General features: G+C 66.2%; 56 protein-coding genes and 6 pseudogenes (1 of these 62 cut by a window edge). 31 read left to right on the forward strand and 31 right to left on the reverse strand.

Annotated features, from left to right (window positions below; all coding sequences use genetic code 11):
• The 15 genes from OR37_RS12685 to hfaB (OR37_RS12740) all read left to right on the forward strand — a co-directional run.
• The coding region (locus tag OR37_RS12685) for a metal-sensing transcriptional repressor (RefSeq protein WP_004620402.1) at positions 1-197 on the forward strand (197 nt) is incomplete at its 5' end.
• A 4-nt stretch (positions 198-201) separates the two neighbouring features.
• Positions 202-1,392: a sensor histidine kinase gene (locus tag OR37_RS12690; RefSeq protein ID WP_235046580.1), complete on the forward strand. Its 1,191-nt coding sequence runs from the start codon at positions 202-204 to the stop codon at positions 1,390-1,392.
• Positions 1,389-2,048 (forward strand): response regulator transcription factor, encoded by a 660-nt coding sequence (locus tag OR37_RS12695; RefSeq protein ID WP_004620406.1) that lies wholly within the window; start codon positions 1,389-1,391, stop codon positions 2,046-2,048. Before OR37_RS12690 ends, OR37_RS12695 begins: the two co-directional genes overlap by 4 nt.
• 116 nt (positions 2,049-2,164) lie before the next feature.
• A complete protein-coding gene (locus OR37_RS12700) occupies positions 2,165-2,749 on the forward strand; it encodes a hypothetical protein (protein WP_012047210.1) in 585 nt (194 codons plus the stop codon).
• 444 nt (positions 2,750-3,193) lie between these two features.
• On the forward strand, positions 3,194-4,804 hold the full coding sequence (locus OR37_RS12705) for an ABC transporter permease (protein WP_004620408.1): 1,611 nt from the start codon (positions 3,194-3,196) through the stop codon (positions 4,802-4,804).
• 15 nt (positions 4,805-4,819) lie between these two features.
• On the forward strand, positions 4,820-5,455 hold the full coding sequence (locus OR37_RS22140) for an ABC transporter ATP-binding protein (protein ID WP_004620411.1): 636 nt from the start codon (positions 4,820-4,822) through the stop codon (positions 5,453-5,455).
• The gene (locus OR37_RS22145; protein ID WP_004620413.1) at positions 5,448-6,125 is read left to right on the forward strand and encodes an AAA-associated domain-containing protein; all 678 of its coding nucleotides are present in this window, start codon (positions 5,448-5,450) and stop codon (positions 6,123-6,125) included. The genes OR37_RS22140 and OR37_RS22145 overlap by 8 nt, the downstream gene beginning before the upstream one ends.
• Before the next feature lie 771 nt (positions 6,126-6,896).
• Entirely contained in the window at positions 6,897-7,187 is a 291-nt protein-coding gene (locus OR37_RS22410; protein ID WP_012047213.1) for a PilZ domain-containing protein, read from the forward strand.
• Positions 7,188-7,895: 708 nt separating this feature from the next.
• Positions 7,896-8,126 (forward strand): helix-turn-helix domain-containing protein, encoded by a 231-nt coding sequence (locus OR37_RS21065; RefSeq protein ID WP_004620414.1) that lies wholly within the window; start codon positions 7,896-7,898, stop codon positions 8,124-8,126.
• A gap of 105 nt (positions 8,127-8,231) precedes the next feature.
• Entirely contained in the window at positions 8,232-8,396 is a 165-nt protein-coding gene (locus OR37_RS21070; protein ID WP_004620417.1) for a JAB domain-containing protein, read from the forward strand.
• 106 nt (positions 8,397-8,502) lie between these two features.
• Entirely contained in the window at positions 8,503-9,750 is a 1,248-nt protein-coding gene (locus OR37_RS12720) for a dipeptidase (protein ID WP_004620418.1), read from the forward strand.
• A gap of 326 nt (positions 9,751-10,076) precedes the next feature.
• The gene (locus OR37_RS12725) at positions 10,077-10,784 is read left to right on the forward strand and encodes a hypothetical protein (protein WP_004620421.1); all 708 of its coding nucleotides are present in this window, start codon (positions 10,077-10,079) and stop codon (positions 10,782-10,784) included.
• Positions 10,785-10,917: 133 nt separating this feature from the next.
• Positions 10,918-11,361 carry a holdfast anchoring protein HfaA gene (hfaA, locus tag OR37_RS12730; RefSeq protein ID WP_004620422.1) on the forward strand — a complete coding sequence of 148 codons (444 nt, stop codon included), beginning with the start codon at positions 10,918-10,920 and terminating at the stop codon, positions 11,359-11,361.
• Positions 11,362-11,451: 90 nt separating this feature from the next.
• Positions 11,452-12,378, forward strand: coding sequence for a holdfast anchoring protein HfaB (hfaB, locus tag OR37_RS12735; protein WP_004620425.1), 927 nt, complete (start codon positions 11,452-11,454; stop codon positions 12,376-12,378).
• Positions 12,379-12,514: 136 nt separating this feature from the next.
• Positions 12,515-13,531 carry a holdfast anchoring protein HfaB gene (gene hfaB, locus OR37_RS12740; RefSeq protein WP_165570608.1) on the forward strand — a complete coding sequence of 339 codons (1,017 nt, stop codon included), beginning with the start codon at positions 12,515-12,517 and terminating at the stop codon, positions 13,529-13,531.
• Between the two features lie 60 nt (positions 13,532-13,591).
• On the opposite strand, the pseudogene msrQ reads toward hfaB (OR37_RS12740), so the two are convergent.
• From msrQ to OR37_RS12775, 7 genes and pseudogenes are all read right to left on the reverse strand, one after another.
• A pseudogene (gene msrQ / locus OR37_RS12745) lies at positions 13,592-14,234 on the reverse strand (protein-methionine-sulfoxide reductase heme-binding subunit MsrQ).
• A 123-nt stretch (positions 14,235-14,357) separates the two neighbouring features.
• The gene (msrP, locus tag OR37_RS12750; RefSeq protein ID WP_004620433.1) at positions 14,358-15,275 is read right to left on the reverse strand and encodes a protein-methionine-sulfoxide reductase catalytic subunit MsrP; all 918 of its coding nucleotides are present in this window, start codon (positions 15,273-15,275) and stop codon (positions 14,358-14,360) included.
• 73 nt (positions 15,276-15,348) lie between these two features.
• The gene (locus tag OR37_RS12755; protein WP_004620435.1) at positions 15,349-16,056 is read right to left on the reverse strand and encodes a periplasmic heavy metal sensor; all 708 of its coding nucleotides are present in this window, start codon (positions 16,054-16,056) and stop codon (positions 15,349-15,351) included.
• The gene (locus tag OR37_RS12760; RefSeq protein WP_004620436.1) at positions 16,053-16,508 is read right to left on the reverse strand and encodes a hypothetical protein; all 456 of its coding nucleotides are present in this window, start codon (positions 16,506-16,508) and stop codon (positions 16,053-16,055) included. The genes OR37_RS12755 and OR37_RS12760 overlap by 4 nt, the downstream gene beginning before the upstream one ends.
• 31 nt (positions 16,509-16,539) lie before the next feature.
• Positions 16,540-17,097 (reverse strand): RNA polymerase sigma factor, encoded by a 558-nt coding sequence (locus tag OR37_RS12765; protein WP_004620438.1) that lies wholly within the window; start codon positions 17,095-17,097, stop codon positions 16,540-16,542.
• 26 nt (positions 17,098-17,123) lie between these two features.
• Positions 17,124-17,555, reverse strand: coding sequence for an EF-hand domain-containing protein (locus OR37_RS12770; protein WP_004620440.1), 432 nt, complete (start codon positions 17,553-17,555; stop codon positions 17,124-17,126).
• 85 nt (positions 17,556-17,640) lie between these two features.
• Positions 17,641-20,523 carry a bifunctional [glutamine synthetase] adenylyltransferase/[glutamine synthetase]-adenylyl-L-tyrosine phosphorylase gene (locus OR37_RS12775; RefSeq protein ID WP_004620443.1) on the reverse strand — a complete coding sequence of 961 codons (2,883 nt, stop codon included), beginning with the start codon at positions 20,521-20,523 and terminating at the stop codon, positions 17,641-17,643.
• A 124-nt stretch (positions 20,524-20,647) separates the two neighbouring features.
• On the opposite strand from OR37_RS12775, the gene OR37_RS12780 reads away from it, so the two are divergent.
• Positions 20,648-21,538, forward strand: coding sequence for a M56 family metallopeptidase (locus OR37_RS12780; RefSeq protein ID WP_004620445.1), 891 nt, complete (start codon positions 20,648-20,650; stop codon positions 21,536-21,538).
• A 4-nt stretch (positions 21,539-21,542) separates the two neighbouring features.
• Positions 21,543-21,670: pseudogene (locus tag OR37_RS22150) on the forward strand (hypothetical protein); the annotation flags it as partial.
• Between the two features lie 9 nt (positions 21,671-21,679).
• On the opposite strand, the gene uczS reads toward OR37_RS22150, so the two are convergent.
• The 7 genes from uczS to ccmI form a co-directional block, all read right to left on the reverse strand.
• On the reverse strand, positions 21,680-23,086 hold the full coding sequence (uczS, locus tag OR37_RS12785; RefSeq protein ID WP_004620447.1) for a two-component system sensor histidine kinase UczS: 1,407 nt from the start codon (positions 23,084-23,086) through the stop codon (positions 21,680-21,682).
• 124 nt (positions 23,087-23,210) lie between these two features.
• On the reverse strand, positions 23,211-23,882 hold the full coding sequence (gene uczR / locus OR37_RS12790; protein ID WP_004620449.1) for a two-component system response regulator UczR: 672 nt from the start codon (positions 23,880-23,882) through the stop codon (positions 23,211-23,213).
• 249 nt (positions 23,883-24,131) lie between these two features.
• Complete coding sequence (locus OR37_RS12795) at positions 24,132-25,709, reverse strand: Do family serine endopeptidase (protein ID WP_004620450.1); 1,578 nt, start codon at positions 25,707-25,709, stop codon at positions 24,132-24,134.
• A 143-nt stretch (positions 25,710-25,852) separates the two neighbouring features.
• Positions 25,853-26,356: a cytochrome c-type biogenesis protein gene (locus OR37_RS12800; RefSeq protein WP_004620453.1), complete on the reverse strand. Its 504-nt coding sequence runs from the start codon at positions 26,354-26,356 to the stop codon at positions 25,853-25,855.
• A gap of 77 nt (positions 26,357-26,433) precedes the next feature.
• Positions 26,434-28,416, reverse strand: coding sequence for a heme lyase CcmF/NrfE family subunit (locus OR37_RS12805; protein WP_004620455.1), 1,983 nt, complete (start codon positions 28,414-28,416; stop codon positions 26,434-26,436).
• 34 nt (positions 28,417-28,450) lie between these two features.
• Complete coding sequence (gene ccmE, locus OR37_RS12810; RefSeq protein ID WP_004620457.1) at positions 28,451-28,939, reverse strand: cytochrome c maturation protein CcmE; 489 nt, start codon at positions 28,937-28,939, stop codon at positions 28,451-28,453.
• Positions 28,936-30,060 (reverse strand): c-type cytochrome biogenesis protein CcmI, encoded by a 1,125-nt coding sequence (gene ccmI, locus OR37_RS12815; protein WP_004620458.1) that lies wholly within the window; start codon positions 30,058-30,060, stop codon positions 28,936-28,938. Before ccmI ends, ccmE begins: the two co-directional genes overlap by 4 nt.
• Positions 30,061-30,163: 103 nt before the next feature.
• Here ccmI and OR37_RS12820 point away from each other — a divergent pair.
• A pseudogene (locus tag OR37_RS12820) lies at positions 30,164-30,541 on the forward strand (alpha/beta fold hydrolase); the annotation flags it as partial.
• Between the two features lie 112 nt (positions 30,542-30,653).
• Positions 30,654-30,968, forward strand: a pseudogene (locus OR37_RS12825) (alpha/beta fold hydrolase); the annotation flags it as partial.
• 39 nt (positions 30,969-31,007) lie between these two features.
• Here the strand turns inward: OR37_RS12825 and OR37_RS12830 are convergent.
• The 6 genes from OR37_RS12830 to OR37_RS12855 all read right to left on the reverse strand — a co-directional run bounded on the left by OR37_RS12830 (position 31,008) and on the right by OR37_RS12855 (position 37,418).
• Positions 31,008-32,339, reverse strand: a complete 1,332-nt coding sequence (locus OR37_RS12830) for a hypothetical protein (protein ID WP_004620464.1) — start codon at positions 32,337-32,339, stop codon at positions 31,008-31,010.
• 200 nt (positions 32,340-32,539) lie between these two features.
• Positions 32,540-33,919, reverse strand: a complete 1,380-nt coding sequence (locus OR37_RS12835) for an ATP-binding protein (RefSeq protein WP_004620466.1) — start codon at positions 33,917-33,919, stop codon at positions 32,540-32,542.
• A gap of 4 nt (positions 33,920-33,923) precedes the next feature.
• The gene (locus tag OR37_RS12840; RefSeq protein WP_004620467.1) at positions 33,924-34,598 is read right to left on the reverse strand and encodes a response regulator transcription factor; all 675 of its coding nucleotides are present in this window, start codon (positions 34,596-34,598) and stop codon (positions 33,924-33,926) included.
• A 14-nt stretch (positions 34,599-34,612) separates the two neighbouring features.
• Complete coding sequence (locus OR37_RS12845; RefSeq protein ID WP_004620469.1) at positions 34,613-34,930, reverse strand: PepSY domain-containing protein; 318 nt, start codon at positions 34,928-34,930, stop codon at positions 34,613-34,615.
• A gap of 156 nt (positions 34,931-35,086) precedes the next feature.
• On the reverse strand, positions 35,087-36,661 hold the full coding sequence (locus OR37_RS12850) for a glycine betaine ABC transporter substrate-binding protein (RefSeq protein WP_004620471.1): 1,575 nt from the start codon (positions 36,659-36,661) through the stop codon (positions 35,087-35,089).
• Entirely contained in the window at positions 36,654-37,418 is a 765-nt protein-coding gene (locus tag OR37_RS12855) for an ATP-binding cassette domain-containing protein (RefSeq protein WP_004620473.1), read from the reverse strand. Before OR37_RS12855 ends, OR37_RS12850 begins: the two co-directional genes overlap by 8 nt.
• A gap of 149 nt (positions 37,419-37,567) precedes the next feature.
• Between OR37_RS12855 and OR37_RS21840 the strand changes: the two genes are divergently transcribed.
• Positions 37,568-37,723 carry a hypothetical protein gene (locus tag OR37_RS21840; protein ID WP_004620475.1) on the forward strand — a complete coding sequence of 52 codons (156 nt, stop codon included), beginning with the start codon at positions 37,568-37,570 and terminating at the stop codon, positions 37,721-37,723.
• 203 nt (positions 37,724-37,926) lie between these two features.
• On the opposite strand, the gene OR37_RS12860 is transcribed toward OR37_RS21840, so the two are convergent.
• The gene (locus OR37_RS12860; protein WP_131368825.1) at positions 37,927-38,403 is read right to left on the reverse strand and encodes a hypothetical protein; all 477 of its coding nucleotides are present in this window, start codon (positions 38,401-38,403) and stop codon (positions 37,927-37,929) included.
• 22 nt (positions 38,404-38,425) lie between these two features.
• On the reverse strand, positions 38,426-39,109 hold the full coding sequence (locus OR37_RS21080; protein WP_165570610.1) for a lipase family protein: 684 nt from the start codon (positions 39,107-39,109) through the stop codon (positions 38,426-38,428).
• A gap of 398 nt (positions 39,110-39,507) precedes the next feature.
• On the opposite strand from OR37_RS21080, the gene OR37_RS22415 reads away from it, so the two are divergent.
• A complete protein-coding gene (locus OR37_RS22415; RefSeq protein ID WP_365873595.1) occupies positions 39,508-40,320 on the forward strand; it encodes a Fic family protein in 813 nt (270 codons plus the stop codon).
• Positions 40,321-40,394: 74 nt separating this feature from the next.
• Here OR37_RS22415 and fliE read toward each other — a convergent pair whose 3' ends face one another.
• Genes fliE through flgB form a run of 3 tightly spaced genes read right to left on the reverse strand, consistent with a single transcriptional unit; the run spans position 40,395 to position 41,590 of the window.
• A complete protein-coding gene (fliE, locus tag OR37_RS12865) occupies positions 40,395-40,706 on the reverse strand; it encodes a flagellar hook-basal body complex protein FliE (RefSeq protein ID WP_004620478.1) in 312 nt (103 codons plus the stop codon).
• A gap of 11 nt (positions 40,707-40,717) precedes the next feature.
• Positions 40,718-41,137 carry a flagellar basal body rod protein FlgC gene (gene flgC / locus OR37_RS12870; protein WP_004620480.1) on the reverse strand — a complete coding sequence of 140 codons (420 nt, stop codon included), beginning with the start codon at positions 41,135-41,137 and terminating at the stop codon, positions 40,718-40,720.
• 9 nt (positions 41,138-41,146) lie between these two features.
• Complete coding sequence (flgB, locus tag OR37_RS12875) at positions 41,147-41,590, reverse strand: flagellar basal body rod protein FlgB (RefSeq protein ID WP_035017393.1); 444 nt, start codon at positions 41,588-41,590, stop codon at positions 41,147-41,149.
• 116 nt (positions 41,591-41,706) lie between these two features.
• Here flgB and OR37_RS12880 point away from each other — a divergent pair, with 116 nt between their 5' ends.
• From OR37_RS12880 to OR37_RS12890, 3 genes are read left to right on the forward strand one after another with little or no spacing between them, the layout of a single operon-like run.
• Positions 41,707-42,021: a flagellar biosynthetic protein FliO gene (locus tag OR37_RS12880; protein WP_004620484.1), complete on the forward strand. Its 315-nt coding sequence runs from the start codon at positions 41,707-41,709 to the stop codon at positions 42,019-42,021.
• On the forward strand, positions 42,021-42,821 hold the full coding sequence (gene fliP / locus OR37_RS12885) for a flagellar type III secretion system pore protein FliP (protein WP_004620487.1): 801 nt from the start codon (positions 42,021-42,023) through the stop codon (positions 42,819-42,821). The genes OR37_RS12880 and fliP overlap by 1 nt, the downstream gene beginning before the upstream one ends.
• A 21-nt stretch (positions 42,822-42,842) precedes the next feature.
• Positions 42,843-43,754, forward strand: a complete 912-nt coding sequence (locus OR37_RS12890; RefSeq protein ID WP_004620488.1) for a ribokinase — start codon at positions 42,843-42,845, stop codon at positions 43,752-43,754.
• A 691-nt stretch (positions 43,755-44,445) separates the two neighbouring features.
• On the opposite strand, the gene mopJ is transcribed toward OR37_RS12890, so the two are convergent.
• The 6 genes and pseudogenes from mopJ to OR37_RS12920 all read right to left on the reverse strand — a co-directional run bounded on the left by mopJ (position 44,446) and on the right by OR37_RS12920 (position 49,483).
• The gene (mopJ, locus tag OR37_RS12900; RefSeq protein WP_081612942.1) at positions 44,446-44,940 is read right to left on the reverse strand and encodes a motility/cell cycle regulatory protein MopJ; all 495 of its coding nucleotides are present in this window, start codon (positions 44,938-44,940) and stop codon (positions 44,446-44,448) included.
• A 197-nt stretch (positions 44,941-45,137) separates the two neighbouring features.
• Positions 45,138-45,557, reverse strand: a complete 420-nt coding sequence (locus OR37_RS12905) for a MucR family transcriptional regulator (RefSeq protein ID WP_004620492.1) — start codon at positions 45,555-45,557, stop codon at positions 45,138-45,140.
• Positions 45,558-45,785: 228 nt separating this feature from the next.
• Positions 45,786-47,009 (reverse strand): DUF2336 domain-containing protein, encoded by a 1,224-nt coding sequence (locus OR37_RS12910; RefSeq protein WP_004620495.1) that lies wholly within the window; start codon positions 47,007-47,009, stop codon positions 45,786-45,788.
• A gap of 54 nt (positions 47,010-47,063) precedes the next feature.
• The gene (locus OR37_RS12915; protein ID WP_004620496.1) at positions 47,064-47,948 is read right to left on the reverse strand and encodes a crotonase/enoyl-CoA hydratase family protein; all 885 of its coding nucleotides are present in this window, start codon (positions 47,946-47,948) and stop codon (positions 47,064-47,066) included.
• A 54-nt stretch (positions 47,949-48,002) separates the two neighbouring features.
• Positions 48,003-48,153 (reverse strand): annotated as a pseudogene (locus tag OR37_RS22155) (hypothetical protein); the annotation flags it as partial.
• A complete protein-coding gene (locus tag OR37_RS12920; protein ID WP_004620498.1) occupies positions 48,146-49,483 on the reverse strand; it encodes a cytochrome P450 in 1,338 nt (445 codons plus the stop codon). The gene OR37_RS12920 and the pseudogene OR37_RS22155, both read right to left, overlap by 8 nt.
• Before the next feature lie 169 nt (positions 49,484-49,652).
• On the opposite strand from OR37_RS12920, the gene OR37_RS12925 reads away from it, so the two are divergent.
• From OR37_RS12925 to OR37_RS12950, 7 genes and pseudogenes are all read left to right on the forward strand, one after another.
• Positions 49,653-51,320 (forward strand): GMC family oxidoreductase, encoded by a 1,668-nt coding sequence (locus tag OR37_RS12925; protein WP_004620500.1) that lies wholly within the window; start codon positions 49,653-49,655, stop codon positions 51,318-51,320.
• Between the two features lie 22 nt (positions 51,321-51,342).
• Positions 51,343-52,881: an acyl-CoA synthetase gene (locus tag OR37_RS12930; protein ID WP_004620502.1), complete on the forward strand. Its 1,539-nt coding sequence runs from the start codon at positions 51,343-51,345 to the stop codon at positions 52,879-52,881.
• Positions 52,882-52,945: 64 nt separating this feature from the next.
• A pseudogene (locus tag OR37_RS22420) lies at positions 52,946-53,092 on the forward strand (nucleotidyltransferase family protein); the annotation flags it as partial.
• Positions 53,093-53,116: 24 nt separating this feature from the next.
• Entirely contained in the window at positions 53,117-53,458 is a 342-nt protein-coding gene (locus OR37_RS12935) for a DUF4180 domain-containing protein (protein ID WP_004620505.1), read from the forward strand.
• Between the two features lie 33 nt (positions 53,459-53,491).
• Positions 53,492-54,826, forward strand: a complete 1,335-nt coding sequence (locus tag OR37_RS12940; RefSeq protein ID WP_004620506.1) for an Nramp family divalent metal transporter — start codon at positions 53,492-53,494, stop codon at positions 54,824-54,826.
• 56 nt (positions 54,827-54,882) lie between these two features.
• Positions 54,883-55,329 (forward strand): MaoC family dehydratase, encoded by a 447-nt coding sequence (locus tag OR37_RS12945; RefSeq protein ID WP_004620509.1) that lies wholly within the window; start codon positions 54,883-54,885, stop codon positions 55,327-55,329.
• Positions 55,330-55,419: 90 nt separating this feature from the next.
• On the forward strand, positions 55,420-55,705 hold the 5' portion of the coding sequence (locus tag OR37_RS12950) for a DUF1272 domain-containing protein (RefSeq protein WP_004620512.1). The gene runs 32 nt beyond the window's last position; the window shows 286 of its 318 coding nt (coding positions 1-286); the start codon lies at positions 55,420-55,422; its stop codon lies off the right edge, out of view.

Below are 55,705 nucleotides of genomic sequence, written 5' to 3' on the forward strand. Positions count from 1 at the left end.
GTACAATCGCCGACGAAGCCTATAACGACGTCATGCGCCTGGTCACTGCAACCCGCGGAGCGATCAACGGAATCATGGCGGAAGTTATCAACGGCCACATCCGCACCCACATGGTCGACCCCAACCGCGCGCCCAGCCAGAGCGAGCGAAACGCCGCGGACGAGTTGGTCAGTGTCCTGCGAACATATCTTAGGTGACGTAATGATGCCGCCTCACGCCAAAGCTCAGGGCGTTGACGAGCCGAACGCGCCCGCACACCCGAACCGGGCGCGCCGCTTTGCTCGGCCATGGGCATACTTTGTCTCCCGCCTGGACCCGCGACCACAGGCCCTCTTCTCGCCGATGCTACCGATCTTCACGGCAGCACTCGCCATCGCCATCTTCATTTTCGACACGGTCACACCCTACGAAATCGCGGCCGCGAGCCTCCAGGTCGTGGTCGTCCTCCTGTCCCTGCGCTTTTGCCGGAAACAAGGCGTCATCTTCGTGTCGCTAGGCTGTGCCGCGCTCAGCATCCTCAGCGCCGTACTTACCATCGTGAGCTATGTTCCAACCGCCGGGAGCACCTTCAGTCTCGGTGTCATCAACACGTCGATCAGTCTGACTGCGATCGCAGCAACTGCTTACCTCGCGCTGGCTACCGAGACCGCCCGCCAGACGGCTGAACGCGCGCAAGCGCACCTCGCCCACGTGGCTCGTCTGACAACACTTGGCGAGATTTCCGCCTCAATCGCTCACGAGCTGAACCAACCCCTGACGGCGGTCATCACGAATGCGAATGCCGCCACACGCTGGATCCGCAGTGAGCCGCCAAATCCGCAGAAGGTCACGAGTTCGATCGAAAGCATCGTCGAGGACGCACGGCGCGCGAGTGAGATTATCGCTCGAATTAGAGCCCTGACCACACGCGCTGAACCCCAAAACGCATGGGTCGACATCAACGCGGTGATACAAGAGGTGCTTGTCCTCATCCAGTCTCAGTTGAACGAAAACCGCATCGTGGTCCGAGCTGAACTTAACAACGGCCTGCCGAGCGTCTTCGGTGACCGAATCCAATTACAGCAAGTCGTTCTCAACCTCATCGTCAACGCCATCGACGCAATCGGTGCTGCACAAGCAGACCCCCGAGAAATTCGCATTAGATCACGCAAGACACGGCCGAGTGGCGTCGAGGTCAGCATTGAGGACACCGGCGGCGGACTGACTACGACTGATGTCAATCAGATCTTCGATGCATTCTTTTCGACGAAGACCGGGGGCATGGGCATCGGTCTCTCGATCTGCCGCTCGATCATTGAAGCTCATCATGGCCGCATCTGGGCCGAAAAGGGCGAGCCTTCAGGAGCCACCTTCCACTTCACGCTGCCTGGGACTCAGGAGGCAAACCAATGAACCTCGGCGCTCCAGCCACCCGCACTCAGAAATCAACCGTGGCGATCGTGGATGACGATCCGTCCGTCCGGAAAGCCATTAGCAATCTATGTGAATCCGAAGGGTTCGACGTCGTGGCGTTCTCCTCTACGGCCGAATTCTTGCGCTGGTCGATTCCGGAGACACCCGTCTGCATGGTCTTGGACGTCCGCATGCCGGGCGAAAACGGGCTGGATTTTCAAGTCGAGCTAGCGAAGTCTCACGCTGAAATTCCGATCGTGTTTGTCACGGCGCACGGTGACATTCCCATGTCTGTCCGCGCCATGAAGGCTGGCGCCATCGAATTCCTGACAAAGCCGTTCAGGGATCAGGACCTCCTCGACGCCATCAACGGCGGCTTGGCGAAAAGTCGTATGCGCCGTAACGCGCTCGAGATGAATGCCGAATTGGAAGCTCGATACCAATCGCTGTCCAATCGCGAGCGAGAGGTGATGGATCTGATTACAAAGGGTCAACTCACGAAGCAGATTGCGGCAACACTCAACCTTAGCGAAATCACCGTTAAGGTCTGCCGCCGGCAAATCATGACGAAGATGCAGGCGAATTCCATGCTCGACCTCGGACGCATGTCAGAGAAACTGGAAAGGATGAGAAGCGGACCCGCGGAGCTCCGGTAGAAGAAGCCACGGTCGGATCGCTGCTGCTCGATATACCCGAGGATAGTTGTGCGACGAGCTGATTTGTCGCAACGCTCTATCGGAGTCGTACCTCCGAGAAGAAAAGGGCGGAGATCGTGCCCCACACCGCCACGTTAGGACATAGGGCCCAAGCGATCCTGGCGGTGTTCGCACAGCTCCACAAGAGCGCCGGCGATACTCTGAGATACGACGAGATCACCGATTATATTGGCGACGCTCACGTCCGAAAACTCGGTCAGCAAGAGCTGACTCGCGAAGGCCTCGTTGTTGAACACCAATATACGCTTGAACTCACCTCGACCGGCCGAGCGGCGATCACCTCGCTATTCGGGCCGAGCGGCCGACTCGTTCCCAGGCTTTTGAACGGGATCGAAACAACGACGATCAACAACCATAAGATCAAGGCTTGGCCACGAGAACCTGATAGTCCGAGCATCCGCTACGTCGTGAAGCGCTTTGCGTTAAAGCTCGCAATACTTCTCGTCTTTGCCCTTGCGCAAATACCGTCGCGATGGGGGTTCGGTTACGCCTTCGTCGCTTTGACGGCGTTATCGGGCATGATCTGCATTGGTCTGGCGCTCGTGCGTCGTGAGGCCTGGACGCTCGCGCGCCTGAACTACTGGCACGAAGCCGTCGCGTTTCTTGCTCTTGCATTGAGCGGCTGGACTACGATGCGCTGAACACCGGCGAATCCGCGCGGCGGACGGCCAAAGCGCCACGCCGAATATACCCGAGTATATTCTTCAGACACTTTTCGAGCGAAGAACGCCTCCGGGTATAAGTAGCGCAAACAACGATCGCACTCTATAGACACAGCAAATCTGCTTGGCGGGAATCGTCTAGCCTCGCTTGAGCAGTTCTAGGAAACCGAACGATGCCGAACGACGGTAGTCGACAGCTTACGCCGCCACGGACGTTTCGCCGAGCCTAGACAAGAGCTCGCTCGTGACGGCCGGCACGGCTGACACGAGGGCGCCATGGTCTTTCATTCCAGGAGTGACGGCAAACACCGCCATTTCGATAGGAGCTTGGCGCCTCGTCTCGCCGGGCCAAGTTGGGCAGACCTCGCCGCCATAGCCCTTCTGCTAGTCATCGCATTGCTCGTCATCGTCGGGGTTGGCCAAATGCGCCAACCGCTGACGGCTCTCAATGCCGCGCCCGTCGACCTTCAGCTCCTGCACCTTCCTGAATATGCGCTTCTCTCGACCCTGCGCATGTTCGGGGCACTTGCGGCATCTCTGATATTCACTCTGACTGTTGCGACCCTCGCAGCAAAGAGCCGCAAAGCCGAACTGATCATCGTTCCTGCTCTCGACATTCTACAGTCGGTTCCGGTGCTCGGCTTTCTGACGTTCACCGTCATGTTCTTCATGAACTTGTTTCCTGGGCGCCAGCTTGGGGTCGAGTGCGCCGCGATTTTTGCGATCTTCACAAGCCAAGCCTGGAACATGGCGTTCAGCTTCTACCAGTCGCTTCGCACGGTCCCGAAGGATCTCGATGAGGTAAGCAGGCAGTTTGGCTTTTCGTCCTGGCGCAGATTTGTGCGCCTCGAGCTTCCGTTCGCCATGCCAGGTCTGGTCTGGAACGCCATGATGTCGATGTCGGGAGGATGGTTCTTTGTTGTCGCCTCGGAAGCGATCGCGGTTGGCAACACGACGATCGCATTGCCCGGTATCGGCTCCTGGTTGGCGCTCGCAATTGAGCGGAAAGATTTCGGCGCTGTCGCCTGGGCAGTCTTCGCAATGGCCGTCGTCATCGTCCTCTACGACCAGCTCATATTCCGGCCAATCGTCGCTTGGGCTGACAAGTTCAGATTCGAGCAAACCGCGTCGCGTGAACGACCGCGCTCCTGGGTATACGACCTCGCACGCCGCACGCGCCTTCTGCCGTCGATCATCGAGCTTCTGCTGGTGGCTGGCCGAACCCTGAGTGCGCTGAGCTGGTCGGCCCCACCTCGACGTCAAACGCTCCACCCCAATAAACACATCATTCGTGTCCCCGACGGCCTCTGGATCGGTTTCATCGCCGTGGTCTGCTTCGGCGCCTCGCTCTGGCTGCTGCGCTTTATTTCGACATCCCTGACAGCGGCGGACATCATATCAATTGTTGGCCTGGGCTTTGCGACCTTGGTTCGCGTCGCCGTCCTCATTGCGATCGCCAGCATCATTTGGGTGCCGATCGGCGTGTGGATCGGATTACGGCCGACCTGGTCCGAGCGCCTGCAACCCGTCGCCCAATTCCTGGCCGCCTTCCCGGCCAATGTGCTGTTTCCCTTCGCGGTCGTGATCATCATCGGGCTGAGGCTTGATCCGAACATCTGGCTTTCGCCGCTCATGATTCTGGGCACGCAATGGTACATTCTCTTCAATGTCATTGCTGGAGCTAGCGCACTTCCTAACGATCTGAGGGAAGCGGCGCGGACGTTTAACATGCGCGGCCTGCAATGGTGGCGCCAAGTCGCCTTGCCCGGCATTTTTCCCTACTTCGTGACCGGCGCGCTCACGGCGTCAGGCGGGTCGTGGAACGCCAGCATCGTCGCCGAATCCGTTTCCTGGGGCGACAAACGTCTGCAGGCCACTGGTCTCGGCTCCTTCATCGCCGACGCGACCGCTGCTGGCGACCTGCCGCGGGTCGCCGTCGGCATCGTCGTGATGTCGGCCTTCGTCGTCACCCTCAATCGCACGCTTTGGCGCCCACTCTATCGGTACGCCGAGCGCCGGCTGCGCTTCGATTAAGAGGAGGATCAGTTCATGGTTGTCATTGAGAGCCGCAATTTAGTCGAAGTGCAGAAAGTCCGCCAGGTCTACGGAAAGTCCGGGGGACCCGATTTGCTGGTCCTCGACGACGTTGATCTCACCCTCAAAGAGAATGAAATCGTCGGGCTGCTCGGCCGATCCGGCTCCGGCAAATCGACGCTGCTCCGGTCCATTGCCGGCCTCGTGACGCCGACACAGGGCGTCATTGAGTTTCCCAAAATCGAAGACGGACAGCGCGCCACCGTTTCGATGGTATTTCAAACCTTCGCGCTTTTTCCATGGCTCACGGTCTTACAGAACGTTGAAGTCGGCCTCGAGGCGAAGAACGTGCCCCCGACTGACCGACGCAAGCGCGCGTTGGCGGCGATCGACCTCATCGGCTTGGACGGTTTCGAAAGCGCTTATCCGAAAGAGCTGTCGGGCGGCATGCGCCAACGCGTCGGCTTGGCGCGAGCATTGGTTGTCGATCCGGACATCCTGCTCATGGACGAACCATTCTCTGCCCTTGACGTGCTAACCGCGGAAACGCTGCGCACGGATCTTCTCGACCTTTGGTCCGAAGGGCGCATGCCAATTCAAATCGATCCTGATCGTCACCCACAATATCGAAGAGGCGGTGCTGATGTGTGACCGCATCTTGCTCTTTTCCTCAAATCCCGGGCGCGTCATCGGCGAAATCAAGGTGGAGATTCCGCAGCCACGCAACCGACAGGACCCGACCTTCCGTGCGCTGGTCGAACAGATCTACGTCCGCATGACGCAAAAGAACGACGACAGTCAGCCCCGAGACGGCCTCTTTCCGGGATCCGGCATAGGGATGGCTCTTCCTGTTGTTTCGACGAATGCGTTGGCCGGTCTGATCGAGGCCATAAATGCAGAACCCAATAACGGCCGAGCCGATCTGCCCGAACTTGCGAGCGGTCTCCTCTATGAGACCGACGATCTATTTCCGATAGCAGAGGTTCTGCAGTTGCTCCGCTTCGCCGAATTGGTAGGTGGGGACATCAAACTTCTTCCGGCGGGCAGACGCTATGCACTGGCCGATGTCGATGAACGCAAGAAGATCTTTGCGCAGCAGCTTCTCAGTTATGTGCCCCTGGCCGCACACATCCGGCGCGTCCTCGACGATCGCCCAAGTCACAAATCCCAAGCCCGGCGTTTTCACGACGAGCTCGAAGACTTCATGTCCGAAAGCTACGCCAGCCGAACACTTAAGGCAGTGACGCAATGGGCACGATACGCGGAGGTCTTTGCCTACCACGAAACCACCGATCTGTTCAGTCTCGATGACCCAACTTAGACGAAAACCGACCAGACACCGTAAGCAACACAGAGTCGCGCCTTGAATTTGGCGACGCATCCCGCACTTTGGGAGCATGTTATGACCAGCTATATTCGTATTGCGCGCAACTTAGCGACCGGCACTAGGCAAGCGCTATTTTCGTTCTTTGAGCCACAGTTACGCACGCTCTGTACAGCTCAGGTCAACACCCCGAATACAGTTCCACAACGGTGCGCGCGCGACGGTTTCGATTCCGCCCAGCGACTGGCGCGGTCCTCCCTTGGATCAGATTTCTACGACCGCGAGCCACCAAGACGTTCCGGCAACACGGGCCGGCGCGCCCGAGCAGGCCGTCGCCCCGTCCGATTACAGCTTTGGCTGGCAGGCGTCGTGCTGGCGAGTGCGGACCGTCTCTGTCATGCAACGCTGTGGCTGTACCGTCGCCGCTTGGTCGACGCACGCTTTACCAAGGCAACGCTCCGAGCTGCACATCGCATTCGCGCCTGGGGATTCAAGCTTGCATTTCGATGAGGCGCCGCAAGGCGGAAAGCTGCCATCTTGTGCGAGGTCATCATGGTTTCCGGGCCTGGTATTGGCACGCACGGCAACCTCGACCGCTCTTCTCGCACAGGCGGTTCGCATACAACCGCACAATATACCTCGGTATACGACTTGGTGCCCTCGGGAGGGCTAGCTAAATCGCGGGAAGGAATTGAAATCAATGCAACCCTATGAACGGTGGCACTCGACAGTTCATAGGCTCTCTGAACGTTTGAGGCTGCTCGATACATGAGCAATCCGATAAACAATTCCAGCGGTCGGCGGGATGTCCCTGCAAACGATCGCCGCAACTCTCCGCGCCGGCGCACACTCCTCGCAGGCCGAATAATTTTCAATCAGCAATCCTCGGTCATCAATTGCATGGTGCGAAATGTTTCGGAGTCCGGCGCCCGTCTCGAAGTCGAGCCCTCGATCCACATCCCGGACAAGTTTGAGCTGGACGTACCGAGTGCCGGCATAACGATGTCATGCCGCATAATCTGGCGCCGCGGGAATCTCATCGGAGTTTCAAGAGAATGAGCACGCCTAAAGTGGTCTGATACGGCGAGCAGGTAAGAGCGCCTCATCCCTCAGCGCCTGTGCATTCTCAGCAAGCCAGCGCAACAAGATGAAAGCGATCACGATAGGGATTCGACAGTGAGTGCTACGCAAATAACGCTTGTTGCAAATCTTTTCACCATGATCGTCGTCGTTATTGCCGCCATAAAGCGCCCGATTCCAAGTTACATTGCCTTGGCTACATTGTCCGTCATCGTCTCGATTGTATGTGGGTACGAGGTAATTACGGGAAAGGCCACGATATTTGCGACGTTGGCCACCTTCGCTCTGGTTATCCTCATAATGATCCGAATAAGTCTAAATAAGTTGCGCCGCTAGGCAATCTCTTCTCGAATGCGGCCGGGTAGGCTGACGAGGCCGCCCCCAAGACACGCAATATCACGGATCGGCGCCGACCGATTGGCGTGAAGGCAGGATGGGCCAAGAGGTCCGGGTGGCATGTCTCGTACGATGGCCATCCGATTTCTAACCTCGCCCATCCTGCGGCCCCATCGCAATCAACAACGACTTCCCACAAGCCGCATCAACTCTCATCTTGCTCGTGCGCCATCGTGACAAGCCGGGACGAGCACCTCCACAATGTGACGGAGACATGCGCAGGCTTCCGCTCGATGCGCGACCGGTGACCAAATCCCGGGTCATAGTCTTGGATTTACGACGGAGGTGCAGATGGCCGAAGAGAAATTTCTGACCACCGAAGAGGTCTCCGAGCGATACCGCGGTCAGATCTCTGTCGGCACCCTTCGCAATTGGCGAGCACAGCGCGTCGGTCCGCCATACATCAAAATCGGCAAGTCGGTGCTTTACCCCGTGCCTGGACTCGAGGATTGGGACAAAAAGAATCTCGTGATCTGCCGTGCTTCGCATAAACTCATTGAGACAGAGGCTGAACGAAAGTGAATGTCACGCAACTTCACGATCTACCGACCCCAAACTCATACCCCCGCCCCCTCGGGCATTACCAGAAACCATCATTAATTCAATAGGTTACCGCATGCGACGCGGTTGATCCACAACCACCCCTCCGGCGACCCGACGCCGTCGCGGCCCGACATCGACATGACCCGGCAGATCGTCGAGGCCGGCAAGGCCCTGAAGATCGCCGTCCACGACCATCTGGTCGTCGGCCGCGAGGGCGTGGCCAGCTTCAAGGCGCTGGGGCTGATCTGAGTTGATGCATCCTAAGCCCAGGCGGTCTTTCGATCCGGACCTCGGCTTGACGCCCCTCGACGAAACCTAGAGCGTCGGCGCGCCTGCTTTTGCTCCGGAGTCATCCATGCGTCGTCTGCTCACCGTCCTCCTTGGCTCGGCCGCCCTGCTGGGCGGTATGGCCCACGCCGCCGACAAGAAGGCTGCTGAAAAGCCCGGCGAGGTTCCCCCAAGCGGCGTGACAAAGGCGATCAAGGCGCTGCACGACGGCTTCCTGACCCTCGACACCCACCTGGACACGCCCGAGCACTTCTCGCGGCCGGGCTGGTCGATGCTGGACCGGCACGTCGTCACCGAGGACGGCACCCAGGTCGACCTACCGCGCATGAAGGCGGGCGGCTTGGACGGCGGCTTCTTCGCGATCTATACGGCCCAGGGCGACCTGACCGAGGCCGGCTATCAGAAGGCGCGCGACTTCGCCCTCAACCGCGCGACCGAGATCCGCGAGATGGTCGCCGCCCACCCAGACCAGTTCGAGCTGGCCTACACGCCCGAGGACGCCGTCCGCATCAACAAGGCGGGCAAGATCTTCGTCTTCCAGAGCATCGAGAACTCCTGGCCGATGGGCGAGGACCTCAGCCTGATGCAGACCTTCTACAAGACCGGCGTGCGCCTGGCCGGGCCGGTGCACTTCCGGGACAACCAGTTCGCCGACAGCTCGACCGACAAGCCGATCTGGCATGGCTTCTCGCCGCTGGGCTTGCGCTGGCTGGCCGAGGCCAACCGTCTGGGCATCCTGGTGGACGTCAGCCACGCCAGCGACGACGTGGTCGACCAGGCGGTGCTGCTCTCCAAGACGCCGATCCTGGCCTCGCACTCGGGTGCCCGGGCCGTCTTCGACCATCCCCGCAACCTGGATGACAGCCGCATCAAGAAGATCGCCGACAGCGGCGGCGCGATCTGCATCAACACGGTCTATCTGAAGGCCAGCGTCGACAGCCCCGAGCGCAAGGCCGCGCTGGCGGCGATCCCGCGTCCGCCGCGCGAAGACGCGACCGAGGCCGACGTGAAGGCCTGGATGGCCAAGCGCGTGGCGGTCGACAAGCAGTACCCGCCCGTGCGCGCCAACTTCGACATCTTCATGGAGAGCATGCTGCACACCCTGAAGATCGCCGGTCCCAAGGCCGTGTGCGTCGGCGCCGACTGGGACGGCGGCGGCGGAATCGAGGGGCTGGAGGACGTCGCGGACCTGCCCAAGATCACCGCGCGTCTGAAGGCCGAGGGCTATAGCGACGCCGACATCCAGGCCATCTGGAGCGGCAACGTGCTGCGCCTGATCGGCCAGGCCCAGGCCTATGCGAAGTCTTTGAAATAGGCGTCAGGGGGAGCGGGGCGGCGCCCTTCTCCCCCGACTTCGGCCTCGATGCATGTCCGCTTTCGGCGATGCCACCCGCGTCAATTCGAGACATTGACCGATCACGGGATCGCCATTCGGAGACACGGCGGCGTAAACGAAATAGTCTAACGAAAATTAAGATTTAAAACCCGTATGCGAAAACAGGTTCGAAAACAGGAAATTATACAACTACCAATTCCTTAACGCCCTTCATGCGGCTTAATCGGCGAGTTTGGCCGCCAAATTGCTCCCCCACCGGCATCTCGATCGCCATCCCGGCGAAGAGACTTTCGGGGAGTACTACTATGAAGAAGCAGATTCTCGGCGCGGCCTGCGCGTTCAGCCTGACCGTCGTCGGCGGCTACGCCTCGGCTCAAACCACCACCACGGACCCGAACGCCACGACCACGTCGTGCCGTCCGACCGACCCGTGCTACGATGTCCTGCCGACCAAGGGCATCTCCAACGCGCAAACCTGGAACGGCACCAACGCGGTTGTCAGCGGCGCGCTGAACCTGACCGTCGACCACGCCCTGAGCGGCGTCGACGCCGCGGCCACCGCGGTCGCCAACAACTTCCAAGCCACCGGCCGCGCGGCCAGCGGCGTGACCTCGAACCAGACCTTCGAAGGCGAAGCCTACGCCACCCTGAACGCCAAGCTGCCCGACGTGACCGGCGACGTGTCGCTGAAGAGCACCGCCATGGCCAACAACACCTCGCTGACCATCGACAAGATGGGCGCCGCCGTCATCAACCAGACCGTCTCCAACCGCGACCCCTCGGCGACCCTCAACGCCAAGCTCGGCGACGTTGACGGCGCGGTCGATGTCGCCGCCACGGCGGTCAACAACAACGCCTCGATCAACGGCGACTTCACCACCGCCGCCCTGAGCCAGGTGTCCCACGCCGCTCCGGTCTCGGCCGTGGCCAATGTCAACGTCAACACCGTCACCGGCGCCCTGACCGCCGCCGCCTCGGCGATCGGCAACACCGTCAGCGTCAAGGGCTTCTAAGTCCGAAATCCGATCGTCCAACCCCGTCGATCATCGGATCTCGCCAGAGGCGGTCGCCCATCGCGACCGCCCCTCCGGGGGCCGGTGATCGCCGGGGCCGAGTCTCCGGGCTCCCATCGCAGGACACCGCGACATGAAGAAAATCAGCACGATGATCCTGGCCGCCGCTGGGCTCACGACTTGCCTCTGGAGCACGGCGGCGCTGGCGCAAAGCAGCGTGGTCGGCGGGTACGAAGCTGGCTACGGCAATCGGCGCGCGCTGGAAAGCCAACCGATCAACCCCTCCACGCGCGACGCCAACGGCAACCGCGTCGTGATGGATGGTCTGATCCAGACCGGCAGCGGCGGCAGCGCCGTGAACACCGACTCCAGCAAGGCCGCTTCGGGGGCCAACTACTTCCAGAGCGGAGCCGCTTCGACCAGCGCCGCCAACGCCTCGGCGATCGGCAACCTGGTCAATATCCAGGTCAGCGGCTCCTGGAACACCGTCGTGCTCAATAGCACCCAGATCAACAACGGCGCCGTTTCGGCGACCGCCGTGCTCAATGAAAAAGTCACGCAGTCCACCGGCCAATAGGCGGGTCGCGGATCGCTATCCAACAGCTTGAGCATGGCGCGGTTCGTGCAATTCCGCCTCTTGAGTATCAGTCCTTCGAACGGGTGTTCCATGCCGAAACAGAAGTCGACGCACAGGGTGATCGCCCTGCTGACCGCGCTGGTCGCCGCGACCTCGGCTTCCGGCGCCTCGGCCGCCAATCTCGATGGAAACTACGCTCCGGTGCTGGGCGACGCCCCGGCCACGCGCAATCCCACGGCCTATAGCGCGGCCCTGAGCTGTCTGGCCTCGCACCGCAGCAATACCCGGCTGCCGAGAATCTCGGTGGGACGGGTCTCGGACCTGACCGGAAAGGTCGATTTCGACACCGGCGCCAAGATTAGCCAGGGCGCTTCGCTGTTCGCGATCACCGCCCTGACCAAGGCCGGCTTTCCCGTCGTGGAACGCCTCGACAACTCGGTCGCGGAAATCGAGCTCAACTATTCGCGCCAGCACCTGCTGTCGGACAATCCCCAACTCGCTGGCCAGAGCCCGGATAACTATCGGCGGATCTACGCCGGCCAGATCGCGGGCTCGTCCTACTACATCGTCGGCGGCGTGACCGAGCTCAACTACAATATCCGTTCGTCCGGCGTGGACGCCACGGTCGGCAACCGTCTGGCGACGGGCCTGCGCGGCAATGTGACCGAACAGAGCTACGTGCTGAACGTGGCCATCGATCTGCGCCTGGTGAACTCCAGAACCCAGGAAGTGATCGATACGGTTTCCTATCAGAAGCAACTGATCGGCAAGAGCCTGAACCTTGGACTGAACGGCGGCGGCGACAAGGTCGGCGCCAGCCTGTCGGGCGGCCGCAGCGGCATGGAGCCGATCCAGGCGGCCGTTCGCACCTTGGTCGAGCGCGGCGTTTTCGAACTGACGGCCGGCTTCTATGGCCAGACGGTCAAGAGCGCCTGCCTGTCTCCCGGCGCCGAGCCTCAAGGTCCCACGCCCGCCGATCTGGCCTATCAAGCCTCGGCGAACGGACAACCTCGATAAGCTATCTTAAGATATCGCGCCTATGAATATAACAGCGCCCATAGACGTAAGATGAATGCAAGACTCCGCCCAAAGAGTATTTTGCGAAGACGACTCGCTAAGCCGAAAGCCTCGCTCGCGGCGCTTGGCGACGCGCGTGGCGCTGAGCCTTTTGACCATCCTGGTTTCGGGATGTTCTTACAATAAGGCCGACCCGGTCACGGGCCTCTACGCCAAGCCGATCGGCGGCGCGCCCGCGACGATCAATCCGACGCAGTATTCGGCCTCGCTCTATTGCCTGCGCGATCGCGCGGCGAGCGCGGGCGTCACGCCGCCGCGAGTGGCCGTCGGCGCGATCTCGGATCTGACCGGCAAGCGGGACTTCGACACCGGCGCCAAGGTTTCGCAGGGCTCGACCCTGTTCGCGGTGACCGCCCTGGAACGCGCGGGGATCCGCCTGGTCGAGCGCGCGGACCGATCCGTTTCCGATATCGAACTGGCCTACGCCAAGACGCATGAGCTGTCGGACAATCCTCAGGCCGCCGGCGAGAATCCAGACAACTATCGCCGCATTCTCGCGGGCCAGATCGCGGGCTCGGACTACTATATCGTCGGCGGTGTCACCGAGCTGAACTACAACATCCACTCTTCCGGCATCGACGCCCGGGTGGGCGACGTCGGAACGGGCGGCGCCAAGGGATCGTTCAGCGCCGGCAACTACATCATCAACGTGGCGCTAGACCTTAGAATGATCAATTCGAGGTCTCAGGAAGTGGTCAGGGTCACGTCCTATCAAAAGCAGACGATCGGCAAGGAAATAAAGCCGGGAATTTTCGATTTCCTGAACGGGAACGTTTTCGACATTTCGGTCGGAAAAAGCGAATTGGAGCCCATACAGCTCGCCGTCAGAACGCTTGTTGAGCGAAGCGTTTATGACTTCGCGTCCAGCCTCTACAAGATCGATGCTCCGCAATGCTTGCCCGAAGCCGACCGCGCGCGCCTTCCGGCAAAGCCTCAGCCGTTCGATCCTGGCGCCCGGCGCGTGGCCACGACGCAGCCGCCCAGCGCGCCCCGCGAGCCCCAGCCTCAGCCTCAGCCTCAGCCTCAGCCTCAGCCTCAGCCGGCGGCCTATAGCGGCCCCTATCTCAACCGCTCGACCTGGCAGCCGCGTTAGGGAATCGCGCGCGGAAAAGTGGACGCCGGCTTTCCGCCGAAGCGCTACGAAAACAGGACTCTAGAGCCGCAGGCGCGCCGAACGCGCCGCCCAGATCCTCCAACCCAACAGCACCGCCAGGATCGCGCCATAGACGATCGGCGGCCGGTGGTCGGCCTTCACCAGAAGGTAGTAGTGGATCACCCCCAGCGGGACGATGACGTAGATCAGCCGGTGCAGCCGCGACCACGCGGCCCGTCCCATCCGAAGGATCCAGCCATTGGTCGAGGTCACCGCCAAGGGGATCAGCAGCACGAAGGCCAACATGCCCAGGGTGATGAACGGACGCTTGAGAATGTCCTTCCACAGCTGGTTCCAGTCGAAGAACAGGTCGACGCCGACATAGCTGAGCAGGTGCAGCAGGATATAGCTGAAGGCGAACAGGCCGACGGTGCGTCGGAATCGGATCAGCCGGGGCTGCTTGAAGATCCGCGCCGCCGGGGTGATCGCCAGGCCGACAAGCAGCAGACGCAGGCCCCAGACGCCGAGCTGGCGGATCAGGGCCTCGATCGGATTGGCGCCGAGCGCGCCGTTGAACCCCTTCCACGCCAGCCAGACCAGCGGCGCGAAACAGGCCAGCCAGACGACGGCGTAGACCAGGTTGTCCCGGAGCTTGGAGGGGCGCTTCCTGCGCTTGGTCGGTTGATTCACGCGCCAACCCCAAACCCGATTTCCCCGGCGAACGCCGGGGCCCAGATCATAAGGCTGGGACGGGCCAGACGGGACACAAGCTCTGCCCGAAACTGGGTCCCGGCATTCGCCGGGAAGAACGGGATGGGGCCGAACATCAGAAGTTCGCCCTCAGGTCCATGCCCTTGTAGAGATCGGCCACCCATTCGCCGTAGCCATTGAATGGCAGGGTCTCGCGACGCCGGAACTCGCCGATGCGGCGCTCGGTGGCCTGCGACCAGCGAGGATGGTCCACCGCCGGATTGACGTTGGAATAGAAGCCGTATTCACGCGCGGCCAACTTGTTCCACGAGGTGGCCGGCATCTTCTCGACCAGACTGATCCGAACGATCGATTTCGCGCCCTTGAAGCCGTACTTCCACGGCACGACCAGCCGCAGCGGCGCGCCGTTCTGATTGGGCAGCACGTCGCCATACAGCCCCACCGCCATCAGGGTCAGCGGGTGCATCGCCTCGTCGATCCGCAAGCCCTCGCGATAGGGCCACTCCAGGGTGTTCCAGCTCTGGCCAGGCATTTCCGAGGGCCGCATCACCGTCTCGAACGCGACGAACTTGGCCTTGGACGTTGGTTTGACGGTGGCCAGGAGATCCTTCAGCGGAAAGCCGATCCAGGGGATCACCATCGACCAGCCCTCGACGCAGCGCATCCGGTAGATGCGCTCCTCCAGCCTGTTCTTGCCGATCAGGTCCTCGATCGCGACCGTGCGCGGCGCCTCGCAGGCGCCATCGATCCGCACCGTCCACGGGCGCGGCTTGAAGCGGCCCGACTTCTGAGAGGGGTCGCTCTTGTCGACGCCGAACTCATAGAAGTTGTTGTAGGTGGTGATGTCGTCCTTCGAGGTCGGCTTCTCGGTGGTCGAAAAGCCCTTCGTGTAGGCCAGGCCCGCACGCGCCTCGCTGGCCGCGCCGGCCAGGCCAAGACCCGCCAAACCGGCCATCAAGGTGCGGCGCTTCAAATAGAGGCCATGGTCGGTGACGTCGTTGTCGGTCAGGTCGGGGGCGTGGCGGATCAGCATGGAAGCGCTCCGAAAGCGAAACTCATCCTAGATACGGGCCGGGCCGCCGTTTGGTTACGCGCCCCCGCGAAAATCAGTTCGGGCTGGGCAGCGCGCCCACCCGGGCGGGGGCGTAGACCTCCTCCAACGCGTCGGCCAGGGCCACGCGCTCGGGCGGCGGCAAGGTCGCGGCGAAGGCGGCCAGGGCCGCCTCGACATTGGCCCGGGCCTGCAGATCCAGCGAGCGCGCCAGGGCCAGCCGCTTGGAGACCTCGGCCGCGTCGTAGCCGGGCTGGCCCAGGGCGTTCAGCGCCGACTGCCGCTCGGCGCGGGCCTGCTGCGACAGGGCGCGGTTCTTCTGGTTGGCGTCGCCCAGGGCCTTTCGGAACGCCTTGCGGCTTTCGGGGGACAGCACGTCGCCCGCCGAGGCCAGCGAGGGTCGGCCGGGCGTGGGCGGGGCCGGTTGCGGCGGCGCGGGCTGCGGCGGCGCGACCACGGGCGGCGGCGCGGCCTTGGCCGGCGGCGGCTCGACCCTGGCGGACGCGACCCTGTGGGGCTTGGCCTGAGGCGCGCTCGCCGGAACGGATGGCGCGATAGGGGTCGCGTTCTTCGGCGGCGCGGGGACCACGGGCGGGATCGACGCGGCGACGGGGGCGGTCGGCGCCGCCGTCGGGCTCGCCGCGGCGGGCGGCGGCGGTGTGGTCAGTCGGACATAGGTCATCCCCGCCAGTCCGCCGATCAGGAAGACGTTGATCACCGCCGAAACGGCCAGCCCGATGATCAGCGGACGCGAGGACGTCATAGGTCGGAGTGCTCCGAGATCGCGTCCTGGAGAGCGGTGGAGGTGTCGACGGCCGTGGTGACGACGGCGGCCGGCTCGGCGGCGGACGCGACCGTCACCACCGCCGGCGGCGCGGCGGCGGGCCGCCCCATGGACACCCCGACCACGACGCCAGCGAAGGCGGCGGCCGACAGGCCCAGGGCGGCCGACAGCCCGGCGATCCAACGCCGCGACGAGGGCGCGGCGGTCGGCGCGGCGCTGATCAGCCGCCCCAGCAACGCCGAGTCCGGCGCCTGGGCCGGCGCGCGGTCCAGCAAGCGGTCAAGATGGGCCGCGGCGACCAGCACCGGCGTCAGCCGGACCGCTTCGACGGCCAACAGGGCGCGCGCGGCCTCGCGCTCGGCCTCGGGCCAGCGCGCGATTTCGCCGCCATAGGTCTCGGCCAGGTCCTCGAACCTCTCGAGTGACATCATGACCACACCTCCTTTCGGTCCGTCGCCGCCATCACGCCTCGCCCGCCAGATCGGCCAACGCGGCCTTCAACGCCCGACGCCCGCGTGAAAGCAAGCTCTCCAGCGCCTCGACACTGATTTCCATCAAGCCAGCGGCTTCGATATTGCCCAAGCCTTGGTGATGGCAAAGCACGATCGCCTCTCGCTGGCGCGGCGGCAGCGCCGCCAGGGCCGACTCGACCCTCCGCGAGAGGTCGGCGCCCAGCAAGCCGGCATCCGGCGCGGGCCCCGTGTCCACCTGCTCGGGCGGCTGGTCGGTCGGCGTCTCGCGACGCTTGCGCAGCCGGTCGTAGCACAGATTGAGCGCGACGCGGTGCAGCCAGGTATCGAACTTCGCGCCGCCCGGCTTCCAGCTCCGAGCCTGCTTCCAGGCGCGCAGGAAGGTTTCCTGCGCCACGTCCTCGGCCTCGCCCGGATCGTTCAGCATCCGCCGGGCCAGGGCCAGAATGCGCGGCAGGCGTCGGTCCAGCAGGGCGCGAACGGCGGTCGGATCGCCCCGTCCCACCCCCGCCAGCAAGCCCTCGTCGGGATCGTTCCCGTCGGACGACAAACCTCAACCCGCCACGCACGTCGTCATCAGATCCCGACCTTGGCCTTACCGGGCTTGGCGTTCAACTCTTCCAGCGACAGGACGCCGTCGTTGTTGGCGTCCATGCGCTTGAACCGCCAGGCCAGGACCGCGTTCGCCTCGCTTCGCGAAATGAAGCCGTCGTGGTCGGCGTCGAAGCGCGCGAAAATGCGAGCGGCGCGCTTGCTGGCCTTGTCCGACGGCTTGGCCGCCGCGTCGGCGCCGTCGCTGGCGCTCTTGGCGCGGAACGCCTCGAACTCCTCGGGCGAGATCTTGCCGTCCTTGTTGGCGTCGACGCGGGCGAACCACTTGTCGCCGTTCGCGGCCTCGAACTGCTGCAGGGTCATGCCGGCGGCGGTCGGCGTCGATGGCGTCTGGGCCAGGGCCGGACCGCCCAGGGCCAGCACGGCGCCCACGACGGTCAGAATTCGAATACCCATGCAAGATCTCCTAGGCGGTTGGCGGCCGTCCCTCGGAGACCTTAACGCGCGAGATCGCCCTTTCCGTCGCGGTCGACGACGACTCTCAGCCCGACGCCTTGACAATCGCCGCATAGGCGGCGCGGGCCTCGGCCTTGGCCTTGGCCAGTTTGGGCTTCAGAGACTTGAACTGGCCGACGTGACCGGCCCTGGCCAGCAGGGTCCGGAAAGCCTTGGGCTCGGCCTCGACGTCCGCGCCGTCCTCCAGCGCCACCTTGATCAGCTGAGAGAGGTCCTGCTCCAGCCGCCAGGCGGCCTCGAGCCTGGCCAGCGCGCCATCATCGGCCAGACCCGCCGCCCGCAAGGCCGCCAGGGCCTCGCCGGTATTCTGGCGAAGAGGACCGTCCTGGGCGGCGTGGGCCAGTTGCAGGAACTGGGCGGCGAACTCGATGTCCACCAGGCCGCCGGGATCGAGCTTCAGGTCCCAGTCGCCCTTGCCCGGCCGCTCGCGCTCCATCAGCTCACGCATCTCGATGACGTCGGCCGCGGTCTTCTTGGCGTCGCGCGGCCGGCGCAGCGCCGCCTCGATCGCCGCCTCGGCGCGAACCTTGAAGGCGGGCGAGCTGGCCCACACCACCCGGGCGCGCGTCAGGGCCAGCAGCTCCCAGGTCTCGGCCTCGCGCTCATAATAGTCCTCGAAGGCCGCGAAGCTGACGGCGACGGGCCCCTTGGTTCCCGAGGGGCGCAGCTTCAGGTCCACCTCGTAAAGCGTGCCCTCGCCCGTGGGCGCCGACAGGGCCGAGGCCAGGCGCTGGGTGAAGCGGCCGTAGAAGGTCTCGGCGCCCCAGGCCTTGATCGACGACATGTCGCGCGGGTCGGCGGCGTAAAGGGTCATCAGGTCGAGGTCGGACTTGGCGGTCATCTCGCGCGAGCCGGCCTTGCCCAGGGCGACGACGGCGACCTCGCCAGGGAAGCCTCCGCCGATCCGCTCGACCTCGTTCAGCGCCGCCGGCGCCAGGCCGCCGATGATCAGGTCGGCCAGTTCGGCGAAGGCCCGGCCGATGTCGCGGGCGTCGGCGCTGCCGCTCATCACCCGCACGCCGATGCGGAAGCTCTGATCCCGGAACAGGCGGCGGGCGGCGTCCATCGCCCCCTCGAAATCGGCCGGGTCCCAGGGGGCGACGGCCGGAGTCTCGATCGGGCCGAAAAAGGCCGGATCCAGCAGGGCGTCCAGCGCGGTGGGCCGGCGGGCCAGGGTCGAGGCCAGGCGCGGCGCGAAGGCCATGACCTCGACGATCAGCTCGAACAGGCGCGGCTGGGCCAGAAACAGCGACTGGATCTGCACGCCCGAGCTCAGCCCCGCGAAGAAGTCGGCGAAGCGGTTGAAGGCCGCGTCGGGCGCGCCGGAGGCGTTGGCGGCGTCCAGCAGGCGCGGCGCCAAGCGGGTGAACAGCTCGCGGCCCCGCTCTGTGCGGGTGGCGGCGATGCGCCCGTGGTGCCAGCTTCGGATGGTGGCGGCGATCCGCTCGGGGCTGGAGAACCCCATGCGCTTCAGGGTGGCCAGGGTCTCCGGATCGTCCTCGACGCCGGTGAAGACCAGGCTTCCGAAGCGGGAGGACAGCGCTTCCTCGCCGGCGAACAGCCGTCCGTAGCGCAGGTTTACCCCCTTCAGGATCTTGCCGACCGTCGCGTCGAAGCTGCGCAGGTTATCCTGCCCCCAGAGCGCGGCGACCTTTTTACGCTCGGCGTCCGACTCCGGAAGCTTGTGAGTCTGGTCGTCGGCGATCATCTGGGCGCGGTGTTCCAGGGCCCGCAGGTCGCGATAGGCGCCCGTCAGCCAGGCGGCGTCCTCGGGCGTGACATGGCCCGCGGCGGCCAGGGCGGCCAGGGCGTCGAGGGTTCGAGGGCCGCGCAGGTCCGGCTGGCGGCCGCCCAGGATCAGCTGCTGGGTCTGGACGAAGAACTCGATCTCGCGGATGCCGCCCCGGCCCAGCTTCAGATCGGCGCCCTTGGCGGTCAGGCGGTCATCGACCTTGTAGGCGTGGATCTGGCGCTTGATCGAATGGATGTCGGCGATGGCCGCGAAATCGAGGTTTCGCCGCCAGATGAACGGCTGCAGCTGCTCCAGGAACGCTTGTCCCTCGGCGAAGTCGCCAGCCGCGACCCGGGCTTTGATGTGGGCGGCGCGCTCCCAGTTCTGACCGACGCTCTCGTAGTAGTCCATGGCCGCGTCCACCGGCATGGCGGGCGGCGTCGAGGATGGGTCGGGGCGCAGGCGCAGGTCGATGCGAAAGACATAGCCGTCGCCGGTGCGCTCCTGCAGGACGCGCCCCAGGTGGTTGGCGATGCGGACCGCCACGGCCTGGGGCTCGTGTCCCTCGGCGACCGGCAACCTGTCGGGCGCGTAGAAGATCGAAAAGTCGATGTCGCTGGAATAGTTCAGCTCGAACGCGCCGTGCTTGCCCATGGCCACGCAGAAGAGGCCGGGCGCGGGACCGTCCTCACCCTCTCCCACGTGGGTCAGCGCGCCGCGATCGACCTCCTGGCGGACGGCCTGGGCCAAAGCGGCTTTCAGCGAGGCGTCGGCGAAGCGGGTCAGGGCGCCGGTCACCGCGTCCAGATCCCAGACGCCGCCCAGGTCGCACAGGGCCGTCAGCAGGTGCAGGTCGGCCTTCAGCTCGCGCAGCCGCCGCCGGGCGGTCTCGAAGTCCGGCTCGGCCGCCAAGGCCTCGGCGGCGGTCAGGATGGCGGCCAGGATCCGGTCGGGATCCCCCTCCAGGATCATCGGCAGGCGGCGACCATCGCGGCGCGCCAGACCCGCCAGATAGGGCGAGGCGGCGAACACCGGCGCCAGGGCCGGCCAGACCAGGTCCACGGACGCCATGCCCTCGCCGACCCGCTTGGCGATCATCTCGTGGGCCCGCTCGGCGGCCTTGGCGTCGAGGACGGGGCCGCAGGGGGCGAGGCGGTCGGCGAGCGCGCGAGTCATGTCGGCACCGTGGCCCGGCGCGGGGTCGTCGACAAGTCGTCGCGCCGCCGCGCGGAGACCGGCTTGACGCGGGAAATTACAGTTGTAACGATCGGATCCCAGAAGGCCAGGAACGCCGCAGACCATGACCGAGCTGTTCGCCCTCGCCCTGATCCGGGCTCAGATCGCCGCCGCCGCCGCCGTGCTGCTGGTGATCCTTCTGCGGCCGCTGGCGCGCGGCGCCTTCGGGCCGCGCCGCGCCTATGGTCTGTGGATCATCGTCCCCGCCGCCGCCGCGGCCGCCTTCTTCCCAAGCCTGGCCGAGACCCTGGATTTCGGCTCGCCCGCGCGTCCGCTGGGCGTCTGGGCCGGCAAGCTGATCCTGCTGTGGCTGGCCGGCTGCGCGATCGCCACGGCGATCCTGACCCTGCGCGAGCACGTGTTCCGCCGCCGCGTCGACCAGGGCCTGGCCGGTCCCGCCGTCGTCGGCGCCCTCTGGCCGCGCGTCGTGCTGCCGGCCGACTTCGCCCAGCGCTTCGACGATCGCGAGCGGGCGATGATCCAGCTTCACGAGCGCACCCACATCAATCGCGGCGACCCGATCGCCAACCTCGTCATCGCCGCGATCGGCGTGCTGGGCTGGTGCAATCCGATGATCGCCCTGGCCACGCGCCTGATCCGCGTCGATCAGGAACTGGCCTGCGACGCCACGGTCGTGGCCCTGCGCTCGGACATCCGCGCCGACTACGCCAAGGCGCTGATGAAGGCCCAGATGGGCGCGGCCGTCTCGCCGCTGGCCTGCGGCTGGGCCACGCATCCGCTGATCCTGCGGGTCTCGCTGCTGAACAAGCGCGAGCCGAGCCTGGCGCGCGACATCGCCGGCTTCCTGACCGTCACCTTCCTGGCCGTCGCCGCCATGGCGCTGGTCTGGAGCATCGCGCCGCGCGGACCCCAGCCGACGGATCTCGGCGCCCAGATGGCGGCCCAGATGGATCCCTACAGCGGCGCGATCACCTGGGTGCGGGTCGAGCGGTAGTCGCGCCCCCTCCGTCTCGCCGCGTATCCGCGCCGATCCACCTCCCCCGTGCGCGGGGGAGGATGGTCGTCCTCCTCCCTCGCGGAGCGGGGGAGGTGGCGCGATGCGAAGCAGCGTGACGGAGGGGGCGCTCGGCCTCGCCTACTCCACGCGCGGCAGCACCAGCGCCACCCGCAGGCCCGGGCCCATGCCGTTGTACTCGCCCGGCCCCTCGGCCAGCTCCAGCCGCCCGCCGTGCGAGGCCGCGACGGCCTGGACCAGCGACAAGCCCAGGCCCGCGCCGGGCTCGCTGCGGCTATTCTCCAGGCGCACGAAGCGTTGGACCACGCGGGCCCGGTCGGCCTCGGGCACGCCCGGCCCGGTGTCGGTGACCGAGAACTCCAGCTCGCCCGACGACGTGCGGCGCGCGCGCAGCATGATGGCGCCGCCCTCGGGCGTGTACTTGATGGCGTTGTCCAGGATGTTGGCCAGGGCCTGGGCCAGGAATTCGCGATTGCCCTTGATGGTCAGGGCCGGGACGATCTCGGCCTTGAAGTCCAGGCCCTTGTCCTCGCACGACAGTTCGTAGAGCTCGGCCATGTCGCTGGCCAGCTCCGAGGCGTCGAAGCTCTTCTGATCCGGCGCGGCGCCGGCGGCCTGCAGCCGGGCGATGGCCAGCACGGCGTTGAAGGTCTTCAGCACCCCGTCGGCGTCGGCCAGGGCCGTCTCCAGCGCCGCCAAGGGATCGCCCTTGCCGTTCTCGGCGTCGATCAGGGCCACCTCCATCCTCGCCCGCAGGCGGGTCAGCGGCGAGCGCAGGTCGTGGGCGATGGCGTCGCCGGCGTGGCGCAGACCGCCCATCAGCCGCTCGATCCGATCGAGCATGTCGTTCAGGCCCTCGGCCAGTTCGTCATACTCGTCGCGCGCGCCGCGGATCTTGGCCCGAGCGTGCAGATCGCCGGCCCGCACCGCGTTGACCACATCGACAAGCCCCTGCATCGAGCGGCTGACATTGCGGCTGATCAGCACCCCGCCGGCCAGGCCCAGCAGGATGACCAGCGCCCCAGCGCCCCACAGGGCCCGGACGATCTTGCGGACATAGGCTTCCGAGGCGTCGACATCGGCCCCGACGAACAGGATCTCGCCGTGCTCCAGCCGCTGCTGGACCCCCTTGGCCGCGGCCTTGACCTCGGCGCCGTCCATGTCGGTCTCCGTGACCTTGAAACTGGCCCAGGTGGGACCATCGCCGGTGAAGTTGGCGACCGGCGACTCCTCGATCGAGCCCGAGATCCGCTTGCCGCTCTTATCGGCCAGGAAATACAGGAACGGCCGCTCGCCGGTGGCGCGCTCGACGATGGCCTGGTTCAGGGCGTCGACCCCGCCTTGGCGATAGGCGGTCTCCAGGCTCTCGAACTCGCGGCTGATCTCGGCCTGGGCGCGGCGGTTCACCTCGCCGGCCGTGGCGACATAGATATAGCCCAGGAACGCGCTGGCGGCCGCCGCGAACAGGGCCAGGAACAGCAGGGTCAGCCGGAACGGCGTGGTGCGGAGGAGACGCGGCAGGCGCATGGTGTCGTAGGCGCTAAGGCCTCCTCGAGTCCGACCTCGTTCGAGTTCGGAGCATTAAGTTCCCGATCTTCCCGGCACTGGCTTCGCCGCACTGACGTGTCGCCGGGGAAGTCGGATGGTGAGACTACGGATCCAGCCGGTAGCCGGCGCCACGCACGGTCTGCAGCATCGGACGGTCGAAGCCCTTGTCGATCTTGCTGCGAAGGCGCGAGATGTGGACGTCGATGACGTTGGTTTGCGGATCGAAATGGTACTCCCAGACCTTCTCCAGCAGCATCGTGCGGGTCACCGACTGGCCCGCGTGGCGCATCATGAACTCCAGCAGCTGGAACTCGCGCGGCTGCAGATCGATCTCCCTGCCCTGGCGATGGACCGTCCGGTTGATCAGGTTCATTTCCAGTTCGCCCACCTTGAGGGTGGTCGCCACGGCGCCGGTCTCGCGGCGGCGCGACAGGGCCTCGACCCGGGCCATCAGCTCGGGGAAGGCGTAGGGCTTGACCAGATAGTCGTCCGCGCCGGCCCGCAGGCCCACGACGCGGTCATTGACCTCGCCCAGGGCCGAGAGGAACAGCACCGGCGTCTGGTCGCCTTCTCGGCGGAGGGTCTCGACGACGGTGACGCCGTCCATCTTCGGCATCATCCGGTCGACGACCAGCACGTCGAAACCGCCCTTCTGGGCTTCGGACAGGCCGGCCTCGCCATCGGGCGCGTGCAAGACCTCGTAGCCGGCCTCCTTCAGGCCGTGCGCCATCGCGCCCGCCGCTTCAAGATCGTCCTCGATAATCAGTATACGCATCAGCGAGCCCCTCATGCGCTTGAAACGGAATGGCGTGACGGTCGACGTTCCCCCGATTCCGCGCGTTGCGCGACCGTCCAAGCGGTTGATACCGCTTTCGGCGAGCGTCGCACCTTAAACCTTCGACAGATATGAAAAAGCCCCGCTCCGGCGGTGCGGAGCGGGGCTCTGTCTTTTGACCCTGGCAGGCTTACGGCCTGTCCTGATCGACTTCCGCCGATCAGGACAACCGAAGAAACCTTGCGGCCTCTACGGCGCGATCTTCAGCGGCACGAAGACCGGACGGTTCTGGCGGATGACCTTGACCAGAACGCTGGTGCGGCCGGCCTTCTTGGCGGTGGCGATCAGGCCATTGACGTCGGCGACCGTGTTGACCGCCGTGCCGTTGACATTGGCCAGGACATCGCCCTTGGCCAGACCCTTCTCGCCCGCGTCGCTGTCGCCCTTGACGGCGGTGATCAGCAGACCCTTGACCTCGCTGTCGATCTTGTAGGTCTGACGCGCGGCCGCGTCGATCGGCGACAGGGTCAGGCCCAGGGCGTCGATCTTGGCCGTCACCGGCTTGTCCGGCGTCGGCGCGGCGCCCGAGCCTTGATCGTCGTCATTGTCGTTCAAGGCCAGCGAGCCCTCCGACGGACGGGTGCCGGACTTGACGTCGATGACGCGCGGCTTGCCGTCGCGGATGATCGACATCTTGATCGTCTCGCCCGGACGCGCCTTGGCCACTTCGCGGGTCAGCTCCGAGCGGTTGGCGATGGTCTTGCCGTTGACGCCGGTCAGGATGTCGTCGGGCAGCAGGCCGGCCTTGGCGGCGGGACCGCCCGGAACCAGTTCGGCGACGATCGCGCCCTTCACGTCCTTCAGGCCCAGGGCCTCGGCCGACTCGGCGCTGAAGTCCTGAATGGTGACGCCGATATAACCGCGCACCACCTTGCCGCCGGCGATCAGCTGCTTGGCGGTCGCTTCGGCGATGTCCGCCGGAATGGCGAAGCCGATGCCGACCGAGCCGCCCGACGGCGAGTAGATGGCGCTGTTGACGCCGATCACCCGGCCGTAGATGTCGAAGCTGGGACCGCCCGAGTTGCCGCGATTGATCGGCGCGTCGATCTGGATGTAGTTGACGAACGACGAGGTCGTGTCGCCCAGATCGCGGTTATAGGCCGAGATGATGCCGGCCGTGGCCGTTCCGCCCAGGCCGAACGGGTTGCCGATGGTGATCACCCAGTCGCCGACGCGCGGCTTGGCCTGGTTCTCGAAGTTCACATAGGGGAAGTCCTTCCCCTTGGCCTTGGGGTCGATGACCTTGATGACGGCCAGGTCGGTGCCTTCGTCGCGGCCGACCAGCGTGGCCTTCAGCTCGCGGCCGTCCTTCAGCACCACCTGGATGTCGTCGGCGTCGGCGACCACGTGGTTGTTGGTGACGATGTAGCCGTCGGCCGAGATGAAGAAGCCCGAGCCGGCGGACTGCTGCTTGGGCAGGGACGGCGAATCCTCGTCGCCCTGGTCCTTCTGGCCCGGCTTGCCCTTCTGGCCGCGCGGCACAATGTCGAAGCCTTCCAGGCCCGGGATGCGCAGCGGTTGCGGGCTGGCCTTGGACGTCACGTTGATCTGGACGACGGCGGGCGAGACCTTCTCGAAGATGTCGGCGAACGACATCGGCGCGCCCGGCGGCGGCGCGAAGGCCGGCGAGCCGGCCATGGCCGGAACGGCTTGAGGCGTTTCCGCCGAAGCCGTCCCCATGCGCATCCCGACTCCGGCCAGAGCCGCGCAAGCGACGCCCGCGCCAGCGACGGCGCCCACAATGAAACCCGACTTCCTAGCGGTCATTCTCGTCTTTCCTCATCCGCGCGTCCGACGCGCGGCCTTTCGATCTGAGAACCTAGTTCCAGCGATAAAAGGTGCAATGGCTCTCGACTTACTTTCCGTCACTCGGAGGGCGCTTCTTGCGGCCCCTTTTCGGCGCAATCGTGTCAATCGTCTTCGAGCAGTCGGCGCAGGCGATCTTCCTCGTCTTCGGAAAGCTCCGCCTCCGGCGTTTGCCGGCGTCGCAGCAACGCGATCATCAGCCCGCCGCCGACGACCAGCACCCCGGCGGGGGCCAGCCACAGCGCGGCGTTGCCGGCCGAGAAGCGGGGCTTCAGCAGCACGAACTCCCCGTATCGCTGCACCAGGAACGCGCGGATCTCGGCATCGCTGCGTCCGGCCTTGACCTGCTCGCGCACGAGCCGCCGCAGATCGCCCGCCAGCTGGGCCTCGGAATCGTCGATCGACTCGTTCTGGCAGACCAGGCAGCGCACCTCGCGGAAGATCGCCCGGGCCCGCGCCTCCTGGCCCGGATCGGCGAGACGCTCGGACGGCTCGGACGCGCTGGCCATCAGGGCGATGGAGGCCAGGGCGACGGCGAGGGTCCTGGAGATGCTCCCGCGCGACGCAGGGGAGCTGTCGCGGAGCGACTGAGGGGGCAAACGCCGCATACGCCCAGCTAGCCCCCTCCGGCCCTCCGGACCACCTCCCCCGCATCGCGGGGGAGGATCCATGACGCCCGCGCCCCTCACGACACCACCTCCCGGGCCCGGCGGCCCACGCCCAGGCGCACGCGGCGGTCCGACAGCGAGATCGCCCCGCCGATCGCCATCAAGAGCGGCCCCAGGAAGATGAGCCGCACCCACGGGTTCACATAGGCGCGCACCAGCCAGGCGGGCTTGCCGCCCTCGCCCGCCCGGCGCTCGCCGAGCACCACATAGAGGTCGTCCAGCAGGCGCGGACAGATCGCCACCTCCGACGTCGTCTGGGCCCCGGTCGGGTAGAATCGGCGCTCGGGCTCGGCGCGGCAAATGAGACGGCCCGCCTTGTCGACGATCCTCACCACGCCGCGCTCGGCCAGGTAGTTGGGACCTTCCACCGTGCCGATGTCGGTCAGGGTCAGCACATAGGCGCCCAGCGTCTGGCTGTCGTTCAGGCTCAGCGCCTGGGCGGCCTCGACGCGCCATGCGGTCTCGAACGACGCGCCCAGCACGAAGACGCCAAGGCCAGCGTGGGCCAGGGTCGCGCCCCAGGCGCCGCGCGGCAGGCCCCGGGCCCGGCGCACGCTCTCGGCGGCCGGCGCGCGGAACAGCTTCAGGCGGTCGGCCATTTCCAGCAGCGCGCCGCCCAGCAGCCAGAAGCCCAGCGCCAAACCGCCGCTGGCCAGGGCCTTGCGCGGCTGGACGATTCCGTAGGCGATCAGGCCCAACAGGGCCGCGACCGCCAGAACGACCCACAGCTTGCGGGCCACGCCCCGCGCGTCGCCGCGCTTCCAGGCCAGCAGCGGGCCGGTCGGCAGGATGGCGAAGGCCAGCACCATCAGCGGCGTGAAGGTCAGGTTGAAGAAGGGCGCGCCGACCGAGACGGCCTCGCCGTCCATGGCCTCGCGGATCAGCGGATAGAGCGTGCCCAGCAGCACCACCGCCGTCGCGGTCGACAGCAGGATGTTGTTGAGGACGATGGCGCTCTCGCGGCTGACCGCGCGAAACTGGCCGCCGGGGTTCAGCGACGGCGCGCGGATCGCGAACAGCAGGAAGCCGGCCCCCGCCGCGAGGCCCATCATGATCAGCAGCAGGACGCCGCGCGTCGGATCGACGGCGAAGGCGTGGACGCTGGTCAGCACGCCCGAGCGCACCAGGAAGGCGCCCAGCATCGAGAAGGTGAAGGCGGCCAGAGCCAGGAAGGCCGTCCAACCCGGCAGGGCGCCGCGCTTTTCGGTGACGATCGCCGAGTGCAGCAGGGCCGCGCCGATCAGCCAGGGCATGAAGCTGGCGTTCTCGACCGGGTCCCAGAACCACCACCCGCCCCAGCCCAGTTCGTAATAGGCCCAGAAGGCGCCCAGGGTGATGCCGACGGTCAGCAGGCTCCAGGCCGCCAGGGTCCAGGGGCGCACCCAGCGGGCCCAGGCCGCGTCGACCCGCCCCTCGATCAGCGCCGCCAGAGACAGCGAATAGACCACCGAGAAGCCGACATAGCCGCTGTAGAGGAACGGCGGGTGAGCCGCCAGGGCGGGGTCCTGCAGCAGGGGGTTCAGCGAGCGCCCCTCGACCGGGACCTCCAGCAGGCGCGCCAGCGGGTTGGAGGCGAAGACGGCATAGGCCAGGAACAGCACGCCCAGCGCGCCCTGCACGGCCAGGGCGTAGGCCCGGAGCCTGGGCGGCAAGCTCTCGCCGAACGCCGCCATGGCCGCGCCGTAGCCCGTCAGGACCAGGCACCACAGCAGCATGGAGCCCTCGTGGCTGCCCCAGGCGCCGGCCACCTTGTACAGCATCGGCTTGGCGGTGTGGGAGTTGCCGGCCACGTTGGCGACCGAGAAGTCCGAGACCACGAAGGCGTGGATCAGGGCCGCGAAGGCCACCGCGACGGCGACGAAGGCGGCCACGGCCGCGCCGCGTCCCGCGCCGGCCAGCACCGGCGAGCGCCGCGCGCCGCCGACGGCCGACAGACCGGTCTGGGCGACGGACAGCATCAGCGAAAGGACGAGGGCGAACGCGCCCAGTTCGGTGATCATCCCCGTGTCGCCTCGCCGGAGAAAGGACAGACGCTCATGGCTTCTGGCTCCCATAGCTGGGAGCGGACGCGCCCTCGCCCCGCCACTCGCCCTGCTTCTTCAGGGCCTTGGCGACATCGCGCGGCATGTAGCGCTCGTCGTGCTTGGCCAGCACCTGCTTGGCGACGAAGACGCCGTTCGGATCGAAGCTGCCTTCGGCCACGATCCCCTGCCCTTCGCGGAACAGGTCCGGCAGGTCGCCGTGATAGGTCACCTTGGCCGACGCCTTGTGGTCGGCGACCACGAAGTCGACATCGCCGCCGGGGTGCTTGACCACGCTGCCGCGCTGGACGAGCCCGCCCAGTTGCACCTTGCGGCCCGGCTTGACGTGAGCCTCCTGGGCCTGGGCCGGGGTGTAGAACAGCGAGATGCTGTCGCGCAGGCCAAACAGCGCCAGACCCACGGCCAGGGCCAGCACCGGCGCGACGGCCAGCAGCACGGTGAGGCGCGTCCGCGCCTTGCGGGATTTGGGCCAGAAACTCATGGCGTCTTTACGTTGGCTTGAGCGGGCGTGTCGGCCGCCTGACGCAGGGCCGACAGCACCTTGGGCTGATCCTTGAAGCGGGCCGAAGCGCTGGCCAGGGCCGCGTCGCGCTTAGCGATCTCGCCCAGCACGGCATAGGCGCGGACCAGGCGCACCCAGCCGTCCGGATCATCGGGCGATTGGGCCAACCGAGCCGCCAGCCCCTCGACCATGCCGGCGATCATGCCCTGGACCTGCGGGTTCTGGGCGGCGGCGGGCTCGGCGGAGGCCAGACGACCTTGCGTCTCGACCTGGGCGATCTCCGCCGCGAGCGTCGCGCGCGCCGGATTGTCGGGCGGAAGACTGGCCAGCAGCGCGCGCCAGTCCGCCAGACCGCCCTGCACATCGCCGTCCGCCACCTTGCCGCGCCCCAGGAAATAGCGGGCGCGCAGGTCGTTCGGATCGGCCTTCAAGGCCTGGGTGAAAGCCAGCTTGGCGTCGGGGCCGACTTGGCCGCCGTCGCCCTTCTGAGCGCTCTCCATGACGAAGGTCTGGCCCAGCAGGCTCCAGAGGTCCGCGCGCTTGGGGGCCAGGCGCACGGCCCTGCGCAGCGCCGCCTCGGCGCCGGGCAGGTCGCCGCTGGCCACGCGGGCCTTGGCCAGGAACACCAGCGGCTCGATCGCCTTGGGCTGGCTGGCGACCACGCTTTCCAGCACGGCGGCGATCTGGTCGGGCGCCAGGGTCGCGGGATCGGCGGCCTTCCACTCGGCCACGCGCTTGGCGAAGGCCTGGTCGGGCAGTTCGGGATGGCCCACGAAGAGATAGAGACCGACGGCGGCGACGCAGGCCGCGCCCACGGTCGCCACCACGGCCTTGCGCGGACCAGCGCCGTCCCGCGTCCAGTGTTCGGCCTGGTCGGCGGCGGCCAGCAGACCCCGGCCCGCCTCGGCGCGCGCGGCCTTCAACTCGTCCTGTGACAGAAGGCCGTCCAGGGCCAGGCGTTCGACCTCGGCCAGGCGGCGGCGATGCGGTTCCAGCCGGGTGTCGGCGTCATCGACCGGACGAGCCTTCGCCGCGCCCCGCAGCACAAGGCCCGCGGTCACGGCAGACAGCCCCGTCGCGGCGATCCAGAAAGCGATCATGGCCGCGTGTTAGCCGTTCCGCGAGCCGGCCGTTAGCGAAAAAAGCGCTTAAGTGCCTCGCCGCACCGCGCCATGATGTCGCCGCGCGCATGGAGAGGCTTCAATGACGGCGATCCTGCTGGTTCCGGGACTCCTCTGCTCGGAGGAGATCTTCGCCCCTCAACTGCCGACGCTGTGGCCCCACGGCCCCGTCGCCATCGCCAACACCTTGGCGGGGGAGACCATGGCGGAGATCGCCGCGCGGATCCTGAAAGACGCCCCGCCACGCTTCGCGCTCGCGGGGGTGTCCATGGGCGGCTATCTCGCCTTCGAAATCCTGCGTCAGGCCGCCGAACGGGTGGAGAAGTTGGCGCTGATCTGCACCTCGGCGCGGCCCGACGCCCCCGAACAGACCGCCGCGCGTCGCAAGATGCTGGACCAGGCGCGCGCCGTGGGCTTCGAGCGGTTCCTGAACCTGGGCGCGGACGCTCTCACCCACCCTAGAGCCTCGCGCGTCAAAACGGAATCGTTTTGACGCGATAACGAGGCTCTAAATCAAATACTTAGAGCGTGACTTGCGCCGAAACCGGTTCCCACTTTCGGCGTCACGCTCTAGCCGCAAGGGCGACCCCGCGCTTAACGCCGTCAGCATCCGGATGGGCCGGACGGTTGGGCTGGACGGCTTCGCGCGCCAGACCGAGGCGGTGATCGCCCGCCCCGACAGCCGCCCGCTTCTGGCCGAAATCAGCGTCCCCACGACCATCGTGGTCGGCGACGCCGATCGGCTCACGCCCATGGCCCTGTCCGAGGAGATGGCGGCGGCGATCCCTGGCGCGACCCTGACGATCGCCGCCGACTGCGGTCACGTGATCACGCTGGAGCGGCCGGAGGTGGTCAACAAGGCTTTGGACGCCTGGCTGACGCGCTAGATGTGAGCTCTCAACAGCCCGAAAGACGGGCTTGGCCAGTTAAGCCGCGATCGCGGCGGCCGCGCGGCGGCGGACGATTTCGGCGGTCTTTTCATCGCGGGTGTAGGCGATGAAGCCTGCGGCGATGTTCAGATACTTGACGGCCAGGGCCGTGTCGCCGCCCTCGCCCGTGCGGGCCACGTGCAGGACGTCCTCGATATAGGGGTCCAGACGCGTGTTCAGCTTTTCCAGCACCTTGGTGCGGGTCGTGCCATAGCCGGCCTTGTCGGCGCAGCTGCGCAGCTCGGCGACGAAGGCCAGGGCGCCCTGAGCGCGGCGGATCTGCGCCTCGTCCGGCTCATCGGTCAGCTTGGCCGCGCCCCTTCCGCCCTTCTTGCCCATCATCGAGATCGGACGGGTCGGCAGGGCCCGTTCCAGCTCCTTGTCGGCCTGTTCCATGCGGACCTCGCAAGCCTTGGCCATGACCTGTTTGTGGCGGGCCAGACGCTTGCCCCACGGACCATCCTTGGCGACGTCGACGGACTGCTGGAATTCGACGATCTGCAGCTGGACCTTATGGGCGACCTGGGCGACCTCGCGCCCGACCTTTTCGCCATCCGCGAAATTGAAGGTCTCGACACGGACGATCGACGCATCGATGTCGTCCAGGATGCGCTCGCCGAAGTCCTTGAACTCCGACGAGGCGAGATAGCGATCGGACGGGCGGTCCATGACCGCCGAGATCACCCGCAGGATGCGCCAGTCGTCGGGCAGATGGGCCGACAGGATGTCTAGCAGCAAGGCGCCGGCGTCATCGCTGATCCGGCAGGCGTCGCGATAGGCCAGACGCGCGGCGGCCGCGCGCTCGCCCGACATGCGGCTGACCCACTCCGAAAGCTTGGGCAGGCAGCTGCGGACGATCGGCGCCAGCTGCAGGCAAAGCGCCAGATCCTCGGGATCGCAAAGAACACGAACGCTGTCGAACGCGGCGTTGTCCGGGTCGCGCAGGCCGGCCGCCGCCGTCTTGCACAGTTCGTCGAAGATCTCGGGCGTCCCCTGCTCCAGATCCCACGGATTGCACTTGGCCGAGGCCTCTTGCACGCCTTCGGGCGCGACCGACTTCAGGGCCCGCCAAAGGCGAGACAGCACGGGGGCGGGAAAGTCCACCTGGCCTTCGCGCCGGGCGACGCAAAGCGGCGCGATCGGAGCCAGGACATTATTTCGCACGAAGCGGTTGGCGGTCTCGTCCTCGACCAGTCCCCGCACGGCGGCCAACGAACCCTGTCCGCCCGCGCCCGACAACGCCAGCTCCAGACTGCGCAGCGCCGCGTCCGGCGCGGTTTCCACCAGCGTCCGGATCATCTGCATTTTGTGGGCGGCGATAGCGGCCATGATCCCCCGAAACGGACGCGCGTGTCCGATGGACGTCAACCATGTTCGAAACGAGGTTAAGGATTTCCGAAACGCGATGAAAATCCGACGCGTCAGAGCATATTGTCGCGCCGCGAAAAGCTCAACACGACTAAAGGTTTAGAAACGCCGACCAACGGTATGCGAACCGATCGAGGGCGGCGACCTTTCTCAACCTACGGCTAAGCTTCGGCGCGAGGCAGGTCCAGGCAGACGCGCAGACCGCCCAGGGGCGATTCGCCCAGTTGCACGGAGCCGCCATAGGCCCGCGCCAACTCGTCGACGATCGACAGACCCAGACCCGACCCGGGGGCGTTCTCGTCGAGACGCTGACCGCGCTTCAGGGCCTGGGCGCGCTCCTCGGGCGGCAGGCCGGGGCCGTCATCGTCGACGGTGAGCAACAGCCTGGCCTCGCCCTCCGGCGCGGCCTCGACCCGGATCTTGCCCCGGCACCACTTGCCGGCGTTTTCCATGACGTTGCCGGCCAGCTCCATCAGGTCCTGCTTCTCGCCCTGGAAGCACAGGTCCTCGGGACAGCGCCAATCGATCTGGACCCCCTTGTCCTGGAAAATCCGCTCCAGGGTGACGGCCAGCTCGTCCAGGATCGGCTCCAGAGGCGTGCGCTCGCCGCTGGTCTGGGAGCGCGCGGCGGCGCGGGCCCGGCGAAGGTGGTGGTCGACCTGCTCGCGCATGGTCTGGGCCTGGCGCTCGACCACCTCGGCCAGCTGGCCCGGCTGCTGAGACGCCTCGGTCAGCATGACCGACAGCGGCGTCTTCAAGGCGTGCGCGAGATTGCCGACGTGGGTGCGCTGGCGCTCCACGACCTCCTGGTTATGGGCCAGAAGGGCGTTCAGTTCGCGCGCCAGGGGCTCCAGTTCGTCCGGATAGGCGCCATCCACGCGTTCGGTCTTGCCGCGCCGGACCGCCGCCACCTCGCGGCGCAGTCGAAACAGCGGCTGAAGACCAAACCGCACCTGCACCACCACGGCCAGGATCAGGCCGACGCCCAGGATCAGCAGGGCGATGGCGGTGACGCCCGCGAAACGATCGGCGTCGGCGTCGATCGGAGATCGGTCCTCGGCGGCCAGGAAGACCACGGGATCGGGATAGCCCGGCAGCCGAGCCTGGATGGCGGCGGCGCGCAGCGGCTTGTCCTGCGGGCCGCGAAGATCGAAGTACTGGGTCTTGCCCGGCTTGGCGTCCAGTTGGTCCACCTGGCGCGAGGACAGCATCAGGTCGCTGTCGAACAGCGAGCGAGACCGCTCGACCGCGCGCATCGCCCCGTCGCGCTGCTTGTCCAGGATCACCCAGTAGCGGCCGGAATAGGCGCGCGTGGCGCGGATGTCGGTCAGGAACGGGGCGCGCAGCTCGCCGTCGTCGACCGACGAGCCCGCGTAGAGATCATCGGTCAGCACCGCCAGAGACTGGTCGAAGCGCCGGATGGCCGCGCCGCGGAATTGGGCCGTCAGAAAGACCCCGGCCACCAGCATGACCAGCAAGGTCCAGACCCCCGCGATCAGGACCAGCCGTCGAACCAGCGAGCGGCGACGAAGATCGATCACGGAGCTAAGCGCTCTCGCCTTCCAGCGCGATCAGCCGATAGCCCAGGCCCCGCACGGTCTCGATACGGTCGGCGCCCAGCTTCTTGCGCAGGCGGCCGATGAACACCTCGATGGTGTTGCTGTCGCGATCGAAGTCCTGGTCGTAGAGGTGCTCGACCAACTCGGTGCGGCCGATCACCCGGCCCTGGTGCATCATCATGTAATGCAGCAGCCGGTATTCCAGCGAGGTCAGCCGCAGCGGCTCGCCATTGACGCTGGCCCGCGCCGCCCGGGGATCCAGGCGCAGCGCGCCGCACGATAGCGAGGGCGCGGCGTGGCCGGCCGAGCGCCGCAGCAGAGCGCGCAGGCGAGCCAGCAGTTCCTCGGTGTGGAAGGGCTTGGCCAGATAGTCGTCGGCGCCGGCGTCGAAACCGGCGACCTTGTCGCTCCAGGCGGCCCGCGCGGTCAGGATCAGCACCGGCGTGGTGACATTGCCGCGCCGCCAGCGCTCCAGCACCGATACGCCGTCCACCTTCGGCAGCCCCAGGTCCAGGACCACCGCGTCATAGGGCTCGGTCTCGCCCAGGAACTGGGCTTCCTCGCCGTCGGGGGCGTGATCGACGGCGTAGCCGGCGTCGGCCAGGGCCAGCTTCAGCTGGCGCGTCAGGTCGGGATCGTCCTCGACGAGCAGAATGCGCATGACGTGGTAACTCCTCAGCCGCCGCTCAGGATCTGACCGGTCTCGGCGTCGACGATGAAGTCGATGCGACGGCCGTCCGCGGTGGCCCAGCGGACCCGATAGTTGCGGCCTTCCAGGCCGGCGTCCAGCACCCGGCCGGGCACGCGCCGGCTGATCATCTCGATCACCCGGCCCAGCGGCACGAGGCGTCCCGACTGAACGCCGCCGCGCGCCTGATCCTGACGCTCGCGCCAGTCGGCGCCCAGCGAGTCCGGACCACGCTGCGCCGAGGCCAGGCCCGGAAGGGTGGCGGCCAGCGCGGCGGCGACGATGAGAGCACGGATCGGTTTCATGCGGTCGGGTTTAACGGACCTCGGCTGAATGGAGACTGAACACGGGCGTTATGAAGAACGCGCGACGTTCTGTCACGGCGCAACCATCGCTTAGCCGCCTCTTGAACCAAACAGATTTCAACCTTGAAGCGGAAGAGATCTCGAACCACGGGCCGTTCAATCGCGCCGGGACGTCGCCGTCGCGTCGCCGACGAGCATCCTGGCCGCCTCCGCCGGACTTTTCTTTCCGGTGTCTCGGTCCACGGCGTAGTTGGCCGCCCGCATGGCCTTGACGTCGATGCGCCCGCCCAGCGGCGCCAGCGCCGCCCGCAGCCGCCGATCGTCGGCTCGCTTGGGCGAAACCAGGATCACCGCGTCATAGGGCGGCAGCGCGGCCTTCGGGTCGTCCAGCAGCACCAGGTCGTCGGCGGCGATCCGGCCGTCCGACGAGAAGGCCGAGATCACGTCGACCTCGCCGCTCTCCAGGGCCCGGTACATGAAGGTCGGCTGAAACTGACGGCGGGCCTTGAAGGCCAGGCCATAGGCGCTCTCGACGCTCTTCCATTCGGGCCGGGAAAAGAACTCCAGATCCCCGCCCAGGGTCAGGCTCGGGGCCTTGGCGGCCAGATCGGCCAGGGTTCGGACGCCCAACCGCTTGGCGCGGTCGCGGCGCATGGCCAGGGCATAGGCGTTCTCGAAGCCCAGCGGCGCCAGCAGAACGACCCCGTCGCGCGCCTTCAACGCTCGCCTGAGGCCTTCCAGCACCGCCTGCCGGCCTGGATTGTCCGCGCGGTTCAGGACGTTGGCCCACAAGGTGCCCGAATAGTCGACATAGGCGTCGATCTCGCCCGCCGCGAGGGCGCGATAGGCCACCGCCGAGCCCAGGTTCACGCGCCGGCGCACGGTCGCGCCGCCGGCCTCCAGCCGTCCGGCCATCAACTCGGCCAGGATGTACTGCTCGGAGAAGTTCTTGGCCCCGACGACATAGGCCGGAGCGCCCCGAGACAGGGCCGCCCCCGCCAGCGGCGCCAGCGCCGCCAGCAGGCCGATCGCCAGGCCCGCGCCACCAGCCCAGAGCCGCCGGCCGTCGCGTCGCGCCACCCCCACCTCGATCAGGCCCAGCAAGGCGTCCACCGCCAAGGCCAGGGCCGCCGAGGCCGCGCAGCCGACCAGCACCGCGACCCAGTCCTCGGTCTGCAGGCCTGAGAAGATGTAGTCGCCCAGCGAGGTCTGGCCGACCGGCGTGGACAGGGTCGCCGCCCCGATCGTCCAGACGGCGGCCGTGCGCACGCCGGCCATGATCACCGGCGCGGCCAGGGGCAGCTCGACGCGCCAGAGCCGCTGGCGATCGGTCATGCCCACGCCGCGCGCGGCCTCGACCACGGCGGGATCGACGCCGGAGACGCCCGCCGCCGCGTTCCGCAGGATCGGCAGCATCGAATACAGCGTCAGGGCCAGCAGCGACGGCAGGAAGCCCAGGGCCGGGAAGCCATGCCCCAGCACCTTCGTCGCCAGGCCCGACAGCAGCAGCAGCACCGGATAGAACAGCGCCAGCAGGGCCAGGCTGGGTATGGTCTGAACCAGGCCGGCTGCGCCCAGCGAAATCCACTTCAGGCGCGGATCGCGGGCCGCAGCGATCCCCAGCGGCAGGGCGACGGCCAGGCCCAGGCCCAGCGCCGAGGCCGACAGCGCGACATGCCAGCCCAGGCGCTCGGGCAGGACAGCCAGGGCGGCGGTCAGGCGGTCAGCCACGGGCCAGCTCCGCCAAACGCTGGGCCTGTTTCCGGGGCGCGGCGATCAGGTCGGCGACAGCGGGGTCGGGATGCCCCGCCAGGAGTTCAGTCGGCGACACATGAGCCAGCACCTTGCCGCCGGCCATCACCACCACCGCGTCGGCCAGCAGCAGCGCCTCGCCGACGTCGTGGGTGACCATCACCGTCGTCAGGCCCAGCCGCTCGTGCAGGGTCCGGACGTCGTCGGCCAGGGCCACGCGGGTCACCGGGTCCAGCGCCCCAAACGGCTCGTCCATCAACAGGATCGAAGGCCGCGCCGCCAGGGCCCGGGCCACGCCCACCCGCTGGCGCTGCCCGCCCGACAGCTGCGACGGCGCCCGCCCGGCGATCGCGCGCGGCAGGGCCACGAGGTCGAGCAGTTCCTCGGTCCGCGCCGCGATCTCGGCGGCGGGCCAGCCCAGCAGTTCGGGCGTGATCCCGATATTCCGGGCGACGGTCATGTGCGGAAACAGGCCGATCTCCTGGAAGACATAGCCGATCCCGCGCCGCAGCGCCGGACCCGACTGGTCGGCGATGTCGGCGCCGTCGATCAGCACCCGCCCCGTGTCGGGCGCGGAGAGGCCGTTGATCAGCTTCAGCAGCGTGGTCTTGCCCGCGCCCGATCCGCCGACCAGGGCGACGAAGGCGCCCCTGGCGATCGTCAGCGACGTCGGCGCCAGGACGGTCTGGCCGCCATGGGTCTTGCTCACCTCTTCGAGGACGATGGCGGCGGTCATGGCGTCTCCGCGCGGGTTGGGAATCATCCGCCCGCCGATGTCGAGCCTTTACCGAAACTCAGGGTGCGACAAGGCGGCGCGCGACAGGCCGTCCGGTTCGCGACGGCCGAATCGATCACGACCATGGCGACAGGTTCAAGGAGCATCCCATGGCCATCGCCACCCAAGCCCGTCCGTTCGATCCGCGCGTCCGCCGCCCGGCCCGACAATGGCCGCTAGGCGTCGCGGTCCTGCTCGCCACCGTGCTGAACGCCATCGTCTGGGGCGGCCTGCTGGCCGTCGCCAAGGCGTTCCTGCACGTCTGAGTTTCGTAGGCGTAAGCGTCGGTTCTTCTTCTCCCCCGAGCAAACTGGGCCACGTCCGCGAGGGCGTGGCCGTTCTTTTTGTCGCCCGATGGAAGCCGACTGGAACGTCCGAGATCTGCGCCAGAGGCAAGGCGCGTTTTCGCCCCGTTTCGGAAAAGATCGGCTTCAGCCAACCGTGGCCACCGTCAATTGTAGCGGCGACCTCAATTCGCGTCGCCCGATTTGGGCCAAAGTCCCGCAAAAACAAATGCCGCTATCGCCGCTGCAGTCGCAAGCGAGACCGGGCCATTGAACATAGTGGTCACGGTAAGCCCCATCAAAATGACACTGGGGGGCAGAGCAACCGCTATTCGCGACATAACGAGTAGAGCGGCGGCGAACGTGAGGGCGGCGATTGCCGCCCTCACGCCTCCTTTTGCGCCGAGCCGCGATAAGCCAAGCGCTAAGAAGATGCCGACTAGAGCCATGAGCACCAAGAAACCGGGCCCGCCGACAATTAGAAGAATTCCCCACCCTCCAGCAGACCCGTCTGCCGGGTCAGTAACTATCTTGGCCATCTCCAAGGAAACAAGCCGTAGAGGAAAAAACTTGAAGACAGTTGGGAACGCGGTGATCAATGCGACACCGATGATGGCGCCATTGATCAACCCATAAACAACAGGAGACAGCTTCTTTTCCAAGACGAGACCTCACTGCTGAATATTAACCACACCCGCAGGAGCATGACGTGCGGCCCGTAATTTCATTGCCATCTTTGACATAATTCTTCACGCTGTGCGCGATGATCGGATCCAACGCTCCCGGAACGCCATTTTCATACCACGGATTAAGTAATTCAATGGAACCTGTTAAGGCCCCAGTGTTCACCGAGCGGATCACATCGTTCGAGAACATGAAGTTAGTTGTAATGTTCCCAAGCTGAATCAAAGAAGCGACATTTCCTGTCGCTTGAATTGCGAGCGTGTAAGGCGCCGACCCGAAAGTCGATACTCTGACGGGACTATGGCCGGTCGATATAAGTTCAGCCGCGCCGACGGCAGCGAGCGCTCCACCCAGTGAATGGCCGGTTACGTAGATCGGCGCCCCGCCTACCGTTGACGCAACAGCATCAGCAAAGGCCGTTGCCTGCCATTGCTGCGGCGAGATTAGCGCTAGCAGCCCCTGAGATAGTGCTGCGTCGGTGATTAGGTCCTGAACAGAAGTTGGGTCAGTTCCAGCATATGCGACAATAACATCGTGCGTTGTGTTATTCTGGAAGGCAGCCGCCTGGAAGCCGGTTGCATTGTCGACTGAGTTTAGAACGAGATGATAACCAGATGGCACTTGGACAGTTGTCTTACCGAAATCATAGCTAAGTTCCGAAAATGCGGCCAAAGTGTCATCCAATGTCCGCTCAGTCGCATGTTTGGCGAGCGATGCTAGGAGCGACTGCAAATCCTGCCCATTGTAGATTGGGGCAGGTACACAGACCGGATCGACAGGGTCGGCACCACCACCGTTGTCGGGAGGCGGAGGAGGTGGCGGAGGGGGAGGAGGGTCCGGAGGAGGGTTCGCAGGAACGATCAACGTCTCCACGGTCCCATTGTCGTTAGTGTGCGCTGTGCCGCCCGTATGGAGTTGCAGCGGGAGCACTGGGGCATGATCGATATCAAACGGGGTAAGTGGCGCGAAACCTGACACGACACAATCTCCAGTTAAATCCGCCCCCACATATCAGAAAGTTTAAAGAAAATACAATTTTAAATTTATTATCGAAATTTCAATTAAAGAGATATAGACGCAGCGTGCTTAATCCTCACGATATCCATCTACGCCTACCGCCGCCTCCAATCGGCTCACTCGGCGATCGAGACTTGCGCTTACGCTTCCTTCAACTCTCAAGCGAAATTCGACGGCGGATTCCCTCGCCTATAGAGCTCTTCGGTCTTGAGCACAGGCTAGTTGCGCACCACTACGCAACCGATATAAAGTATAGTGCTTTGGACGACGCGGTCGGGCGGGGGGCGCATGTTGAGCCAAACCCGCGCCGTATTCTTGGGCGGTTGTCATTCGAAGCCATAATCTACTCTTACTGGCAGCTATTCGCGGAGGACAAGCTTACGCCTGGGCATGTTCGCGATTTAGCCGCTGTTTTGGGCGGCCATGCAGGGAAAACAAGGAAGCACACGGCGCGGTCAGGTTCTGTTGAGCTAGGTCACAAGTACTTCGAACCCCCTCCCAGCGAGAATTGGGCTGAAGACCTTCTAGCTCTGGCCCGCAATTTTGACGACCCCATCACTTCTGCCTTGGTGGTTTGTGGTGCCGTGATCATAAGACATCCCCTGGAAGACGGTAATGGGCGCTTGGCGCGCGCTCTTCTATGGAGCCGCTTATCACTAATGGATGAAGTGCATGGCCCGCTAGCCGCATTGAACTTTGTGGGATCAGTCAACCCAGCATGGGTTTCGCGCGCATCCACCACGTTAGGCAAAGACGGCGATTGGGCAGGGTTCGCGTCCCTTTACTTGGCAATGCTCAACTATGCCGCTGAGCTCACACTGAGACTCTGCGACTTTGGCCTGATCGGTCGCGATCAGGCTGGCCATCATCTCGCTTAGAGAGTGAATCTCCGACTGCATCCCCTTGGCCGGACTGGCAACAGCGCGGCACACGGAGAAGCGAACCCCACCCCCTAGATCGGCATCCGCATGATTTCCTGGTAGGCCGAGATCACCTGGTCGCGCACAGACATCACCGTTTCCAGGCTGGCCTCGGCCGAGCTGATGGCGGTGACCACGTCGACCAGTTCGGCCTTGCCGGCCACCTGGTCGGCGATCTTGTGCTCGGCGACCTTGGAGGTGTGCTGAACATTGTTCATGGCCGACTTCAGGATGTCGCCGAAGTCGACGCCCTTCTTGTCGGCGCCGCCGATCGAACCGATCGAGCCGACTCCCATGGCGCCGGAATTGGCGTAGGCCTTGGCGGCCGCCAGCGCGGTGATCATGGCCTACCCTCCTACTTCTTGAGGATGTCGAGCGTGCGGGCGTCCATGACCCGCGCGGTCTCGATGACATTGAGGTTGGCCTCGTAGGCGCGCTGCGCTTCCTTCATGTCCAGCGCCTCGACCAGCGGATCGACATTGGGCAGCTTGACGTAGCCCTTGGCGTCGGCGGCCGGATTGCCGGGGTCGTACTCGGTCTTGAACGGAGCCTTGTCGCCGTCGACCTTGGCCATCTGCACGCCCTCGGCGCCCTGCACCCGGGTCGGCTGGAACACCGGCACCTGGCGGCGGTAGGGATCGCCGCCGGCCGTGCGCGAGGTGGAGTTGGCGTTGGCCAGGTTCTCGGCGATGACCCGCATCCGGCCCTGCTGGGCGCGCAGGGCCGAGGCCGCCACGGCCATGGTCGCCAGGGATGGGGACTTGATCTCGGGCATCGCCTAACCTCAGCCGTTGGGCTTGCGGGACGCCATGCGCAGCATGGACAGGGACTTCTGGTAGAAGGTGATGGCCGCGTCGTAGTTGGTCCGCGCCTCGGTCATCTTGATCATCTGGTCCTCGAGCGACACGGCGTTGCCGTCGAGGGTGGTCTCCGAATCGGCGCCGGCCGTCGCGCGCCAGGCGCTGGGCGCGTTCGACGGGCCCATGTGCGAGGCCGAGGTGGCCATCATCGCCACGCCCGAGGTCGGGGCGACCGGGCCGCCGCGGTACGGCGCGCCGGCGGTCTGGCCCATCAGCGAGGCCTGGAAGCTGAAGGGCTTCAGGTCGCTCGGGCGATAGCCCGGCGTGTCGGCGTTGGCCACGTTCTGGGCGACCAGCTTCTGGCGCTCGGTCAGATAACCGAGGCGGCTCTTGAGCATGCCGAAGAGGGGAATGTCATCCGGACCCATGACGATCATGGTGAAGAAACAGGGTTAATTCGACATTAAGAACCCTCAGGCAAACCAGGATCGAGGGGGCCGCTCCCCGCGCCAAGTTGTCTCGCCCGCCGGGCATCCAGGGTCCCATGGACGTCGTCGAATTCATCCGCGCGCTGGCCGCCCTGGCCGTCACCCTGGGCCTGATCGGCCTGGCCGCCTGGGCCCTGCGCAAGTTCGGGCCGGACGCGGTGGGCCGCCTGATCACCGCGCGCCAGGACCGCCGCCTGCGCGTCGTCGAAAGCCTGGCGCTGGACCCCACCCGACGCCTGATCGTCGTCAGCCTGGACGGCGAGGAGCGGCTGGTGCTGCTGGGCGACGGCCGGCTGCTGGACTGGACGCCGCGCGGCGTCGCCGCCGCCCCTCCCGCCCAGACCGTTTCCGCTCCGGAGCCCGTGGCCTGATGATCCGCCCCCTGATCAAGACCGTGACGGGCGCCAAGCCGGACGAGCTTCGCCGCGCTTTCGCCATCTCGGTGATGGCCGCCGTCGCCTTCGGGATCATGCCCGCCGCCGCCATGGCCCAGTCGGCCGTGAACATCAACCTGGGCAACGGGGCCGGCCTGACCGACCGCGTGGTGCAGCTGGTGGGCCTGATGACGGTGCTGAGCCTGGCGCCGTCGATCGTGATCATGACCACCTCGTTCGTGCGGATCGTGGTGGTGCTGGGCCTGCTGCGCACCGCCATCGGCGTTCAGTCCAGCCCGCCCAACCCGGTGATCATCAGCCTGGCGCTGTTCCTGACCGCCATCGTCATGGGCCCGACCTTCGAGAAGTCCTACGACGCGGGCGTCAAGCCGCTGCTGGACCACCAGATGGAGCTGCCCGAGGCCTTCGAGGCCGCCGGTGGTCCGGTCAAGGCGTTCATGCTCAAGCAGGTCGGCCGCGAGGACCTGGCGCTGTTCGTCCGGCTCTCGCAGGTCAAGGAGCCCAAGACCGCCCAGGAGCTGCCGCTGAAGGTCGTCACCCCGGCCTTCATGATCTCGGAGCTCAAGCGCGCCTTCGAGATCGGCTTCATGCTGTTCCTGCCGTTCCTGATCATCGACCTGGTCGTGGCCAGCGTGCTGATGAGCATGGGCATGATGATGCTGCCCCCCGCCACCATCAGCTTGCCGTTCAAGCTGATCTTCTTCGTGCTAGTGGACGGATGGCGACTCGTGGCTGGCTCCCTCGTCGAGAGCTTCCAGCACGGGCCCGGCGGCTAGGATTTCCAGAAGACCACCACCATGACCGTTTTCGTTCTCGGCTCGATCAATCTGGACGCGGTGGCGCGGGTCGACGGCCTGCCCCGGCCCGGCGAGACGGTGGCCGGCCTGTCCCTGGCGCTGTTCCTGGGCGGCAAGGGCGCCAACCAGGCGGTCGCCGCCGCGCGCATGGGCGCGCCCACCCGGCTGATGGGCGCGGTCGGCGGCGACGACAGCGGCAAGGGCCTGAAGGCCAAGCTGGCCGGCTACGGCGTCCAGGTCGCCGACGTGCTGGAGCTGGAGGGCGTGCCCACCGGCCAGGCCCACGTCTGGGTCGCCAACAACGCCGAGAACATGATCGTCGTCACCGCCGGCGCCAACGCCATGGTGACGCCCCAGCAGGTTTCGGCCACCCCGATCGAGGGCCAGCGCGTTCTGCTCTGCCAGCTGGAGACCCCGCCCGCCGCCGTCGAGGCGCTGTTCCGGGCCGGCGCGGCCAAGGGCTCCCTGCGGATTCTGAACGCCGCCCCCGCCCTGCCCCAGGGCGCGGCGCTGTTTCCGCTGACCGACATCCTGATCGTCAACCAGACCGAACTGGCCAGCTACGCCAAGCTTGACCGCGAGCCGACGCGGCTCGAGGAGGTCTCGGTCGCCGCTCGCAAGCTGATGAGCCGTCCCGACCAGACGATCATCGTCACCCTGGGCTCGGCCGGCGTCGCCGCCGTGCGCCGCGACGAGGCCTTCCTGGTCGAGGGCCGCAAGGTCAAGGCGATCGATACGGTCGGGGCCGGCGACTGCTTCTGCGGCGCCCTGGCCGCGGCCCTGGCCTCGGGCATGGACCTGCGCGACGCCGTCGAGATGGCCAACGCCGCCGCGGCGCTGTCCGTGCAGAAGGCCGGCGCCGCGCCGTCGATGCCCAGCCGCCGCGAGGTCGAGGCGTTCCTGGAGGGGTGAGGTCGGGTTAGGTCCTTACAGACCTTCAACTCCGGTCGAGTGGTGCTGATCTCAAATCAGACGGAGGTCTAGGTGGGGCGTCCCAAGCCAAGAGACCAGAAGAGGGAACGTAAAAGGGACGCGGACCTCTCCGTCCTCGCGTATGAGTATGCCGACCGCGCTAGCCCAAGGCATTCGGACGCCAGTCAACGGGTCGATGACCTAGCCTACCACCACCCAGAACTGTTCTGGAGGTTCTTGGAGCTTGTGGTCGGTTCGAACATACCACTGGACGACCTTAGCGATCTTGGCTGGGGTCCACTCACTTGGCTGCTTCGGCGATATCCCGACGACTGGGGGGAGCGCGTAGCGGGTCTCGCGAAGAGTGATGGGCGTATGATGACGTTGGCGGCTAGCATCGACGACGACCGGATTGCGCCAGATGTGGTGCGGCTGCTGCGCGGTGCGGCCGAATAGCTTACGCCCGCGTCCAATGGGCGCTAGCGTCCAATGGGCGCTAGATCGATCCGTCTCAAGCCCCCTACCCCGATCTCCCCGGCGAATGCCGGGGCCCAGATTCATCCGGAGAGATTGAGGCTGACGCGCCTTCGCGCGGAGCTATCCGGTTCAGCGCTCGTGAGTTCGATCTGGGGCCCGGCATTCGCCGGGGAGGTCGGTTGGGTTTGTTACCCGCCGTAAGGCCAGTAATCCCCTAAGCCGCCCGGATGCCCGAGACGCCCTCGGCCGCCGCGCCGACCACGGCGTCGTAGCCGAGGATCATGTCGACGTCCTTGCCGTTGCTGGCCAGCGGCAGGCGCAGCCACAGGATCGACATGTGCGGGGCGCCGCGCCAGGCCAGGCTATGGACGCCGACGCCGGGCCGGCGGTCGTCGACCACCTTGTCCAGTTCCTTGCGCCAGTATTCGAAGGCGGCCGGATTATAGACGTCGCCGATCATGCGGCCGGTGATCTCGCGGCCATAGACGCCGTAGAGGCCGGTGCCCGCCAGGCGCAGGCGGTAGTCGCGAGGCTCGCGGATCACGTCGATCAAAGACACCGTCGGCAGCAGCCGCTTCATGTGGGCCGGATGAAGGTCGACGCGCGCGGGGAGGCTCGCCCCCCGACGGAGGGACGCCCAGTAGGCGAACATCTCCTGGTGAGCGCGGGCCGCCGTGGCGGATGCGCTCAGTTGCGCGGACATCTTCAGAGTCCTTAACAAGCCTTTGGAATCACTTCGATTCACTATCGCTTAAGGAACGAATCGGCGGCAAGAGAAAAACATGTCGCGCGACAAGATTCACATTTGGAGTCAATCGCCAAACACAACGCCCGCCATCCGTTTCGGGATGACGGGCGTTATGAAATTCTCGATGGCCCTCGGGCCAAGCCGTTGTTCAGACTCGGCTATTTGGCCTTGCGCGCCGGCTTCCGGCCGCCCTGACCCAGGCCCATCTGCTTGGCCAGGTTCGACCGCGCCTCGGCGTAGTTCGGCGCGACCATCGGGTAATCCTTGGGCAGGTTCCACTTGGCGCGGTAGTCTTCCGGGGTCATGTCGTACTTGGTGCGCAGGTGACGCTTCAGCGACTTGAACTTCCGGCCGTCCTCCAGACAGATCAGATAGTCGGGGGTGATCGACTTCTTGACCGGAACGGCGGGCTCCTTCGGCGGCGGGGCCGGCTCGGCGGCGGGCGCGCCGACGGTCGCCAGGGCGCCGTGGACTTGCTTGATCAGAGCGGGCAGATCCGCGGTCGCCACCACATTGTTGCCGACATAGGCGGAGACGATGCCCGCCGTCATCTCGATCAGGTCGGATTGGTCTTCCATGCGGCCTCGCCCGTCGGGGAATCTTTTTGCTGATGCGACTGATTCCGAGATCAGTCGCCGTGTGCATACAAAGATTGACGAGCACGAGCAATAACCAAGGCGATAAGAAATCGTCGGTATTAGACAATGTTCGCGCCTCGGGCTTAACCCGACGCATTACCCGGAAGTAATGTTGAGTTCCTATGTGGCGTCAAACAGCCACCACGGGAAACCGATGATATCCCACTTTTAGCGATCAAAGTCGCGCGACAGCGCAAGCATCGCCGCCCGCTGCGGCGCCGAGTACTCGTCAACGGCGGCTTCGTCGCCTTCGCGGATCGCCTTCAGCAAGGCCGGGGTCAGGGCCGAGGTCAGCGACCAGTTCCAATAGCGCAGCACGGTCTGGGCGCGGTCCACGGCGACGGTGTCGTAGACGGTCAACACGCGCTCCAGCCCGGCGTCCGTCACACCGGCGCGGTCGACTTCCTGGCGACGCAAGCCTCGCCAAAGCTGGCGCACGCAAAGACGAGGCAGGCCCGTGGCCTTGCACAGGATGGCCAGAGGCTCGCCGCCTAGATCGGTGAAGATCTTGGCGCCGGTCATCGGCTTCACGCCCGATAGGTAGGAAATCTCTTCGGCCAACTCGCGGGTGATGCCGGCCTCGGCCGCCGCGACGGCCTCGTCCAGACTTTCGTAGGGACTCTTTTCGATGGCGGCGCGGTTGCGCTGACGGCGCTCGATGAACTGCAAGGCCTTGCGCGACAGCGGGTCCTGCCAGCCTTCCGCCGAGGCCATCGCGAAGACATCGCCCACCGCGTCCTGCAGGATCTCCCGCGAGACGGCGAAGCGCTGGAGGATGGTCCGGCGCGCCTCGGCGTCGGACCACCAGAACATCACATAGGCATGGCTGGGCCGCAGTTCCGGTCGGCGCAGCAACAGAGGGATCAGGTGCTGGGCGTCGCGCGTGATGGCGACGATGTTCTCGACCCCCTGATGGCTGAGCTTGACCAGGTCGTTGCGCAGCAGGACCTCGATGACCGGCGGCTCGGCCCTTTCGATCAGGGCGTCGGCCACCACCTCGCTGACGCCGCGCCTCTGGGCGATCAGGCGGCGGTGCTCCATGCCCGCGAAATTGACGCAGCTGATCAGGTCGGAGTCCGACAGCCTTTCGGCCTCCATCAGCAGGGCCCGCGCCACCGGCAGCTCGTCGCGCAACAGCAGGCGCGCCAGCACTCCCGGCGCCTCGCTGAGCGTGGCCAGGCGCCGAGCCACCTTCTCGCGCTCGACGACATTGGCGTCGCGCAGCATCTCGACCAGCAGGTCGGCGGTCATCGACCGCTCGAAAGCGTTGATCCGGCTGCTGGGCAGGCAAACCACGTCCGCCAGGCGCTTGAGCAGGGTCGCGCGCGAGCGGACCGTCGGCTTCGGGGCCTCGGGCTCGGGAAATGGCGATGTCAGCCCGGCTTCGCTCATGGCTCGACAAGAACAGATCGTGCTTAACGAGCCGTGAGCGCCGCCGCGACAAACTTACCGGAATTCGGGCTCGCGCCACTCCGGCCAGATGTCCGGAAGATCGGTAGAGACCTTGTTGGGATAGACGGGCGCGCGCTTTTCCAGGAAGGAGGTCACGCCCTCCTTGGCGTCGCCCGACGCGCCCCGCGACTGGATGGCGCGGCTGTCGGCCTTGTGAGCCTCCATCGGATGGTCGGCTCCAGCCATGCGCCACAGAAGCTGGCGGGTCAAAGCGACCGAGACGGGCGCGGTGTTGTCGACGATCTCGCGGGCCAGGGCGCGCGCGGCGGGCAGCAGGTCGTCGGGGGCGTGCAGCGAGCGGACGAGGCCGCGCTCCAGGGCCTCCTGGGCGGGGAAGACCCGGCCCGTATAGCACCACTCCAGCGCGGTCTGCAGGCCGACCAGACGCGGCAGGAACCAGGACGAGGCGGCCTCGGGATTGATGCCCCGGCGCGCGAAGACGAAGCCGAACTTGGCCTCGGTCGAGGCCATGCGGATGTCCATCGGCAGCTGCATGGTGACGCCCACCCCAACGGCCGCGCCGTTGATCGCGCCGATGATCGGCTTGAGGCTGTCGTACATTCGCAAGGTCACGCGGCCGCCGCCATCGCGATAGACGTCGCCGACCTTGCCCTCCTCGCGCTCCAGCGCCTGGGGCGAGGTGCGGTCGAAGGTGGCGCCGCCGGCCCCCAGGTCGGCCCCCGCGCAGAAGGCCCGCCCGGCGCCGGTCACGATCACGGCCTTGACCGCGTCGTCGGCGTCGGTGGCGTCGAACGCCTCGATCAGGTCCTTCATCATCCGCGCGGTGAAGGCGTTCATCCGGTCGGGGCGATTGAGGGTGATCGTCGCGATCCCGTCCTCGACATCGTAGATCAGGGTTTCGAAGGTGGGATTAGGCATGAGCGGTTCCTCGTGATTTAGCGCGATCCAAACATGCGTATGAATAAGGGGCAATCATTTAGCGCCCCCTCCGTCACGTCGCCTATCGGCGCCGCGCCACCTCCCCCGTTTCACGGGTGAGGAAGAGGGCCGTCATCTCCTCCCCCGTGCGCGGGGGAGGTGGATCGCTGCGAATACGCAGCGAGACGGAGGGGGCGCTAGCCGCCCCGCTTCACCCCAAGCTTGCTGATCGCGTGCACGAAGTTGTTGGGCGCGATCTCGATGTCGCCGGTCCAGTTCAGGTCCGGGAACCGCGCCAGGATCTGGCGGTAGGCCTCTTCCAACTGAATCTGGGCGACCCGCTTGCCGATACAGGTGTGGGGGCCATAGCCGAAGGCGATGTGCTTGCCGGCGTTGGCGCGGGTGACGTCCAGCTGGTCCGGGTTCTCGAACATCGCCGGATCGCGGTTGGCCGCGCCGTAGTACATCACGACCTTCTCGCCCTCGCGGATCCGCTGACCGTTGACCTCGACGTCGCGCGCGGCCGTGCGGCGCATGTAGATCACGGGACTGACCATGCGGATGAACTCGTCCACCGCGCCCGGCAGCAGGGACGGATCGGCGATCAGCCGCTGCTTCTGTTCCGGGAACTCGGTCAGCAGCTTCATCGACCCGGAGAGCGTATTGCGGGTGGTGTCGTTGCCGGCGAAGACGATCAGCAGCCACGAGCCGTCCAGGTACTCGTCCGACAGCAGGGCCCCGTCGACCTGGGCCCGCGCGATGGCGGTCATCAGGTCTTCCTTCGGATCCTGCCGCCGCTTGTGCAGCATGGTCCGGCCGTACTCGAACATCTCCTCGACGTTGTTGTTGAAGTCCATGACGAACTGCATCAGCTCCAGCGTCGGCTGCAGGGGCGCGTTGGCCTGCTTGACCGCCAGGTCCTGGGCGCGCTCGAGGTAGTGCATCCAGGTCAGGAACTTGGGCCGATCCTCGGGCGGCACGCCCAGGATCTCGCACAGGGTGAACAGCGGCAGCACCGACGAGAAGTGCTCGACCATGTCGATCGCCGCCCCGCCCGCCAGCTTGGGCTCCATATCGTCCAGCAGGCGCGTCACCTCGCCCCTCACCCGCTCGGTCAGGCCGCGCAAATAGGCCGGCGTGAAGTATGGCATGTGCTCGCGACGCAGCTGCAGGTGATGCGGCGCGTCGAGATTGATCATGGTGTCCATCGAGGCGCGGAACAGCAGCGCGTGGCGCTTTTCCGGCGAGCCCATCGACATCAGGATGCCGCCCCGCTGCGACGAGAAGGTCTCGGGATCGCCATTGACCCGCTGGACGTCGTCATAGCGCGTCAGGGCCCAGAAGCCCGGACCATCGAATGGCTCGGGATGCCACATCACCGGGGCCTCCTGGCGCATCCGCGCGAAGTCCGTCCAGGGCTGGCCCTGGGTGAAACGGAAGATGTCGGCCAGGTCGACGCCGCTCAAGGTCGGATAGGTCGGCGGCGTTCCCGGTCCCGCGACGCCCTCCACAGCGGTTTGGCTGATCAGGTCCATGGCGCGCCTCCTTTCGAATGTCGTTTTTCGCGGCGACGATAGCGGGGAAACACGTCGAACCAACGGCGCCGCGACGGCAACTTGCGCGAACGCCGTTTCTGGGGTCACCATTCCAACTGAACGCTGATCACGCGGAGACACGCGAGACGGCGGCGAAGGGAGAGAGGCGATGGCAGGGATCATCGAGGCCGATTACGTGGTCGTGGGCGCGGGCTCCGCCGGTTGCGTCCTGGCGGCGCGGCTGTCCGAAGGCGGCAAGTTCAAGGTCGTCCTGCTGGAGGCCGGCGGCGACGACCGGCCGACCAAGAACCTCTCCCAGTTCGCGTCGAACCTGATGATCCATATCCCGGTCGGCTACTCGTCGACGCTGAAGGATCCCAAGGTCAACTGGCTCTACACCACCGAGCCCGACCCTGGCACCGGCGACCGCGTCCACGTGTGGCCGCGCGGCAAGGTGCTGGGCGGCTCGTCCTCGATCAACGCCATGCTCTATGTGCGCGGCCAGGCCGCCGACTATGACGGCTGGCGCCAGCTGGGCTGCGAGGGGTGGGCCTGGGACGATGTGCTGCCCTATTTCCGCAAGGCCCAGAACCAGGAGCGCGGGGCCTGCGACCTGCACGCGACGGGCGGACCGCTGAACGTCGCCGACATGCGCGACGCTCACCCGATCTCCGAGGCGTTGATCGACGCCTGCGACCAAGCCGGCATCCCGCGCTACGCCGACCTGAACGGTCCCGACCAGGAAGGCGCCACCTGGTATCAGGTCACCCAGAAGAACGGCGCCCGCTGCTCGTCCGCCGTCGCCTATCTGCACCCGGCGATGAACCGGCCCAACCTCCAGGTCGAGACCAACGCCCTGGCCAGCCGCGTGCTGTTCGAGGGCAAGCGCGCCGTCGGCGTCGAGTTCGTCCAGAATGGCCAGCGCCGCGTCGTGATGGCGCGCGGCGAGGTCATCCTGGCCGGCGGCGCGATCAATTCGCCCCAGTTGCTGCAGCTTTCCGGCGTCGGCCCCGGCGCCCTGCTGCGCGCGCACGGCGTCGAGGTCGTCCATGACCTGCCTGGCGTGGGCGAGAACCTGCAGGACCACTATCTGATCGCCGTCCGCTACCGCCTGAAGCCGGGCACGGTCTCGGTCAACGAGCAGAGCAAGGGCGGGCGCCTGGCCGCCGAGGCCATGAAATATCTGCTGTTCCGCAAGGGCCTTCTGACCCTGTCGGCCGCCCACGTCGCCGCCTTCTGCAAGTCGCGCCCGGATTTGGCGGGACCGGACATCCAGTTCCACATCCTGCCGGCGACCATGGACCTGGAGAAGCTGTTCAACGAGCAGAAGATGGAGCTGGAGAGCGCGCCGGGCATGACCATCGCGCCCTGCCAGCTGCGCCCGGAAAGCCGCGGCCACATCCGCATCAAGTCGGCGGATCCGGCGACCTATCCGGCCATCTTCGCCAACTATCTGGCCGATCCGCTGGACCAGGAGGTCGCGGTCGCGGGCCTGAAATGGGCGCGCAAGATCGGCTCCCAGCCCGCGATCGCCCCCTATGTCGATCACGAGATGAACCCCGGCCCCGACGTCCAGACCGACGCCCAGCTGCTGGACTTCGCCCGCCAGACCGGCTCGACGCTGTATCATCCCGTCGGCACCTGCCAGATGGGGACCGGTCCGATGGCCGTGGTCGACACGCGGCTGCGCGTGCGCGGCGTCGAGGGGCTGCGCGTGGTCGACGCCTCGATCATGCCGCGGCTGATCTCGGGCAACACCAACGCCCCCTCGATCATGATCGGCGAGAAAGGCGCGGCGATGATCCTGGCCGACGCCAAACAGGCCGTGGCGGCCTGATCCCCCCTGAAGAGGTAAAGCGATGCACCCCTACCTCCACGCCCAAACCCAGGGCGACAAGGCCGCTTACATCATGGCCGGCTCGGGCGAGGTCGTGACCTACGCTGAGCTCGACGCGCGCTCGAACCAGGGCGCGCACCTGTTCCGATCGCTGGGCCTGAAGACCGGCGACGTCATCGCCATCATGATGGAGAACAACGCCCGCTTCTTCGAGGTCGCCTGGGCGGCGCAGCGGGCCGGGCTCTATTTCGTCTGCATCTCGACCAAGCTGACGGCCAGCGAGGCGGAGTACATCCTCAAGGACTGCGGGGCCAAGGTGTTCATCACCTCGACGGCCATGGGTCCTCTGATCGATGAAATCGCGCCGCTGGCCGAGGGCCTTGCGCTGTTCGCGGTCGGCGGCGCGCACGGCGCCTATGCCGGCTTCGAGGACGCCCGCGCGGGTCAACCGACCACGCCGATCGGCGACGAGACCGCCGGCTCGGACATGCTCTACTCGTCCGGCACCACCGGCCGTCCCAAGGGCGTCAAGCCGGCGTTGAGCGGCGGCCCGATCGACGCGCCCCACGCCCTGCAGATGATGGCCCAGGGCCTGTTCGGCTTCAGCGGCGACAGCATCTATCTCTCGCCCGCGCCGCTCTACCACGCGGCCCCCCTGCGCTGGTGCATGACCGTCCACAAGCTGGGCGGCACGGTGATCGTCATGGAGAAGTTCGATCCCGAACAGGCTCTGGCCCTGATCGAAAAGTACAAGGTCAATTGCGGCCAGTTCGTCCCCACCCACTTCGTGCGGATGCTGAAGCTGCCCGAGGCGGTCCGGGCCAAGTACGACATCTCGTCGATGAAGTCGGCCGTGCACGCCGCCGCGCCCTGCCCCATCCCGGTCAAGGAGCAGATGATCGCCTGGTGGGGTCCGGTGATCTTCGAATACTACGCCGGCACCGAGGGCAACGGCTTCTGCTGGATCAATTCCGAAAACTGGCTGACCCACAAGGGCAGCGTCGGCCAGGCGGTTCTCGGCGAGCTGCGCATCTGCGACGAGAACGGCGAGCCCGTGCCGCCCCGCACCGAGGGCGCGGTCTATTTCGCCAACGGCCCGGCCGTGAACTACCACAACGCTCCGGAAAAGACCGCCGAGAGCTACAACCAGCATGGCTGGACGACTCTGGGCGATGTCGGCTGGGCCGACGAGGACGGCTATCTCTACCTGACCGACCGCAAGAGTTTCATGATCATCTCGGGCGGGGTGAACATCTATCCTCAGGAGATCGAGAACCTCCTGATCACCCATCCCAAGGTCGCCGACGCCGCCGTGGTCGGCGCGCCGCACGAGGAAATGGGCGAACAGGTGGTGGCGGTCATCCAGCCGATGAACCTCGGCGACGATCAGGTCGCCCTGGCCGAGGAGCTGATGACCTTCGCCCGCGCCAACCTCAGCCACGTCAAGTCGCCCCGGCGCATCGACTTCATGGCCGAACTGCCCCGCCACCCGACGGGCAAGCTCTACAAGCGCCTGATCCGGGATGCGTACTGGGGCAAGGGCGAGAGCCGGATCGTTTAGCGAGCGGAAAGTTATACGCAGATTTTAGAATTGCGTATAACTTGCTCGCAAGATCCAGCGCGCCCTGATCGAAGCCCTCTCCCAAGATGCCCCCTTCGCCCTGCGGGACGCCTATTCCGAGGCGCGCGATCGCGGCGAAACCTGGAGGGAGTTGCTCGACCAAGCGGTCAGCCTGCTTCCGCCCGAAGCCCGCGCGGCGCTGGAGGGCTGACGGCCCGTCGGGTATCCATACGTCATGACCAAGATGCTGTTCGCTTCGCCTGACGGTCCACCGCTGGACACCACCACCGCCAACGACCTTCTGGGCGAAGCCTGGGGCGCCGAGGCCGAGCTGGTGGTCGTTCCGGTCGAGCGACTGGCCAACGGATTCCTGGATCTCTCGACGCGCATCGCCGGAGAGGTCATCCAGAAGTTCACCAACTACCGCATGCGTCTGGCCTTCGTCGGCGACATCGCCGCCCGCGTCGAGGCCAGCCGCAGCCTGCGCGACTTCGTCTACGAGTCGAACAAGGGCGGTCAGGTCTGGTTCTTGAACGATCGCGCCGCGCTGGAGGCTCGACTGGCCGCCGAGGGCTGACAAGTCCGGCGACGCCGCCCCTAACTAGACCGCATGTTCGCCGCCCTGCTCGACCGCCTGCCCAAAACCGCCACCGCGCCGTTCTGTCCCGCCGAGGTGCGGGGCGCGGTCGCCGTGCCCGAAGGACTGCCGGCCTGGAAGCGGATGTTGCGGGTCGCGGGGCCCGGCCTGCTGGTCAGCGTCGGTTACATGGACCCCGGCAACTGGGCGACCGATATCGAGGCCGGCTCGCGGTACGGAACGTCGCTGCTGTTCGTGGTGGTGCTGTCCAGTCTGGCGGCGATTGTACTGCAAATCCTGTCGATGCGGCTGGGCCTGGTCACCGGCAAGGACCTGGCGCGAATGTCGCGCGATCGGTTCGGGCCGCGCACGGTCAAGGTCCAGTGGCTGCTGGCCGAACTGGCGATCATTGCCTGTGACATCGCCGAGGTGCTGGGCTCGGCCCTGGCGTTCAAGCTCCTGCTGGGCGTGCCGCTATGGGGCGGCGTGCTGCTGACGGCGCTGGACACGGTCATCGTGCTGGGCCTCAAGGGGAAAGGCTTCCGGCAGCTGGAGGCGATCATCCTGGGCCTGATCTCGACGATCGGCGCCTGCTTCCTCGTGCAGTTGGTTCTGGCCCCGCCGAACGCCGCCGAGGTGGCGCGCGGCCTCGCGCCGTCGTTGGATGCGCTGAAGCAGGGCAACGCGCTCTACCTGGCGATCGGCATTCTGGGCGCGACGATCATGCCGCATAACCTCTATCTGCACTCGTCGATCGTGCAGACCCGGCTCACCCCCGCCGACGCGCCGGGCAAGCGGGCGGCGATCCGGCTCTCGACCATCGACACGGTCGTGTCCCTGCTGCTGGCCCTGCTGATCAACGCCGCGATCCTGGTGCTGGCCGCCTCCGCCTTTCACGGCTCGGGCCTGACCGAAGTGGCCGGCATCGAGGAGGCGCAAAAGCTGCTGGCCCCGGTCACCGGCGGCGCCCTGGCCGGCGTGCTGTTCGCCATCGCCCTGTTCGCCTCGGGCCAGAGCTCGACCTTCACCGGCACCATCGCCGGCCAGGTGATCCTCGAAGGCTTCCTGGACCTGAAGATTCCCTGCTGGCAGCGGCGGCTGATCACCCGGACCCTGGCGATCGTCGCGGCGCTGATCGGCGTCCTGACGCTCGGCGAGCACTCGGTCGGCAAGCTGCTCGTTCTGACCCAGGTGGTGCTGTCGGCCCAACTTCCGTTCGCGATCTGGCCCTTGCTGCGCTTCACCGACGACAAGACGCTGATGGGGCCGTTCGCCAACGGCTGGGTCACGAAGCTCGTCGCCTGGCTTCTGTTCGTGGTCATCTCGGCGGCCAATGTCTGGCTGGTCGCCAGCGCCTTCTCCGGTTGACCTGAGCCGCGCGGGCTGGTCTCTATCCAAACAACTGTTCGAGGGAGACAAGCATCATGAAGGAAGTCGCCTACGCCGACGTCGCCAGCCTGGTCGGCCAGGAAATCGGGGTGTCCGACTGGGTCGAGATCACCCAGGAACGCGTCAACCTGTTCGCCGAGGCCACCGGCGATCACCAGTGGATTCACGTCGATGTGGAGCGCGCGACCAAGGACATCGGCGGTCCGATCGCCCACGGCTATCTGACGCTGTCGCTGATCCCGATGCTGGGCGCGGGCATCCTGCGCGTCACCGGCGTCACGCGCGGCATCAACTATGGCTGCGACAAGGTCCGCTTCACCGGCATGGTCCGGGTCGGCAAGAAGGTGCGGATGCGCCAGAAGCTGGTCAGCGTCGAGCCCAAGGCCGGCGGCCTGCAGATGAAGAACGAATGCACGATCGAGATCGAGGGCGAGGAACGTCCCGCCTGCGTGGCCGAGACCATCTCGATCATCTACGGCTGATCACCGCCGCTGGCGGTAATCGAGGCTTCGCTGTCATTTCCCCTGGCGGCCATCCGCGATAGCGAATGGAACCGCCGCCAGGAGATTTGCATGCTTCAACTTCGCCCCAATTGCGAACTGTGCGACGTCGACCTGCCCCCGGCGGCGGTCGACGCTCGCATCTGCAGCTACGAGTGCACCTACTGCGCCGATTGCGCCGACAACGTCCTGCTTAACGTCTGCCCCACCTGCGGCGGCGGCCTGGAGCCCCGCCCAATCCGCCCGCGCCACGCCTATCGAACGCCGGACATCTCACTCGGACTTGGCTACCATCCCGCCAGCGAAACCCGCAAACATTCGCGATGGAGCCGGGAGGAGATCGCTGCCATGTCCGCGC

The organism is Caulobacter vibrioides OR37 (assembly GCF_000372645.1).
Classification (GTDB): domain Bacteria; phylum Pseudomonadota; class Alphaproteobacteria; order Caulobacterales; family Caulobacteraceae; genus Caulobacter; species Caulobacter vibrioides_E.

Excerpts from the sequence above, each read along its gene's own strand:
- OR37_RS12690 (WP_235046580.1), top strand. The coding sequence starts at position 202 with ATGATGCCGCCTCACGCCAAAGCTCAGGGCGTTGACGAGCCGAACGCG.
- OR37_RS12695 (WP_004620406.1), top strand. The coding sequence starts at position 1,389 with ATGAACCTCGGCGCTCCAGCCACCCGCACTCAGAAATCAACCGTGGCG.
- OR37_RS12705 (WP_004620408.1), top strand. The coding sequence starts at position 3,194 with ATGCGCCAACCGCTGACGGCTCTCAATGCCGCGCCCGTCGACCTTCAG.
- OR37_RS22140 (WP_004620411.1), top strand. The coding sequence starts at position 4,820 with ATGGTTGTCATTGAGAGCCGCAATTTAGTCGAAGTGCAGAAAGTCCGC.
- OR37_RS22145 (WP_004620413.1), top strand. The coding sequence starts at position 5,448 with ATGTGTGACCGCATCTTGCTCTTTTCCTCAAATCCCGGGCGCGTCATC.
- OR37_RS22410 (WP_012047213.1), top strand. The coding sequence starts at position 6,897 with ATGAGCAATCCGATAAACAATTCCAGCGGTCGGCGGGATGTCCCTGCA.
- OR37_RS21065 (WP_004620414.1), top strand. The coding sequence starts at position 7,896 with ATGGCCGAAGAGAAATTTCTGACCACCGAAGAGGTCTCCGAGCGATAC.
- OR37_RS12720 (WP_004620418.1), top strand. The coding sequence starts at position 8,503 with ATGCGTCGTCTGCTCACCGTCCTCCTTGGCTCGGCCGCCCTGCTGGGC.
- OR37_RS12725 (WP_004620421.1), top strand. The coding sequence starts at position 10,077 with ATGAAGAAGCAGATTCTCGGCGCGGCCTGCGCGTTCAGCCTGACCGTC.
- hfaA (WP_004620422.1), top strand. The coding sequence starts at position 10,918 with ATGAAGAAAATCAGCACGATGATCCTGGCCGCCGCTGGGCTCACGACT.
- hfaB (WP_004620425.1), top strand. The coding sequence starts at position 11,452 with ATGCCGAAACAGAAGTCGACGCACAGGGTGATCGCCCTGCTGACCGCG.
- msrP (WP_004620433.1), bottom strand. The coding sequence starts at position 15,275 with ATGCTGATCCGCCACGCCCCCGACCTGACCGACAACGACGTCACCGAC.
- OR37_RS12755 (WP_004620435.1), bottom strand. The coding sequence starts at position 16,056 with ATGACGTCCTCGCGTCCGCTGATCATCGGGCTGGCCGTTTCGGCGGTG.
- OR37_RS12760 (WP_004620436.1), bottom strand. The coding sequence starts at position 16,508 with ATGATGTCACTCGAGAGGTTCGAGGACCTGGCCGAGACCTATGGCGGC.
- OR37_RS12770 (WP_004620440.1), bottom strand. The coding sequence starts at position 17,555 with ATGGGTATTCGAATTCTGACCGTCGTGGGCGCCGTGCTGGCCCTGGGC.
- OR37_RS12775 (WP_004620443.1), bottom strand. The coding sequence starts at position 20,523 with ATGACTCGCGCGCTCGCCGACCGCCTCGCCCCCTGCGGCCCCGTCCTC.
- OR37_RS12780 (WP_004620445.1), top strand. The coding sequence starts at position 20,648 with ATGACCGAGCTGTTCGCCCTCGCCCTGATCCGGGCTCAGATCGCCGCC.
- uczS (WP_004620447.1), bottom strand. The coding sequence starts at position 23,086 with ATGCGCCTGCCGCGTCTCCTCCGCACCACGCCGTTCCGGCTGACCCTG.
- uczR (WP_004620449.1), bottom strand. The coding sequence starts at position 23,882 with ATGCGTATACTGATTATCGAGGACGATCTTGAAGCGGCGGGCGCGATG.
- OR37_RS12795 (WP_004620450.1), bottom strand. The coding sequence starts at position 25,709 with ATGACCGCTAGGAAGTCGGGTTTCATTGTGGGCGCCGTCGCTGGCGCG.
- OR37_RS12800 (WP_004620453.1), bottom strand. The coding sequence starts at position 26,356 with ATGCGGCGTTTGCCCCCTCAGTCGCTCCGCGACAGCTCCCCTGCGTCG.
- OR37_RS12805 (WP_004620455.1), bottom strand. The coding sequence starts at position 28,416 with ATGATCACCGAACTGGGCGCGTTCGCCCTCGTCCTTTCGCTGATGCTG.
- ccmE (WP_004620457.1), bottom strand. The coding sequence starts at position 28,939 with ATGAGTTTCTGGCCCAAATCCCGCAAGGCGCGGACGCGCCTCACCGTG.
- ccmI (WP_004620458.1), bottom strand. The coding sequence starts at position 30,060 with ATGATCGCTTTCTGGATCGCCGCGACGGGGCTGTCTGCCGTGACCGCG.
- OR37_RS12830 (WP_004620464.1), bottom strand. The coding sequence starts at position 32,339 with ATGGCCGCTATCGCCGCCCACAAAATGCAGATGATCCGGACGCTGGTG.
- OR37_RS12840 (WP_004620467.1), bottom strand. The coding sequence starts at position 34,598 with ATGCGCATTCTGCTCGTCGAGGACGATCCCGACCTGACGCGCCAGCTG.
- OR37_RS12845 (WP_004620469.1), bottom strand. The coding sequence starts at position 34,930 with ATGAAACCGATCCGTGCTCTCATCGTCGCCGCCGCGCTGGCCGCCACC.
- OR37_RS12855 (WP_004620473.1), bottom strand. The coding sequence starts at position 37,418 with ATGACCGCCGCCATCGTCCTCGAAGAGGTGAGCAAGACCCATGGCGGC.
- OR37_RS21840 (WP_004620475.1), top strand. The coding sequence starts at position 37,568 with ATGGCCATCGCCACCCAAGCCCGTCCGTTCGATCCGCGCGTCCGCCGC.
- fliE (WP_004620478.1), bottom strand. The coding sequence starts at position 40,706 with ATGATCACCGCGCTGGCGGCCGCCAAGGCCTACGCCAATTCCGGCGCC.
- flgC (WP_004620480.1), bottom strand. The coding sequence starts at position 41,137 with ATGCCCGAGATCAAGTCCCCATCCCTGGCGACCATGGCCGTGGCGGCC.
- flgB (WP_035017393.1), bottom strand. The coding sequence starts at position 41,590 with ATGGGTCCGGATGACATTCCCCTCTTCGGCATGCTCAAGAGCCGCCTC.
- OR37_RS12880 (WP_004620484.1), top strand. The coding sequence starts at position 41,707 with ATGGACGTCGTCGAATTCATCCGCGCGCTGGCCGCCCTGGCCGTCACC.
- fliP (WP_004620487.1), top strand. The coding sequence starts at position 42,021 with ATGATCCGCCCCCTGATCAAGACCGTGACGGGCGCCAAGCCGGACGAG.
- OR37_RS12890 (WP_004620488.1), top strand. The coding sequence starts at position 42,843 with ATGACCGTTTTCGTTCTCGGCTCGATCAATCTGGACGCGGTGGCGCGG.
- OR37_RS12905 (WP_004620492.1), bottom strand. The coding sequence starts at position 45,557 with ATGGAAGACCAATCCGACCTGATCGAGATGACGGCGGGCATCGTCTCC.
- OR37_RS12910 (WP_004620495.1), bottom strand. The coding sequence starts at position 47,009 with ATGAGCGAAGCCGGGCTGACATCGCCATTTCCCGAGCCCGAGGCCCCG.
- OR37_RS12915 (WP_004620496.1), bottom strand. The coding sequence starts at position 47,948 with ATGCCTAATCCCACCTTCGAAACCCTGATCTACGATGTCGAGGACGGG.
- OR37_RS12920 (WP_004620498.1), bottom strand. The coding sequence starts at position 49,483 with ATGGACCTGATCAGCCAAACCGCTGTGGAGGGCGTCGCGGGACCGGGA.
- OR37_RS12925 (WP_004620500.1), top strand. The coding sequence starts at position 49,653 with ATGGCAGGGATCATCGAGGCCGATTACGTGGTCGTGGGCGCGGGCTCC.
- OR37_RS12930 (WP_004620502.1), top strand. The coding sequence starts at position 51,343 with ATGCACCCCTACCTCCACGCCCAAACCCAGGGCGACAAGGCCGCTTAC.
- OR37_RS12935 (WP_004620505.1), top strand. The coding sequence starts at position 53,117 with ATGACCAAGATGCTGTTCGCTTCGCCTGACGGTCCACCGCTGGACACC.
- OR37_RS12940 (WP_004620506.1), top strand. The coding sequence starts at position 53,492 with ATGTTCGCCGCCCTGCTCGACCGCCTGCCCAAAACCGCCACCGCGCCG.
- OR37_RS12945 (WP_004620509.1), top strand. The coding sequence starts at position 54,883 with ATGAAGGAAGTCGCCTACGCCGACGTCGCCAGCCTGGTCGGCCAGGAA.